Annotated in this window: 56 protein-coding genes and 1 pseudogene (2 of these 57 cut by a window edge); 11 read left to right on the forward strand and 46 right to left on the reverse strand. The window is 38.8% G+C overall.

Going from position 1 to position 57,671, the window contains the following annotated elements; all coding sequences use genetic code 11:
* The 3 genes from ACIQVU_RS01135 to ACIQVU_RS01145 all read right to left on the reverse strand — a co-directional run.
* Window positions 1–705: the beginning of a methyl-accepting chemotaxis protein gene (locus ACIQVU_RS01135; protein ID WP_340806162.1), read on the reverse strand. Its footprint begins 981 nt before the window's first position; the window shows 705 of its 1,686 coding nt (coding positions 1–705); its start codon is at window positions 703–705; its stop codon lies off the left edge, out of view.
* A gap of 196 nt (window positions 706–901) precedes the next feature.
* On the reverse strand, window positions 902–1,681 hold the full coding sequence (locus ACIQVU_RS01140; RefSeq protein WP_402893319.1) for a tetratricopeptide repeat protein: 780 nt from the start codon (window positions 1,679–1,681) through the stop codon (window positions 902–904).
* A 306-nt stretch (window positions 1,682–1,987) separates the two neighbouring features.
* Entirely contained in the window at window positions 1,988–3,739 is a 1,752-nt protein-coding gene (locus ACIQVU_RS01145; protein WP_340806164.1) for an ABC transporter ATP-binding protein, read from the reverse strand.
* A 415-nt stretch (window positions 3,740–4,154) separates the two neighbouring features.
* On the opposite strand from ACIQVU_RS01145, the gene ACIQVU_RS01150 reads away from it, so the two are divergent.
* Together ACIQVU_RS01150 and ACIQVU_RS01155 are read left to right on the forward strand one after the other, a co-directional pair.
* The gene (locus tag ACIQVU_RS01150) at window positions 4,155–4,916 is read left to right on the forward strand and encodes a TerC family protein (RefSeq protein ID WP_340806165.1); all 762 of its coding nucleotides are present in this window, start codon (window positions 4,155–4,157) and stop codon (window positions 4,914–4,916) included.
* Between the two features lie 196 nt (window positions 4,917–5,112).
* Window positions 5,113–5,622: a ferritin gene (locus ACIQVU_RS01155; RefSeq protein ID WP_340806166.1), complete on the forward strand. Its 510-nt coding sequence runs from the start codon at window positions 5,113–5,115 to the stop codon at window positions 5,620–5,622.
* Window positions 5,623–5,765: 143 nt separating this feature from the next.
* Here the strand turns inward: ACIQVU_RS01155 and ACIQVU_RS01160 are convergent.
* The 17 genes and pseudogenes from ACIQVU_RS01160 to ACIQVU_RS01240 all read right to left on the reverse strand — a co-directional run.
* A pseudogene (locus ACIQVU_RS01160) lies at window positions 5,766–6,515 on the reverse strand (RtcB family protein); the annotation flags it as partial.
* 137 nt (window positions 6,516–6,652) lie between these two features.
* Window positions 6,653–8,467, reverse strand: a complete 1,815-nt coding sequence (ltrA, locus tag ACIQVU_RS01165) for a group II intron reverse transcriptase/maturase (RefSeq protein WP_402893323.1) — start codon at window positions 8,465–8,467, stop codon at window positions 6,653–6,655.
* Between the two features lie 560 nt (window positions 8,468–9,027).
* Window positions 9,028–9,504, reverse strand: coding sequence for an RtcB family protein (locus ACIQVU_RS01170; protein WP_340806167.1), 477 nt, complete (start codon window positions 9,502–9,504; stop codon window positions 9,028–9,030).
* A 106-nt stretch (window positions 9,505–9,610) separates the two neighbouring features.
* Window positions 9,611–11,461 (reverse strand): dynamin family protein, encoded by a 1,851-nt coding sequence (locus ACIQVU_RS01175; RefSeq protein WP_340806168.1) that lies wholly within the window; start codon window positions 11,459–11,461, stop codon window positions 9,611–9,613.
* A 465-nt stretch (window positions 11,462–11,926) separates the two neighbouring features.
* Entirely contained in the window at window positions 11,927–12,763 is an 837-nt protein-coding gene (locus tag ACIQVU_RS01180; RefSeq protein ID WP_402893327.1) for a sensor histidine kinase, read from the reverse strand.
* Window positions 12,764–12,867: 104 nt separating this feature from the next.
* Window positions 12,868–13,617 carry an ABC transporter permease gene (locus ACIQVU_RS01185; RefSeq protein WP_402893329.1) on the reverse strand — a complete coding sequence of 250 codons (750 nt, stop codon included), beginning with the start codon at window positions 13,615–13,617 and terminating at the stop codon, window positions 12,868–12,870.
* Entirely contained in the window at window positions 13,610–14,533 is a 924-nt protein-coding gene (locus ACIQVU_RS01190) for an ATP-binding cassette domain-containing protein (RefSeq protein ID WP_402893332.1), read from the reverse strand. The genes ACIQVU_RS01185 and ACIQVU_RS01190 overlap by 8 nt, the downstream gene beginning before the upstream one ends.
* Window positions 14,534–14,610: 77 nt before the next feature.
* Window positions 14,611–15,303, reverse strand: a complete 693-nt coding sequence (locus ACIQVU_RS01195; protein WP_402893335.1) for a response regulator transcription factor — start codon at window positions 15,301–15,303, stop codon at window positions 14,611–14,613.
* A gap of 132 nt (window positions 15,304–15,435) precedes the next feature.
* The gene (gene leuD / locus ACIQVU_RS01200) at window positions 15,436–16,026 is read right to left on the reverse strand and encodes a 3-isopropylmalate dehydratase small subunit (RefSeq protein WP_340806176.1); all 591 of its coding nucleotides are present in this window, start codon (window positions 16,024–16,026) and stop codon (window positions 15,436–15,438) included.
* A 31-nt stretch (window positions 16,027–16,057) separates the two neighbouring features.
* Entirely contained in the window at window positions 16,058–17,467 is a 1,410-nt protein-coding gene (gene leuC / locus ACIQVU_RS01205) for a 3-isopropylmalate dehydratase large subunit (protein WP_340806178.1), read from the reverse strand.
* 27 nt (window positions 17,468–17,494) lie between these two features.
* On the reverse strand, window positions 17,495–18,595 hold the full coding sequence (gene leuB / locus ACIQVU_RS01210; RefSeq protein WP_340806180.1) for a 3-isopropylmalate dehydrogenase: 1,101 nt from the start codon (window positions 18,593–18,595) through the stop codon (window positions 17,495–17,497).
* A gap of 117 nt (window positions 18,596–18,712) precedes the next feature.
* Window positions 18,713–19,747 (reverse strand): ketol-acid reductoisomerase, encoded by a 1,035-nt coding sequence (gene ilvC / locus ACIQVU_RS01215; RefSeq protein ID WP_340806182.1) that lies wholly within the window; start codon window positions 19,745–19,747, stop codon window positions 18,713–18,715.
* Window positions 19,748–19,814: 67 nt separating this feature from the next.
* Window positions 19,815–20,330 (reverse strand): acetolactate synthase small subunit, encoded by a 516-nt coding sequence (ilvN, locus tag ACIQVU_RS01220; RefSeq protein WP_340806183.1) that lies wholly within the window; start codon window positions 20,328–20,330, stop codon window positions 19,815–19,817.
* Window positions 20,327–22,093: a biosynthetic-type acetolactate synthase large subunit gene (gene ilvB, locus ACIQVU_RS01225; protein WP_340806184.1), complete on the reverse strand. Its 1,767-nt coding sequence runs from the start codon at window positions 22,091–22,093 to the stop codon at window positions 20,327–20,329. The genes ilvN and ilvB overlap by 4 nt, the downstream gene beginning before the upstream one ends.
* Before the next feature lie 426 nt (window positions 22,094–22,519).
* Window positions 22,520–24,190, reverse strand: a complete 1,671-nt coding sequence (gene ilvD, locus ACIQVU_RS01230) for a dihydroxy-acid dehydratase (RefSeq protein ID WP_402893342.1) — start codon at window positions 24,188–24,190, stop codon at window positions 22,520–22,522.
* Window positions 24,191–24,490: 300 nt separating this feature from the next.
* A complete protein-coding gene (locus ACIQVU_RS01235) occupies window positions 24,491–25,813 on the reverse strand; it encodes a D-arabinono-1,4-lactone oxidase (protein ID WP_340806187.1) in 1,323 nt (440 codons plus the stop codon).
* Complete coding sequence (locus ACIQVU_RS01240) at window positions 25,801–26,976, reverse strand: amino acid deaminase/aldolase (protein ID WP_402893346.1); 1,176 nt, start codon at window positions 26,974–26,976, stop codon at window positions 25,801–25,803. Before ACIQVU_RS01240 ends, ACIQVU_RS01235 begins: the two co-directional genes overlap by 13 nt.
* A 572-nt stretch (window positions 26,977–27,548) precedes the next feature.
* On the opposite strand from ACIQVU_RS01240, the gene ACIQVU_RS01245 reads away from it, so the two are divergent.
* Window positions 27,549–27,806, forward strand: a complete 258-nt coding sequence (locus ACIQVU_RS01245) for a GlsB/YeaQ/YmgE family stress response membrane protein (protein WP_274793515.1) — start codon at window positions 27,549–27,551, stop codon at window positions 27,804–27,806.
* Between the two features lie 37 nt (window positions 27,807–27,843).
* Here the strand turns inward: ACIQVU_RS01245 and ACIQVU_RS01250 are convergent, their stop codons facing one another.
* The gene (locus ACIQVU_RS01250) at window positions 27,844–28,539 is read right to left on the reverse strand and encodes a lytic transglycosylase domain-containing protein (RefSeq protein ID WP_340806192.1); all 696 of its coding nucleotides are present in this window, start codon (window positions 28,537–28,539) and stop codon (window positions 27,844–27,846) included.
* Window positions 28,540–28,699: 160 nt separating this feature from the next.
* Here ACIQVU_RS01250 and mscL point away from each other — a divergent pair, with 160 nt between their 5' ends.
* The 4 genes from mscL (at window position 28,700) to ACIQVU_RS01270 (ending at window position 32,151) form a co-directional block, all read left to right on the forward strand.
* Window positions 28,700–29,089, forward strand: coding sequence for a large conductance mechanosensitive channel protein MscL (gene mscL / locus ACIQVU_RS01255; protein WP_340806193.1), 390 nt, complete (start codon window positions 28,700–28,702; stop codon window positions 29,087–29,089).
* A gap of 365 nt (window positions 29,090–29,454) precedes the next feature.
* Window positions 29,455–30,570, forward strand: coding sequence for a methionine biosynthesis PLP-dependent protein (locus tag ACIQVU_RS01260; RefSeq protein WP_340806195.1), 1,116 nt, complete (start codon window positions 29,455–29,457; stop codon window positions 30,568–30,570).
* Between the two features lie 3 nt (window positions 30,571–30,573).
* The gene (locus ACIQVU_RS01265; protein ID WP_340806196.1) at window positions 30,574–31,734 is read left to right on the forward strand and encodes an aminotransferase class I/II-fold pyridoxal phosphate-dependent enzyme; all 1,161 of its coding nucleotides are present in this window, start codon (window positions 30,574–30,576) and stop codon (window positions 31,732–31,734) included.
* Window positions 31,735–31,854: 120 nt separating this feature from the next.
* Window positions 31,855–32,151 (forward strand): hypothetical protein, encoded by a 297-nt coding sequence (locus ACIQVU_RS01270; RefSeq protein ID WP_402893354.1) that lies wholly within the window; start codon window positions 31,855–31,857, stop codon window positions 32,149–32,151.
* A 143-nt stretch (window positions 32,152–32,294) separates the two neighbouring features.
* Here the strand turns inward: ACIQVU_RS01270 and ACIQVU_RS01275 are convergent, their stop codons facing one another.
* From ACIQVU_RS01275 to ACIQVU_RS01350, 16 genes are all read right to left on the reverse strand, one after another.
* Window positions 32,295–32,471, reverse strand: coding sequence for a DUF1963 domain-containing protein (locus ACIQVU_RS01275; RefSeq protein ID WP_340806200.1), 177 nt, complete (start codon window positions 32,469–32,471; stop codon window positions 32,295–32,297).
* A 6-nt stretch (window positions 32,472–32,477) separates the two neighbouring features.
* A complete protein-coding gene (locus ACIQVU_RS01280; protein ID WP_402893357.1) occupies window positions 32,478–32,612 on the reverse strand; it encodes a hypothetical protein in 135 nt (44 codons plus the stop codon).
* 223 nt (window positions 32,613–32,835) lie between these two features.
* Window positions 32,836–33,597, reverse strand: a complete 762-nt coding sequence (locus ACIQVU_RS01285) for a MerR family transcriptional regulator (RefSeq protein ID WP_340806201.1) — start codon at window positions 33,595–33,597, stop codon at window positions 32,836–32,838.
* Window positions 33,598–33,821: 224 nt separating this feature from the next.
* On the reverse strand, window positions 33,822–33,974 hold the full coding sequence (locus ACIQVU_RS01290; protein WP_402893360.1) for a hypothetical protein: 153 nt from the start codon (window positions 33,972–33,974) through the stop codon (window positions 33,822–33,824).
* A gap of 171 nt (window positions 33,975–34,145) precedes the next feature.
* Complete coding sequence (locus ACIQVU_RS01295; protein WP_340806203.1) at window positions 34,146–34,355, reverse strand: DUF1963 domain-containing protein; 210 nt, start codon at window positions 34,353–34,355, stop codon at window positions 34,146–34,148.
* A gap of 120 nt (window positions 34,356–34,475) precedes the next feature.
* The gene (locus ACIQVU_RS01300; RefSeq protein WP_340806204.1) at window positions 34,476–35,480 is read right to left on the reverse strand and encodes a hypothetical protein; all 1,005 of its coding nucleotides are present in this window, start codon (window positions 35,478–35,480) and stop codon (window positions 34,476–34,478) included.
* Between the two features lie 106 nt (window positions 35,481–35,586).
* A complete protein-coding gene (locus ACIQVU_RS01305) occupies window positions 35,587–36,123 on the reverse strand; it encodes a hypothetical protein (RefSeq protein ID WP_340806206.1) in 537 nt (178 codons plus the stop codon).
* Window positions 36,124–36,140: 17 nt separating this feature from the next.
* Window positions 36,141–37,154, reverse strand: coding sequence for a S66 family peptidase (locus ACIQVU_RS01310; protein WP_340806207.1), 1,014 nt, complete (start codon window positions 37,152–37,154; stop codon window positions 36,141–36,143).
* Between the two features lie 144 nt (window positions 37,155–37,298).
* Complete coding sequence (locus ACIQVU_RS01315; RefSeq protein ID WP_340806208.1) at window positions 37,299–37,451, reverse strand: YpzG family protein; 153 nt, start codon at window positions 37,449–37,451, stop codon at window positions 37,299–37,301.
* Between the two features lie 75 nt (window positions 37,452–37,526).
* Window positions 37,527–38,702 (reverse strand): amidohydrolase, encoded by a 1,176-nt coding sequence (locus ACIQVU_RS01320; RefSeq protein WP_340808580.1) that lies wholly within the window; start codon window positions 38,700–38,702, stop codon window positions 37,527–37,529.
* Window positions 38,703–38,733: 31 nt separating this feature from the next.
* A complete protein-coding gene (locus ACIQVU_RS01325) occupies window positions 38,734–39,927 on the reverse strand; it encodes a hypothetical protein (protein ID WP_402893367.1) in 1,194 nt (397 codons plus the stop codon).
* A gap of 192 nt (window positions 39,928–40,119) precedes the next feature.
* The gene (locus ACIQVU_RS01330; RefSeq protein WP_340806209.1) at window positions 40,120–40,431 is read right to left on the reverse strand and encodes a DUF3784 domain-containing protein; all 312 of its coding nucleotides are present in this window, start codon (window positions 40,429–40,431) and stop codon (window positions 40,120–40,122) included.
* Window positions 40,432–40,442: 11 nt separating this feature from the next.
* Window positions 40,443–41,705, reverse strand: a complete 1,263-nt coding sequence (locus tag ACIQVU_RS01335) for an alpha/beta hydrolase (protein WP_402893370.1) — start codon at window positions 41,703–41,705, stop codon at window positions 40,443–40,445.
* A gap of 268 nt (window positions 41,706–41,973) precedes the next feature.
* Window positions 41,974–42,378: a carboxymuconolactone decarboxylase family protein gene (locus ACIQVU_RS01340; protein WP_340806211.1), complete on the reverse strand. Its 405-nt coding sequence runs from the start codon at window positions 42,376–42,378 to the stop codon at window positions 41,974–41,976.
* Between the two features lie 206 nt (window positions 42,379–42,584).
* Window positions 42,585–43,958 (reverse strand): argininosuccinate lyase, encoded by a 1,374-nt coding sequence (argH, locus tag ACIQVU_RS01345; protein WP_340806214.1) that lies wholly within the window; start codon window positions 43,956–43,958, stop codon window positions 42,585–42,587.
* Between the two features lie 80 nt (window positions 43,959–44,038).
* Window positions 44,039–45,232, reverse strand: coding sequence for an argininosuccinate synthase (locus tag ACIQVU_RS01350; protein ID WP_402893373.1), 1,194 nt, complete (start codon window positions 45,230–45,232; stop codon window positions 44,039–44,041).
* Window positions 45,233–45,581: 349 nt separating this feature from the next.
* Here ACIQVU_RS01350 and ACIQVU_RS01355 point away from each other — a divergent pair, with 349 nt between their 5' ends.
* Window positions 45,582–45,818, forward strand: coding sequence for a hypothetical protein (locus ACIQVU_RS01355; RefSeq protein WP_340806218.1), 237 nt, complete (start codon window positions 45,582–45,584; stop codon window positions 45,816–45,818).
* A 33-nt stretch (window positions 45,819–45,851) separates the two neighbouring features.
* Here ACIQVU_RS01355 and ACIQVU_RS01360 read toward each other — a convergent pair whose 3' ends face one another.
* Entirely contained in the window at window positions 45,852–46,601 is a 750-nt protein-coding gene (locus ACIQVU_RS01360; RefSeq protein ID WP_402893377.1) for an SDR family NAD(P)-dependent oxidoreductase, read from the reverse strand.
* Entirely contained in the window at window positions 46,598–47,599 is a 1,002-nt protein-coding gene (locus ACIQVU_RS01365) for an MBL fold metallo-hydrolase (protein WP_200908524.1), read from the reverse strand. The genes ACIQVU_RS01360 and ACIQVU_RS01365 overlap by 4 nt, the downstream gene beginning before the upstream one ends.
* A gap of 410 nt (window positions 47,600–48,009) precedes the next feature.
* On the opposite strand from ACIQVU_RS01365, the gene proC reads away from it, so the two are divergent.
* Both proC and namA read left to right on the forward strand, forming a co-directional pair.
* Window positions 48,010–48,813, forward strand: coding sequence for a pyrroline-5-carboxylate reductase (proC, locus tag ACIQVU_RS01370; RefSeq protein ID WP_340806222.1), 804 nt, complete (start codon window positions 48,010–48,012; stop codon window positions 48,811–48,813).
* A gap of 48 nt (window positions 48,814–48,861) precedes the next feature.
* Window positions 48,862–49,872 (forward strand): NADPH dehydrogenase NamA, encoded by a 1,011-nt coding sequence (namA, locus tag ACIQVU_RS01375; protein WP_340806223.1) that lies wholly within the window; start codon window positions 48,862–48,864, stop codon window positions 49,870–49,872.
* Window positions 49,873–49,921: 49 nt separating this feature from the next.
* Here the strand turns inward: namA and ACIQVU_RS01380 are convergent, their stop codons facing one another.
* The 7 genes from ACIQVU_RS01380 to ACIQVU_RS01410 all read right to left on the reverse strand — a co-directional run bounded on the left by ACIQVU_RS01380 (window position 49,922) and on the right by ACIQVU_RS01410 (window position 55,901).
* Complete coding sequence (locus tag ACIQVU_RS01380) at window positions 49,922–50,200, reverse strand: YuzB family protein (protein WP_340806224.1); 279 nt, start codon at window positions 50,198–50,200, stop codon at window positions 49,922–49,924.
* Between the two features lie 67 nt (window positions 50,201–50,267).
* Entirely contained in the window at window positions 50,268–51,323 is a 1,056-nt protein-coding gene (locus tag ACIQVU_RS01385; protein WP_340806226.1) for an LLM class flavin-dependent oxidoreductase, read from the reverse strand.
* A gap of 15 nt (window positions 51,324–51,338) precedes the next feature.
* Window positions 51,339–52,280 (reverse strand): ring-cleaving dioxygenase, encoded by a 942-nt coding sequence (locus tag ACIQVU_RS01390; RefSeq protein ID WP_340806228.1) that lies wholly within the window; start codon window positions 52,278–52,280, stop codon window positions 51,339–51,341.
* Window positions 52,281–52,337: 57 nt separating this feature from the next.
* Complete coding sequence (locus ACIQVU_RS01395) at window positions 52,338–52,781, reverse strand: MarR family winged helix-turn-helix transcriptional regulator (protein WP_340806230.1); 444 nt, start codon at window positions 52,779–52,781, stop codon at window positions 52,338–52,340.
* 98 nt (window positions 52,782–52,879) lie between these two features.
* Window positions 52,880–53,500 (reverse strand): sporulation-specific diadenylate cyclase CdaS, encoded by a 621-nt coding sequence (gene cdaS / locus ACIQVU_RS01400; protein ID WP_340806232.1) that lies wholly within the window; start codon window positions 53,498–53,500, stop codon window positions 52,880–52,882.
* A 114-nt stretch (window positions 53,501–53,614) separates the two neighbouring features.
* Window positions 53,615–53,845: an acyl-phosphate glycerol 3-phosphate acyltransferase gene (locus tag ACIQVU_RS01405; RefSeq protein WP_340806233.1), complete on the reverse strand. Its 231-nt coding sequence runs from the start codon at window positions 53,843–53,845 to the stop codon at window positions 53,615–53,617.
* Between the two features lie 61 nt (window positions 53,846–53,906).
* Window positions 53,907–55,901 carry a methyl-accepting chemotaxis protein gene (locus ACIQVU_RS01410; RefSeq protein ID WP_340806235.1) on the reverse strand — a complete coding sequence of 665 codons (1,995 nt, stop codon included), beginning with the start codon at window positions 55,899–55,901 and terminating at the stop codon, window positions 53,907–53,909.
* A gap of 355 nt (window positions 55,902–56,256) precedes the next feature.
* Here ACIQVU_RS01410 and ACIQVU_RS01415 point away from each other — a divergent pair, with 355 nt between their 5' ends.
* Window positions 56,257–57,671 carry the 5' portion of an IS1182 family transposase gene (locus ACIQVU_RS01415; RefSeq protein WP_402893385.1) on the forward strand. 364 nt of this gene lie beyond the right edge of the window, so only the first 1,415 of its 1,779 coding nucleotides appear in the window; its start codon is at window positions 56,257–56,259; its stop codon lies beyond the right edge, outside the window.

Here is a 57,671-nt window from a genome sequence, read left to right on the forward strand (position 1 = left end):
ATCCTTAGAGGCAATCGTAATATCCTCCTGCGATAAATCACCATCCCCAATCACAGCTGCACCCGCCATAAGGCTTTGTAGTGGCTTTGTAATAGCACGACGCACAAAAAAGATTAACCCTATACCAATTACTATACTAACAACTAAAATAATGATAGAGATAGTGCGTGCATTCATAATAGCCGAGAATGTAGACTCCTCAATCTCCTCCATTTGTGCCATTTGATATTCTTCCATCTTTGCGGCTATATCAAATGACTGTAGATTAATCGTTGAAATCGTTGTATTTAGGATGGATGTCGCTTGCTCAATATCATCATTATCAATAGCTGCTAATAGTTTTGGCATTTCCGTCTTAAATTGGTTATTGGATTCATTGACTTGTGCCCACCACTCCTTCATTTCCTTCGACTTCACATAATCCCCTAACGTAGCAATCGTCTTCTCCAGTCCCTTTTCCGCGTTTAATAGTTGTTCTTCATTGCTAGTGGATGGATTTAAAATCATTGCACGAATAAACACTTCTTGTGTGGCAATCCCAAAGCGTATTTCCTCTATTAGAAGAAGTTGCTTTAAACGAGAATTCATTGCTTCTTTTGTGCGTTTATCAATAGTATTCAAGTTAAAAATATTACTCCCTATAGAAACAGCAAGTAAAAAAATAAAAATTAAAAACGATATATTTAGTTTTTTGCCTACGCTCATAATAGCCACCCTTTTGTTGTATAGTATAGTTTGTCATCGTTATTGATATGTAACATAACACTATTAGTACTGATAGTATGTATTCTAATGCAGCTATGCTTGATTTTTGGTGGCACATCTGTCAAATGCCACTTGAATGGAACCTCGAATAAGTATCACTATTCGAAGTTCTATTCAACAGCTAGAACAGGGATATTTACAAACCTCTTACTAAATATTTTCCCCATTCTCTCATGGCTATTTTTTCTCCTGCTTCAGCTGCTCGTTTTAGCCAGTATTCACCCTCCTTCACATTTTGCTCCATATTTTCACCTTTAATCATATAAATACCTAATAATCTCATAGCAACAAGCTCATTTAATTCCTCAGCGGCTAGACGAATCCATTTGATGCCCTCTGCTACATTTCGCTCTAAACTATCACCATGTACTAAACGGTAGCCTAAAATTCTTGTTGCTACTCCATCTCGACGGTCAACTGCTAAACGCAGCCATCGTTCGCCTTCTAGTGGGTTTTTGCTTAATACTTCACCATCCAGTAAACGAACAGCTATATCAACCATTGCCCATAAGTTGCCAAGCTCCGCAGACCTACGTAGCCATCTTTCACCTTCCACTGTATTTTGCGGTAGACCGATACCTGTTAAAAAGCTATAGGCTAATTCATTCATAGCGCCTGTATCTCCTAAATCAGCGGCTGCCGTTAGCCACTTTAAGCCTTCCTGTGTCTTGTTCTTTTCCTTTTCTTCAATAAAATCAATGACATTTGATTGCTGCTCAGAAGATGTCAATTCCTCTACAGCATCTGTCCTTTGCTCGGAAGCTGCCACCTCTTCTGCTACATCTATGTTTTGCTCGGAAAATACCTGCTCCTCCTCTGACATATTTGTTTTCTTTTCCTCTTGCTCAAACCCTAGTGATTTTGAAATTTGATTGAATAATGAGAATTTTTTCTTTTTATCATGATCTTCACTCATCATTAAGCCCTCCAGTCTGCTTTCGCTTTATAATAGCTTGGTATACTAAAAATAGTAATAAAAATATAATATTTTTGCAAAAATTTAAGATTGATAAGCTAAGCATTCTATAGCTACATACCATACTTTCTTCCTAATACAAATGATTCATAACTACAATTACTAAGACAAAATTACCTATATTAAAATAGTTTTATCATATATCAAGATGCAAAGTTTTTATTATGCTTTTCATACCTTTTTATCACGCATTTTAAACCACTAGAAAAAAGCATTCCCTCAACACAATGTGAGAGAATGCTTTTTTTATGTTAGCTCTACAAAATCTTTGGATATAGATGATTCTTTGCGAAATTGAATATGATGAAGTTTGGCAAAGATACCATTTTGTGCAACAAGCTCATCGTATGTGCCATCTTCTTCAATCCCATTCGGTGTTACTACTAGCACACGATCTGCATTGCGAATTGTTGCCAATCGGTGTGCAATGACAAGCGTTGTACGGTTTTCCGCTAGCTCTGTTAAGGATTGCTGAATAATCATTTCTGTTTCAGTATCTAATGCAGAGGTTGCTTCATCTAAAATTAAAATAGGCGGATTTTTCAGGAACATACGGGCTATCGCTAGTCGTTGCTTCTGACCACCTGATAATTTTAAGCCACGTTCACCAATTTGCGTATCATAGCCATCTGGTAGCTCTGCAATAAATGCCTCTAAATGAGCCTTTTGCGCTGCCTCTCGAATTTCTTCTTCACTTGCACCAAGCTTACCATATGCAATATTTTCACGAATCGTTCCTGTAAATAAAAAGACATCCTGCTGCACAATACCAATTTGAGCGCGTAATGAAGCCTGTGTCATATTACGTATATCAATACCATCAATCGTAATGGCGCCTTTTGTCACCTCATAAAATCTCGGAATTAACGAACAGATTGTCGTTTTACCCGCTCCTGAAGGCCCGACAAAGGCAATCGTTTGCCCAGCTCGAATATCAAAGGAAATACCCTGTAAAACTTGCTTCGACGTATCATAATTAAAATCTACTTGGTTAAATGAAATATTACCATCTAGATGCTTAATAGCCTTTGCATCCTCACGATCTTGAATTTCTGGCGCCTGCTCAATTAATTCACGGAAGCGCTTAAAGCCAGCCATCCCCTTTGGATAAAGCTCTAATAGGGCACTAATTTTATCAATTGGCTTAATGAGCACATTTGTATATAATACAAAGCTAACAAGCTCCCCATAAGAAAGCTTACCATTAAAGCTGAGCCACGCACCAACAACGAGCACCACTAATGTTAACAAACGCGTCATCATATAGATGCTGGAATGTGTACCTGCCATAATTTTATAGGCATATAATTTAGCGGCACGGAAAAAGCCGTTTTGCTCCTTAAAGCGCTCAATTTCAAATGCCTCATTTGTAAAGGATTTCACAACACGCGCGCCTGATACACTATCCTCCACGCGTCCATTGACATCCGCAATTTTGCCATACATCGTTTTCCAAGCCTTATTCATTTTGATATTGCTAAATGTCACAAGCCATGTTAAAAACGGCACCATAATTGCGGCAATCAATGCAAGTGTTGGATTAACATTAAACATAATCGCAAAAGCCCCAACAAAGGTCATAATGGCGATAAATAAATCTTCAGGTCCATGATGGGCAAACTCGCCTATATCAAATAAATCATTGGTAATACGACTCATAATATGACCTGTCTTTGTATTATCAAAGAAACGGAATGATTGCCTTTGCACATGTGTAAATAATTCCTGCCGCATATCTGTTTCAATATTAATCCCTAGTTTATGCCCTAAATAGTTGACAATAAAGTTCAAGAATGTACTAATAGCATAAACAAGCAGCAATAATATACTGACTTTAACGATCATATTCCAATCACCTGTCGGCAGCAGGTCATCGATAAACCATTGAACAGCTAATGGAAATGCAAGCTCTAAAATTGCAACAATAATGGCACTTGAAAAATCAATAATAAATAATCGCTTATGTGGCTTGTAGTAGGAAAAAAACTTTCTATACATGCTTGTCCTCCTTCTTGTTGTAAAATTTTCGCCTGTTGTTAATAGTATCACTTCTACAAGTGTAACGGAAAAATATTTTTTCGCCATAACTGTATATTTTTATTTACATACGCTTTGTGACATGCTATTATCTAAGTAAGAATTGAATAGCTTTTGACTTTATTGTCAAGGGGGAGTAGCTAGCAGATGCGAGCGAAGCATCTGGTTTCACATTCGTCATTACATGGTATACTACCATCGGGTGTGATAGCATTTTTTTATTAGATTACAGCATTTTGATCTAATAAAACTTACATTGCTTAGCAAGACCTTTGCCTATTTTTTAGGCAGGGGTCTTTTTCTTTTGCTTAAAATAGGAAAAATAGGGTAAAAGCAAACCATTCATTTCTGTTCATTGATTAAAGGAGGAACAATTTTGGAAGCAATTTTATTAGAATACGCATGGGTACTTGTCGTATTAATCGTACTAGAAGGTTTGTTGGCAGCCGATAATGCTGTTGTAATGGCTGTTATGGTTAAGCATTTGCCAAAAGCCCAACAACAAAAAGCATTATTATATGGCTTAGCCGGGGCATTTATTTTCCGCTTTATTGCCTTATTCTTAATTACAACACTTGTAAACTTTTGGCAAATCCAAGCGATTGGTGCAATTTATCTATTATTTATATCCATTAAGCATATTTATGAATCATGGAAAGCATCATCCGATGATTCAGAGGAGCTAAAGGAGCCTAAAAAGCAATCTGGCTTTTGGATGACAGTTGTGAAGGTTGAGCTTGCTGATATCGCATTTGCGGTGGATTCCATTTTAGCAGCAGTAGCGATTGCTGTAACACTTCCACATATCGGTGATTTTGATATTGGCGGCATTAACGCAGGTCCATTTGCCGTTATGTTCTTGGGTGGTATTATCGGTGTTATTATGATGCGATTTGCCGCTCGTTGGTTTGTCACTGTTCTTGAAAGATTCCCTTCTCTTGAAACAGCTGCTTTCCTGATTGTTGGTTGGGTTGGTGTGAAATTAGCAGTATTAACATTAGGACATGAAAAATTAGAAATTATTCCACATGAGTTTCCACATTCTACATTGTGGAAATCTATCTTCTGGATTGTCTTAATCGCTATCGCACTTGGTGGCTACTTAATCGGTCTTAAAAATCAGAAAAAACAAGCATAATGTCGAAAAAAATCGCCTCAACAACAGTTGAAGCGATTTTTTCTTTTTGCCAGAAAATGCACAAATCTTCTAATTGAGAACGAATATCAATTATTTTTTGCATGTTTTCCCCTTAATTTTAAAATTTTTGTCCATTGTGATAGCTACACTGTATACTAGAAATGTAGGCATTTACTTCAAAGGGAGGAAAACTTTTATGTTATCTGAGAAACTACACACAGCACTAAACGAACAAATGAATTTTGAGTTTTACTCTGCACATGCTTATATGGCAATGGCAGCTTATTGCACAGATCAGGATTATGATGGCTTTGCGAATTTCTTTTTAGTGCAAGCAGAGGAGGAACGTTTCCATGCAATGAAATTTTATAATTTCTTAAGCGATATGGGCTACCGTGCAACAATTCATGGCTTTGATAGCCCAGGCAACCATTTTGAATCCATTTTAGATGCCTTCAAAACAGCTCTTTCACATGAAAAAGAAGTAACACGTCGCATTTACAATTTATCTGATATTGCTTTAGATGAGCGTGAACATGCCACAATGGCATTTTTAAAATGGTTTATTGATGAGCAGGTTGAGGAAGAATCAACATTCGATACATTAATTCATAAAATTGAGCGTATTGAAAATGACTCAAATGCGATCTTTATGCTAGATGCAGAATTAGCAAATCGTACTTTTTCACCAGAGGCAGAAGCGTAAACGCTATGAACCATACCAAAGCCGCTTTACATTGTACAGGCAAGGCATACAATATATGCTTATCTTGCACAAGTAAAGCGGCTTTTTATCTAAAAAAGAAACGCTGAAAAAATTAATGCTTCTTATCGTTTTATAATAACTATCTAGCCTTTTCGTTGATATGGTTTTGCAGCTTCACTTGCTTTAAAGTTATAGACAGGCTTAATCGCTTTGACAATATCAACGGTTTCATCAATCACAGCTACAATGTCTGCCATTGGCTTATAGGCCATGGGTGCTTCATCCAATGTTTCCTCATTGACGGATGTTGTCCAAATACCCTGCATTGTTTCTTTAAAATCGTCCATATTCAACGCTTTTTTGGCAGCGCGACGTGAAAACATACGCCCTGCTCCATGTGGCGCTGAATAATTCCATTCAGCATTGCCTTTTCCTATACAAATCAGCGACCCATCCCGCATATTCATCGGAATCACAAGCTTTTCTCCTTTATTAGCACGCACAGCACCCTTACGCAATGTCATTGTTTCCGTATCAATATAGTTATGAATCGTATCAAATGTATCGATAAATTGCCATGCCATATGCTCAGCAATTGTTTTCGCAATTGTCCAACGATTCATGCGTGCATACTGCTGGGCAATTTTCATATCGTGAATATAATCATGGAAAAGCTCACCCTCTAAATAAGCTAAATCCTTTGGAATCACAGGATTTTGTGCTTTATAGCTTTGAATCATGCTCTGAATTTCTTGGGCTCGCCCTTGCTGCTTCAGCTCCGCTATTTTTTCAGTTAAATCTTGGCGACGTAAGCTTTCATAGGCTCTTTTTTGATGCCAGTTTGCTACTTTTGCTCCTACATAGCGTGAGCCTGTATGAATCAATAAATAATATCGATTGTCTTCATCTTTGGCAAGTTCGTAAGGTCGGCTACCGACGCCTTGCTATGTTGCCATAGTAGGTTTTCAGTAACCTCCTCCCAAACCGTACGTACACATCTCTGCGTATACGGCTTTCCATTTACAAATATCTATCCTTGTTTACCGTGTGCGATTTTCCTATGACAATCATGACATAAAACTAATGTTTTACGTTGTCTTGCTATCATTTGTTTCTCCCACACTTCTTTTCCTTTTAAATCTTTTAATCTTTTTACATGATGGATTTCAAATGCTACATTTTGTTTTCCACACCATTCACATTCTTTTGCACTAATACGTTTTTCTAATTCAGTAGTACCTTTAAACATTTGTATGTTAGGCATCAAATCAGGATTTTCTTTTACTATTTTTTTATCTCTGACAAAACCCTTGTTGTAGAAATAGCAAATATTTTCTCCTTTTTTAGTTTGATACTTAACGCCCCAACCATTATTGATTCTGTATTTTTTAAACATTTTTCTTACAGTAGAATTGTGCTTTGAAGCTAAAGTTTTTATACAACTGTATTGCATAACGTAGTGTAATTGCCACATTTTTTGAGTGACATTTTCAGCTAATTTATAATAGTTATATAACCCTCTTATCTCTGCATTAAAAATGTTTATAATTTCTAAGTCACTAAGTCGCATGATTGAATTTCTGCTTATCGGCATCCACTTTTCTGCATTAATATCTTTAACTAATTTATTTTGTACAATGAATTTCTCGATAACTTCTTTTGGCATCATTAATCGGATATTTTTTCTTGCACTTCGAATTTTAACACCATTCTTATTTTTATAAGGTGTGTTATTATTACCTACTGAAATGTCATAACCTAAAAATCTGGCATTTTTTCTACTATTTGTGATTAATGTTTTTTCTTCTGATAGTTCAAGTTTTAATTCGTCATATAAGAATTTCTTGATTTTTTCTTTCAATTCCTTACAATCCTCTTTACTACCATTTACACCAATAAGAAAATCATCTGCATATCGTACATATTTAAGTCTTTTAAATCCTGTTGAGTCAATAATTTGTCGTGTATTAAATTTTTCTTTTTGAATCTTTTTATATTCTTTAAGAAGTTCTTCTTTTATGGATTCATCTTCACATAGATTAATTTTCTTTTTAAGTTGTCCAGCCTTGTATTCAAGATTTCTATATACAGGGTTACGTTGTTGATTTCTTTTTCTATCACCAATATCAAATTCTGTTTTTAAAGTATTGATAATATAATTATCTAATTCATTCAAGTATATATTAGCTAAAATCGGGCTAATAATTCCTCCTTGTGGTGTTCCTGTATAAGTTTTATTGAATTTAAAATCATCAATGTAACCTGCTTTTAAGAATTTCCACATAAGTCGAATGAATTTTTCATCTTTGATATTTTTACGTAATAGATTAATTAATACATGATGGTCGATGTTATCAAAGAAACCTTTAATATCACCTTCAATAAACCAGTTTACGCCTGTATATACTCTATCAATTTCCATTAAGGCTGTATGACAACTTTTGTTCGGACGAAAGCCATGAGAACTTTCACTAAATTTTGGTTCGTATATTGCTTCTAAAATCATACGACAAATTTCTTGAACAAGTCGGTCAGTGAATGTTGGTATTCCTAAAGGACGTTTAGAACCATCTTTTTTAGGAATGTAAACTCTTTTTGCAGGTTTTGGTTGATAACTTTCATCTTTTAGTGATTGGATAATTTTTTCAATCATTTTCTCGCTAAAATTACTTGCTGTTTGGTTATCAATTCCTGCTGTAGCACTTCCATCATTTTTATAGATATTACTAAAGGCTGTAATATACATTTGTGGATTGTATAATATTCTATACAATCTATCATGGATATAATTTTCTTTTAACGCTTGTTTGGATAGATTGATTAATACTGTCTCTGAATTTTGCATGAGCCTTTCGCTCCTTTCAAATAAGTGTTAATCTTTGTAAACTGTTCCCCTTCGCCATGTAATAGGTTTTCCCTATCTCGGACTACTACGAGAACTCCGTTACCATATGGAATATTCAAAGTCTAAACTCATAGCCGAAAATGGCGTTTCCACTTAGGTAATCCCCAGTTAGTACAGTAAACATAGGTAGATTGTTGTCGGATAGTTCTTTCACGTTTTACTTACATCTGTAAGTGCGCAAACTCTTAAATGAAGACCATCGTATATTAATCCACCGATTTAATTACGACACCTTTAATACCTACACTGATGATATTAAAGTAGAGTTTGTATTAGGTTTCAGTTGGTTTTCCTAATAACGAACCATAGCGTCACTCACGCTTGAACTTCAAACAATACAGTTTTTATCCTCATACAATCCTTTATGACTCGATATTCAGTCGCAATCTTACCAACTGATTGACTTATACCTTTACAACCATGCTATACTCCCTGTTCACTTTCGATTCCAGATAAGGTTGTTGTCATTATTCCAGTCTTCTTGGAATATCGTTACCTAATTACGCAATGTTTACTGCCCATCTTGGGCGCACGATAAAATGATTGCCGCCCCCAAGCGTTCCTAATGATAAGTTTGTATAGTCATCCTTTAAGCCTGTTGCTCGAAATTGCTTGCTATTAAACTCTAAATAATGACGAGCAGGTGATAGTTCTTTATGAATATCCTGCCCGCTTGGTATATACGTTCGAATAATTGTATCAAGCTTTGCATAGTCAACCGTGGATGCATCGATCTCCGCCACAAATACACCGCATCCTACATCAACACCTACAAGATTTGGTACAACACAATCCTGCAACTGAATCGTTGTACCAATGACACAGCCCTTTCCTGCATGATAATCAGGCATAATTCGTATTTTCGTGCCTGACATAAAGGGTTGATTAATCAATTCCTGAATTTGGTCGATAGCTGTTGGCAAGGCTGTTGGTGCATAAATTTTCGCACTCGTATAGCGTCCATTTATTTCAATCATCTAAACCCCTCCTTATTGATTATACGAAAAAGCACCTTTATTTGTTTCATGGATAAAAAACGTTCTAAAAGCATGTCATCTTTTAGAACGTTGTCATTCAATCCATTTATTCTTCATACTGTATCGTTAGCTTATTTGGTATTTCTGGTATATCATGCGATTTTATATCTGCTTCCTTTAAAGCCAGCTTATAAGGTAGATATTTATCTTGCACAGCAAAGGAAATATCTACATTTTCCATATTATTATTTATTTTACTTTTTGCTAGCAAGCCACTATAGGATAAGTCAATCGCTAGAATAGCATGAATAGTATCTTTCAGCATTTTAATATCTTTAGCTTTTAAAGGACTTTGTTCTCCCATTAAAAATGGCTGTAAATGCTCTTTTATATAGCCCTGCGCTTCAATGAAGCAGGAAAATTCACTTATTTTTTCAGCATAGAGCTTTAATTGTCGCTTCTCTTTTGCACGTTGTTGATTTAACTTTTGGACCTTTTGCTCAATATGTGTTAAACGTACCTTTACTAAATCCATTAGATGCTGCTGGATATCTTGTATCGCTTGCAGCACTATAGCTTCTGCTTGCTGTACTTTATCATATTGTGCAATGCAAATAACCTGCTGCTCATTTAATTTATCTACACGTTCCTTGAAAAATTCATTTTGGGTATGCTGACCAAAAATAGCCTTCATAAGCCCCTTGCCATGAATTTTTTTATGTTGTGCATCTAAACGCTCATATTCACGTGTATACTCACTATGCATATTGCGGTATTCTCGTAGCATTTGCTGATAATGCACAGCAATTTCCGTAAATTCCTCTACCTTTTTATCCTGTAAATAATCATGCTGTGAAATCGTTTGTAAAAGCTGATACAATGTTTGAATGTTTTTAAAGGTATTGGCTACCTGCTCATATTCTTGCTCATATTCTTGAACAATCGCTAAATCACGTTGATAGCGAGAAAATTCAAATTGCGTATCACCTGTATATTTTTCAATATGCTCAACAGCCGACTGAAATGGATCACGCTGTGGAATAACGGTTAATTCGAAACGGAATCGCTCCAGCCATTGCAGGAAACGAATTAAAATTGCATAGGTCTTTTTATCACTATTTTTTGCAACACGATGAATTTCGCTAATTAGATGCTCATATTGACTTTTCTGCCAAAGTTCCTGATTATTCATTTGCTTCGCTTCCAAGGCATTTGTTGCAGAAACAGCGATAAACTGGCTCATAATATGACCAATGCGTTGCTGTTCTGATTGTACAAAGGCTTCAGCATCATCCACAGCATCAATGCCGTTAATAATACATAAAGGCTCGACACCTTTCTTTTTTAATGATTCTATCAATAAAAGTTCCGCATCAATGGCTATAGACCCAGCGCGTAACACCCAAAAAATTTCATCGACACGGTTGATAAGCGTTTCCGAGAAATAGGCCATTTCTCCTCCACCTGCCTCCAATGAAACAGAGTCAATAATTGTCACTGATTTTAATAAATCATTTTTCACATAAACTTCAAGATAATCTAAATGCTCACGTAAAATTTGCGAGGCAAATGTATCACCTGTTGTTAGCATTTCTAATTTACTTATATCAAAAATTGCTACAACACCATCTAAAAAATAGGCCTTAATCTCCTCTTGCTCGCCATATCTTATAAATGTATTGACACCTGTTGGATGCTGATCATTTACAGATAACACTTCACGGCCAAGCAAGCCATTGACAAGTGTTGTTTTCCCTACGCGCTCTTTTCCAACAATAAGAATCATTGTTTGATTATTGGCATCTTGAATAATACGATCTAAATGTTTCGCAGTATCTTTTATATATGTATTTTGGACAATAATGCCATGCAGTTGTCGCAGCTGATCAACAAGCTGTGGCAAAATATTATTCGCTGAGGCTGTATTTTTAATTGGCATATTATCGTTGCTTGTCACCCTCAACACCTCTTTTCATATGTATCTAATTTTATTATAAATGAAACCATTGCTTTTCTAATACATCAATCGCTGAAAAAAGGACAATATACTTAGAGGTTTCGTTCATAAATAGGAATTCATTCTCATTCCAGCATCATGTCCATTTGCTATATGATTTGTTACTCAGACTAAAAGAAATAGCTACGTCCCCATTATCACCGTAAAATTGCGAAATTTATTAAGCTTACTGATTGAACACTTCTAAGCAGATGACCTTTCTCCTAGGAAATAGGGTGTTATCAATATCTATTTATGATGTCCTTGTCCCTGAATTTTGGTTATATCCTACATTTGTTCTTTTCAAAAATAGCAATAAGAACCCCTCTCATGCATGATAAACTGAACCCCGAATAGTGGACACTTTAAAGAGTGCACCTATTCGGGGCTCAGTTCATTAGCTAGGAGGAAAATTCCTTTTTAAACTTACAAATTACTAGTTTTTTGTGTAGAAACGTGCCATTGACATTTCATTAATAATTGTTGATCGTGTAATTCCGCTGAAAGATTACCATTCATTTTTTCCATTAAGCTTTTGGCGATGGATAAGCCTAGCCCTGTTCCTTTACCCTTTCTTGCTTGATCAGCTTTGTAAAAACGATCAAATAGATGAAAAAGGTCTTGCTTTTGTAATCGCGGTGCTGGATTGCTAATGATTAGCTCCGTATATGCTGGCGTATGATGGAGGGTAATAGTGACATGCCCAGTCGAATGCTTTAAAGCGTTTGTTACTAAATTTTCAATGACTCGCTTCAATGCTGATGGATCTGCCTTCACCCTTATCATTTCTTCTGGCATATGAATAGTTGGCTCGATCTGCTGTTGGTTAAATGCTTCATAAAAGCTAACTAACACCTCTAAGATCAAATCATTCAATTGAACCCATTCCATCTTTAATAAATAGTCGGTGGATTCAATAACGGATAGCTCAAAAAAATCCTCCAATAACACTTTTAGTCTTAATGCACTTGATTTAACAATAAGCATATACTCCTGACGTGTATGAGGAGGAATTGTTTCATCCTCTAAAAATTGCATATAGCCTAAAATAGAGGTCATCGGTGTACGAATATCATGCGACATATTCGAAATCGCCTGCTTCAGCTCGTTTTCTGTTCTTTTTTGATCAGCAATTGCCTTCTTTGTTGCATCGATTTCATAATTAATTTCCTCTGCTAGCCGTTCAAAATCTTTATCATAAAAGCGAAGATTGATTTTTTTCGTTGTTTGCTTTATATGTCGTTCTTGTAATTGCTTTGTCACACTACGTATTTCCTTTTTTAACCAAAGAAAGCGGACGAGAAGACATATTGTGATAAAGCTTAAAACGATGATCACATATAGCATTTTCTCCCCCACCTCCTTGTTTATTTGATTTCTTTTTTCTGAAATACGATACTGCCTAAAATACCAAAAATAATAAAGGTAATAATTGGTATAGCAATTAATTGAACTAGCTCGATACCATGTATGGTTTCTATACGTCCAATATCTAAAAATAGCTTAAAGATGGAGTAGCTAAAAATGACCTCAAATACTGGCAAGAAATTACTTAATGTATACAATAGACTATCGAACAGCAGGAAAAAGAACAGCATAAAGCCGATTGCCTTCCCACTCTCGGTAAAGATTGTCGCAAATAAAGCCATAATGGATGCAAAAGCACTTGTATAAAGCGCTGTTAAGCCAACCGTGCTTGCAAAATAGCTAAGCGTAGGCATTCCATTAAAATGCAGAAAAACAGCTACAGCTCCTGTAAATACAAGGGGAAAGACGAATGCAATCAAAATGGCTCCAATCGAGTAGACCATTAATTTGGCAAAATAAATGCGCACTCTACTATTTCCTGACGCAACAATGCTTTTCATCGTGCCTATTGCATATTCACTAGAAATAAAGAAGCCTGCCAGTACACAGGGCACAAGTCTTATAATATAGTTATTGCCCCCAAGAATCGTCTGACGGTAAAAATCCATCACCGTTATAGTATCCGCATTTTTATCGAAGATAATTAATAATGGATAAGAAAGGCTAATCAATATAAGGATAGTGAGCAATGTCCATAGTGAGCGATCTTTCCTTAGCTTATACCATTCTGCCTTTATGACATTATTCATAACGAATCCCTCCAATGCGCTCCATAAAATAGGACTCTAAATCCTGACCCATTGGCATAAATTGTTCAATAATAAGCCCTTCATTGACAAGCGTTGAAGAAACCTTTCCAGGCGTATCCATATAGCGATATAGCTTAATACAGCCGTCTGGCATTACTTCAAAGTCATTTGTCGCAAGAGTCGTTTCAAGAATCGCCGCAGCCTTCTCAGGATTGCTTACTTTAATATGCAAAAATTGCTGACATTGATGATTCAGCTCTTCTACCGTTAATTGCTCCAATAAATCACCTTTATGGATAATGCCATAATGCGTGGCAAGTAAATGAAGCTCACTTAGTAAATGGCTCGAAATTAAAATAGTCATGCCATATTCACGATTTAATTTTTTCAGCAGCTCTCGTACTTCAACAACCCCCATTGGGTCTAAACCATTAATCGGTTCATCTAAAATCAGAAACTCTGGATCTCCTAGCAAGGAAATCGCGATACCTAGTCGTTGTTTCATGCCCAATGAAAAATTTTTTGCCTTCTTTTTTCCTGTATCCTGAAGCCCTACAATGGCTAATGCTTTTTCTACGCAGTCTTTCCCCGGAATACCCTTTAACAGCCTATGAGCTTCTAAATTTTCAGCCGCTGTCATATATGGGTATAATGCAGGCCCCTCAATCATTGTGCCAATACGTTTGCGAGCTTCGACTAGCGCTGGCCCATGACTATAACCAAACAATTCAATTGATCCCGCAGTTGGCATAGCAAGCCCTGAAACAATGCGAATCAATGTAGATTTCCCAGCACCATTTTGTCCAATAAAGCCGTAAATGGAGCCTTTTTTGATTGAAAGATTGACTTTATGTAGAGCTGTTTGCTTGTTAAATTTCTTTGTTAAATGGCTTGTTTTCAATATATAATCTGTCATATAATCCCTCCTTCTATGATACATCAAGTATAAAAAGGAAGTATTAATAAAGGCTGAAGGCAATTCTTAAAAAAAGCTTAAGTCTTCAATCGATAGCCCATCCCCCAAACCGTTTCAATATATTCCTCCTCTGGATTGACCGCTGCTAATTTACTGCGGATATTGCTAATATGAACATTGATTGTGTTATCATCCCCATAATAGGTTTCCTGCCATACACTTTCAAACATATTTTTCTTTGTAAACACCTTCTTCGGTGATGCCATAAGAAGCTCAAATATCTCATATTCACGGGCAGTAAAATTCAAGGCTTCTCCTTTGATAAAGACAGCCTTTGCATCTTGGTCAATCTCCACATCCTTATGGACAAGTCGCTTTGTTGCTGGCTGCCTTGTAATACGTTGGTATCTTCTTAAATGGGAGTCGATTCTTGCCGATACTTCTTCAATATCAAAGGGCTTTGTAATATAATCATCCGCTCCTGTTCGTAGCATACCTACCTTTGTTTGTTGATCTAACTTAGCTGAAATAATAATAATCGGTATATGACTTTGCGTTGTAATGTTTGTTAGTAGCTCATCTCCCGACATCCCTGGTAGCATAAGGTCAAGGAGCACCATATCCCATTCAGCCCTTTCCAAATACAGCATTGCCTCTGTACCTGAAAAAGCAGGTTGAGGAAAATAGCCATTTTTCTTAATAATATTACAGAGCAATTGGTTGATTGCATCATCATCTTCCACTACTAAAATATTCACTTTTTCTGTCATCGCCTATTCCCTCCTACTTTTATGTTGTGCCAGCTCGCCTAACTAGATCATCCTATTATAGTATAGCGAGATTTTTCGATTGAACGCAAAAAAACTGAAGACAACACCAGGTTTGTCTTCAGTCTGCAACATTTAAAATGCTACTCGTTGTGCTTCATAAGCAGCAATATGGTCTTCGTATTTGAATGTTAAGGCAATTTCATCCCAGCCATTTAGCAATGTTTCCTTATAGTATGGATCAATTGTGAACTGATAGACTTTGCCATCCTCACCTGTCACCGTTTGCTCTGCAAGGTTGACTTCCATTGTATATGGTTTTGCTAAGCCTTTTGCTAAAATTTCATCGCATTCTGCTTCTGTTAGCTTAATCGGTAAAATCCCATTTTTAAAGCAGTTATTATGGAAAATATCTGCAAAGGATGGTGCAATCACAACGTTAAAGCCGTAATCTAAAATAGCCCACGGTGCATGCTCACGAGAGGAGCCACAGCCAAAATTGTCCTGTGCTACAAGAATTTTTGAGTCTTTAAATTCTGGTTTATTCAGCACAAAGTCTTGAATTTCATTGCCCTCTGCATCAAAGCGCCAATGGTAGAATAAAAACTGTCCAAAGCCTGTACGCTCAATACGTTTTAAAAACTCTTTTGAAATAATTTGGTCTGTATCTACATTTTTACGATCAAGTGGTGTGATCACACTATTTACGATATTAATTGGTTCCATTTTCAATCATCCCTTCCATGTAACACAAAGCTTACACAGTTTCCTTTACAAATTCACGTACATCTACAAAATGACCCGCAATCGCAGCGGCTGCTGCCATTGGTGGTGATACTAAATGCGTACGAGAACCTGCACCTTGACGTCCTTCAAAGTTACGGTTGGATGTAGAGGCACAGCGTTCACCAGCTGGAACTACATCATCATTCATCGCTAGACACATCGAGCAGCCTGATTCTCGCCACTCAAAACCTGCCTCGATAAAAATTTTATCCAACCCTTCTGCCTCTGCTTGCTTTTTCGTAGAATGAGAACCTGGTACAACAATTGCTGTGACATTATCATGTACCTTACGCCCTTTAATGACACTAGCTGCTGCACGTAAATCACTAATACGTGAGTTTGTACAAGAGCCGATAAAGACATGTTGGATATCAATAGATGTTAATGGTTGACCTTCCTCTAAGCCCATATAAGCAAGTGCTTTACGCAATGCTGCCTTATCAGACTCATCCTTGTAATCTGCTTGTGTTGGTACATTCCCTGATATACCTGAACCCATGGATGGATTTGTACCCCATGTCACGATTGGCTCAATTTCCTCAGCTTGGATAATACGTACTTCATCATACGTTGCATCTTCATCTGACGCTAAGCTTAACCAATACGCTGCCGCTTCTTCAAATTTTTCTCCTTGTGGTGCATATTTACGACCACGAATATAATCTACCGTTACCGCATCAGGAGAAATTAGTCCTGCCTTTGCACCTGCCTCAATCGACATGTTACAAATTGTCATACGTTCTTCCATAGAAAGCTTGTGGATTGCCTCTCCAGTAAACTCCACAATATGTCCTGTACCAACGCCAATACCGAACTTCGCAATAATAGCTAAAATAATATCTTTTGCTGCTACACCAATTGGTAGCTCGCCTTCTACACGAATTTCCATTGTTTTTGGCTTGTTTTGCCATAATGTTTGTGTCGATAAAACATGCTCTACCTCTGATGTACCAATACCAAAAGCAATTGCACCAAAAGCGCCGTGTGTAGATGTATGAGAGTCACCGCAAACGATTGTTTTACCAGGCTGTGTTAAGCCTAGCTCTGGTCCAATAACATGGACAATCCCTTGGTCTGGATGTCCCATTCCTGCAAGCTCCACACCAAATTCTGCTGCATTTTTCGCTAATGTTTCGATTTGGTTGCGTGCGATTGGGTCATTAATTGTTGGTAAGTTTTTCGTTGGTACATTATGATCCATTGTTGCAAAGCTTAAATCTGGGCGACGCACTTTACGTCCGTTTATACGTAGTCCCTCAAAAGCTTGCGGAGACGTTACTTCATGAATTAAATGAAGATCAATATATAACAGGTCCGGTTTGCCCTCTTCCTGATAAACAACATGTTTATCCCAAATCTTTTCAATTATATTTTTACCCATTGTCTTCACCTATTTCTTTAAATTTCGTTAGATATATGTTGTCATAATACTTTCTGACACAAAGCTTGTATCAATTTCATTAATTACTTTATCTGTCCATTCATTTGTGGATAACGTGCGACCACCATCACGAGCAAGGTCTGCTGTAAAGTAGCCATCATCAAATACTGCACTTACAGCACGCTCGATTTCTGCTGCCTCTTCCTTTAAGCCAAATGAATATTGCAGCATCATTGCTACTGAAAGAATTGTTGCGGCAGGGTTAGCAACACCTTGCCCTGCAATTTCAGGTGCTGAACCATGCACTGGCTCATATAAACCGAAATTATCGCCACGAATTGATGCAGATGGTAGGACACCAAGTGAGCCTGTAATAACAGATGCTTCATCGCTTAAAATATCACCAAACATATTTTCCGTCACGACTACATCGTAATGTGCTGGATTTGTAATAAGCTTCATTGCTACAGAGTCTACTAAGTTATGTTCTACTTGTACATCTGGATAATCTTTTTTCTTTGCTTCTACGACTTCACGCCATAAGCGACTTGTTTCAAGTACATTCGCTTTATCAACAGAGCATAGCTTGCCTCCACGTAAACGTGCTAGCTCAAAGGCATTTTCAACGATACGTTCCACTTCTGCTTTTGAGTAAACCGTTGTATCAATTGCGCCATTTTCAGTACGCATACGTGGTTCCCCGAAGTATACTCCGCCTGTTAGTTCACGTACAATCATTAAATCAACGTTTTCAGCTACTTCACGTTTTAATGGCGAAGCATCTAGTAAACTCGGGAACGCCTTTACTGGACGTAGATTTGCAAATAAATCAAAGTGTTTACGAATACGCAATAATCCTTTTTCTGGGCGTAATTCAGGTGGGTTTTGATCCCATTTTGGACCGCCAACAGCTCCTAATAAAATGGCATCACTATTTTCACACATCTCAATTGTTTCATCTGGTAGTGGATTATTGTGTTGGTCGATGGCAGCACCTCCAATTGTTGCATACCCTAAATGAAATGTATGATTAAATCGTTTACCAATCACCTGTAATACACGTACAGCAGAAGCAACAACCTCTGGTCCGATTCCGTCACCGGGAAGCACTGTAATTTTTTTCTCCATCGTCAAAACACCTTTCTTTGTATAGTGCATTCGTTATTTGAATAATTACGCTCACCTACCTTTGATTGAGGTGAGCGTAATGGTTGATTCGCTTTCTACATTGTAGAATCGAAATAATTAGTTTTTCGCGCTTGTAGCTGTTTCTCTGACAACTTTCTCTTTGCCTTCATTGATAAATGGCATCATCGCACGTAATTTTGCGCCAACTTCTTCGATTTGGTGGTTTGCGCCAGCCTCTTTGAATTTTGTATATTCTGGACGGCCATTTTCATTTTCTTGAATCCAGCGACGAGCAAATGTACCATCTTGGATATCTGTTAATACTTCTTTCATACGAGCTTTTACAGACTCATCGATTAAACGTGGACCTGCTACATAATCGCCCCACTCCGCTGTATCCGATACAGAGTAACGCATTGTTGCCATACCACCTTCAAACATTAAGTCAACGATTAATTTTAACTCGTGAAGTGTTTCGAAGTATGCTAATTCTGGCTGGTAGCCAGCTTCTACTAATGTTTCAAAGCCTGCTTGTACTAATGCAGTTGCACCACCACATAATACCGCTTGTTCACCGAATAAATCTGTTTCTGTTTCTTCTTTAAATGTCGTTTCAAGAAGACCACCACGTGCAGCACCGATTCCTTTACCATATGCAAGTGCTAAGTCTTTTGCTTGACCTGTTGCATCTTGATGGATGGCGAATAAGCCTGGTACACCTGCACCTTCTTGGAATTGACGACGCACTAAGTGACCCGGACCTTTTGGTGCTACTAAAAATACGTCAACATCTGCTGGTGGTGTAATTTGCCCGAAATGGATATTGAAACCGTGCGCAAACATTAATGCTTTTCCAGCTTGTAAATGTGGTGCGATTTCTGCTTCATAAACAGCTTTTTGACGCTCATCTGGTAGTAAAATTTGAATTACATCTGCTTCTTGTGCTGCCTCTGCAACTGTTTTTACATCAAGACCATCTGCTTTTGCTGCATCGAAAGAGCCACCTGGGCGAACGCCTACTACTACGTCAAAGCCTGATTCTTTTAAGTTTAGCGCGTGTGCATGACCTTGAGAGCCATAACCGATAATCGCGATTTTCTTTCCTTTTAGTACATCCTCGTTAATATTTTGTTCATAGTACATTGTAGCCATAGTTTAATTTCCTCCTAAAGTGTGTGTTTTACGCTTTTATTAAAAGCGTATCATTTTTATATGCAAACTATTTTAAAATAGAAAGCTGCGGATTTGAGATAATTTGCGTTTCACGTACAGATGCTGTTGCGCCTGTACGAGTAAGCTCCTTAATGCCATATGGACGAATGAGCTCGATAAAGGCATCAATTTTTTCAGGATGACCTACTACTTGATACGTCACAACATTTTTAGCCGTATCAATAATTTGTGCACGGAAAGGTTCGACAATCGAATTCATTTCCAGGCGTAAATTTGGCGGTGAAATAACCTTAACAAGTGCCAGCTCTCGTAGAACAATCGCTTTGTCAGTAATGTCATTAACTTTTAATACATCAATTTGTTTCGATAATTGCTTCACTAGCTGCTCAATTTTGCGCTCATCTTCTACATGAACTACAAAGGTCATTTTGGAGGAGTTTTGTTGCTCCGTATGACCAACTGTAATGGATTCAATATTGAATTGACGCTTCATCAATAAGCCTGTTAATCGGTTTAATACACCACTTTGGTTAATCACAGTTACAGTAATTACTCGTTTCAATTCTTTTTCACCCCAATCATTTCATGCAAGCCTTTGCCTGGCGCTACCATCGGGTAAACACATTCAAGCTGCTTCACGCGGCAATCAATTAATACTGGCTCATCAGAAAGTAGTGCCTCACGGAAAATCGCTTCCGCTTCATCGATTGTGTTAATACGATAGCCTTTAATATCGTAGGCATCTGCTAATTTAACAAAATCTGGCTGAATCGGCATTAATGATGATGAATAGCGCTCTTCATAGAATGTTTCTTGCCATTGACGCACCATACCAAGACAGCTATTATTCAAAATTACAATTTTTACTGGTAAGTTAAATTCCTGTAGCAATGAGAGTTCCTGTGCTGTCATTTGGAATCCTGCATCCCCTACAATCGAAACTACCTTTTTGTCTGGCTTCGCAAATTGGGCGCCAATTGCGGCAGGGAAACCGAAGCCCATCGTACCAAGTCCACCAGACGTTACCCATCCATGAGGATTATTCAGGTGATAGTATTGTGCTGCCCACATTTGATGCTGACCAACATCTGTTGTGACAATCGCTTCACCCTCTGTAATTTTGTGTATAAGCTGCAATGCCTCTTGCGGTAAAATTTCTTGATCGTTCTCATCCTTGACATACCATAATGGATACTCACGAGCATGCTGCTGTAAATAAGCTAACCATTCGTCTGTCTCAGGTCCTTCAAAATCCTTTTTCAGCAATGCTTTTAATGCTTCTTTCGCATCTGCCACAATTGGAATATCCGTTGGTACGTTTTTACCAATTTCGGCTGGATCAATATCGATATGAATAATCGTTGCATTCGGTGCAAAAGTTGCTAAATTACCTGTTAAACGGTCATCAAAGCGAGCACCGATATTTAATAGTAAATCGGCTTTTGTAATCGCCGTATTAGCAGTAACAGTTCCGTGCATACCAGCCATACCAAGGAATAGCTCATGCTCACCATGAATGGACCCTAATCCTAATAATGTATTGGTTACTGGAATGCGATATTTTTCTGCAAAGGCTGTTAGCTCTTCACGTGCATCAGCAAAAAGAACGCCCGCACCAGCTAAAATCACTGGATTTTTTGCTAAAGAAATTGCTTGAATAGCTTTCTGAATTTGCAAATAATTCGGCTTATACGTTGGTTGATAGCCCGGTAAATAAATTTCATCAGGTGCTTTTGGTGGGTTTTCTACATCAAATAGCATTTGTGAAACGTTTTTTGGAAAATCTACAACAACTGGTCCTTTTCTGCCTGTGTTAGCAATATGGAAAGCTTCCTTCACGATACGCGGAATATCATTGATATCCTGCACTTGGTAATTATGCTTTGTGATTGGTGTTGTAATGCCCATAATATCTGCTTCCTGGAAAGCATCTGTGCCAATAACGGCTGTAGAAACTTGACCTGTAAAGACAACCAATGGGATGGAATCAATCATGGCATCTGCAATACCTGTCACAAGATTTGTTGCACCTGGTCCACTTGTGGCGATAACAACACCTGGTTGACCAGATACACGCGCATATCCCTCCGCTGCATGGATAGCACCCTGTTCATGTCTTGTTAAAATATGACGGATTGGGTTTTTATACATCGCATCATAAATTTGTAGTACGGCTCCTCCTGGATAGCCGAAAATGATTTCAACACCTTGATCGTGCAATGCTTGTACTAATACATCTGCACCATCCTTCGCTTGATAAGTTGGTTTATCAGTGGTTGTTGCTGCGAATTGCTCTTTTTCATTGATTGAAACATTTGCACTCATCAAATTATGCCTCCTTTATATTTTTCCATCCTATTTTTATGGGAGGGTTGGCGTATTTCCATATTGAAAATAATAAAAAGCCTTTTTCTCCACACGCAAAGAATTACCTTACGTAGGGATGAAAAAGACTTTCCATGGTACCACCCTTTTTTATAGCAAATAATTGCTACCTCGTGAATAAATGACTGCATTTATGCACCAATGCGAAGCTCTCACATCCAATACGGTGTCATAAAACATTTATTCATTAATAACGAGCACTTTCGAATATGCCCGAAGCTATCTAATGGTGTAAACACGTTTAATAGCTCACTCCGAGGGGATGTCGGAACTAGTTGTATCGCCGGCTTCCAGCACAACCGGCTCTCTGGTAGATACAAGGCTCTAGAACCTTTAACCTCATCAACGCTTTAAAATATGAAATTGTTAAATCTTCATTACGCCACCTGTTGAAGCGTTTGTTACTAATTTAGAATATCTTGCAAGCCACCCACGTTTAATCTTTGGTTCAAAGACAGGTAATTTTGCACGACGTTCAGCTAAAACTTCCTCTGAAACTTCTAAATGAATTGTACGATTTGGTAAATCAATAGAGATAATATCGCCATTTTCAACTAAAGCGATTGGACCGCCTTCAGCAGCTTCTGGTGAAATATGTCCGATTGAAATACCGCGGGATGCACCTGAGAAGCGACCATCTGTAATTAACGCAACTTTTGTACCAAGGCCGCGACCTTGAATCGCAGATGTTGGTGCAAGCATTTCAGGCATCCCTGGGCCACCTTTAGGTCCTTCATAGCGAATGACGACAACATGACCCTCTTTCACTGTTCCATTATCAATATTTTCTTGAGCTTCCTCCTGTGAATCGAAGACGATTGCCTCTCCTGTAAACACCTTAATGGAAGGGTCAACTGCGCCCACTTTAATCACAGAGCCTTCAGGTGCAATATTACCGAATAATATCGATAGGCCACCTACAGCACTATATGGATTATCTTTTGTTCGAATCACTTGATTGTTTGTAATATGATGGTCTTTGACAAGTTCGCCCATCGTTACACCCGCCACTGTTGGACGGTCTGGATGAATCGCTCCTGGAATGGATACTAATTCATTAATAATGGCACTTACGCCACCAGCTTTATTAATATCATCCATTGAGATATCAGAAGCAGGCATGATTTTTGCTAAATATGGTACACGTTCTGCTACTTTATTAATATCTTCAATGTTGTAATCTATTTCAGCTTCATTTGCAATGGCTAATGTATGAAGAACGGTATTTGTGGAACCGCCCATTGCCATATCAAGTGCAAAGGCATCATCTATTGCCTCTTTTGTAATAATGTCACGAGGTTTCACATCCTCTTTGACCATGCGAATTAATTGCTTCGCTGCTTCCTTAATCAGCTTATGGCGCTCCTCAGAAGTGGCTACGATTGTACCATTTCCAGGCAAAGCGACACCAAGCATTTCCATTAAGCAGTTCATAGAATTTGCTGTAAACATACCTGAACACGAACCACATGTTGGACAGGCATTGTTTTCAATATCTAATAGCTCCTCAGCTGACATTTTGCCAGATTTATGAGCTCCTACGCCTTCAAAAACAGATGTTAATGAAAGCTGTTTGCCTGAAGCAGATGTACCAGCCTCCATTGGACCACCCGAAACAAAAATGGATGGTACGTTAGTACGAACTGCTGCCATTAGCATACCTGGCGTAATTTTGTCACAGTTTGGAATATAAAATACACCATCAAACCAGTGTGCATTGATAACTGTTTCTGCTGAATCAGCGATAATTTCACGGCTTGGTAATGAATAACGCATACCAATATGCCCCATTGCAATACCATCATCAACACCGATTGTATTAAATTCGAATGGAATACCACCCGCCTCAATAATGGCTTCTTTGACAACATCAGCGAACGTACGTAAATGAACGTGACCTGGTATTATGTCGATATAAGAGTTGCAAATACCAATAAATGGCTTGCCTAAATCTTTTGCTTTTACTTTGCCTGTTGCATATAAAAGACTTCGATGCGGCGCTCGATCTACGCCTACTTTAATCATGTCACTTCTCATTTTAAACGCCCCTCATTTATTGCTCTGTTTGTTGCTATATACAAAATGTTCTGTCTATTCAAATTTTGTTTATAGAATCATAGCTTTTTCGTTTCATTACTGTTGTAACGAACGTGTTAAATTGTTGTTATCATAGTACGAAAAAAGCTTCTCGTCAACAGTATTTTTTGAATTGTTTAAACAATTCAAAAAATCAGCTAAATTTGAAATCGTTTTCATGCTGATTAAATATCATTTTTATCTCGTTTTGATAAAAATTTTAATAGTTCATGTAATTTTTATTTTTTTATCATTTATACGCTACAATAAAAATAATTTTTTTAGATAACCTGTTAAAAATACTTGGTCAGGGTCATATTGTTGACGGATAGTTAAAAATCTTTCAATCTCTGGATATAGTGTATGGACTGCTTGAGCTGTTACATAATGTTGCTTGCCCCAATGAGGACGGCCATCATATTTTTGCATCAATGTATGCACCCATTTAAAGTACGGCTGTTCTGCCATGCCTTTATACATATGAAAAGCGATAAAGGCTGATTCTCGCCCTTGGGTTGGACTTAAAAAACCTGCTTCCCCTGCCGTTGTTCGACATTCTAATGGAAAATGCACATGGAAAATACCCTTTTGCAAGGTTGCATGAATTTCCTCCATACATGCTTCAAACTGTGTTAACGGAATGGCATATTCACTTTCCTGAAATTTAACACTACGAGGTGATGGATAAATTTCATAGCTAATGCCGACTTTCTCACCCTTCACAACACTGCTCGCTGCAACTTTGCTCATCATACCGCTTAAAGCAGGCCGCCATTTACAAAGCTCTGACATCGCAAAAAAAGCACCGTTTTCTACAACTTGCAGCTTAAGCATTTCTATTCGCTTGTTCCATTCACTCTGATAAACAGGCGCTACAGCATTCATACGCTTTATCTGAATGGTTTCACTCCCCGGAAAATAAAACCACTCCACATGACGGTGCTGGCGAATATCCTCCGCAAAAAGTGCCAGCCCATTTGTAAGTGTATCGCTCGTCCCTATATAGTGTAAGCCGTAGATTGGCATGACCTTTATCGTCACTTTGACCAGCACACCTAGCATACCAAGTGATACATGGAGCGCTTCTGATAAATCGTCCATGCCTCGACGATGCTCCTGATATACACCTGTGCCATCTACAAAGCCCCATGCCATAACTGTCGAGGACAGGGAACCGAGTGTAACCCCTGTACCATGTGTGCCTGTTGATACAGCACCAGCAATTGTTTGCTCCTGAATATCACCCATATTGATTAAAGCAAAGCCATATTTTGCTAACAGTGGACCAATTTCATATAAATACGTGCCAGCCCATAATGTTGCCTCCTGCTGCTCCTCATTCATCGCGATTAATCCCCGCATATTATGTAAAGAAATAGCGATATGCTCTGGCATAGCAACAGCACTAAAGGAGTGAGCTGCACCTGTTACACGAATATTTTTTCCCGCTTCACGCGCTTGCTTGACAATTGTTGAAACTTCCTCAATGGATCGTGGTGTATGCATTTCACCTGGATATGACACCACATTGCCAGCCCAGTTTGTCCATTTTGCACCATGCTGCCATGTTGCTATAGAAAACATTGTCCATCCCCCCTATATGTTGTATATGGTCCCATATATTCATCCCCACGAATACTATGCAATACTTGAAAGCGCTCACAAAGTTCACCAGCCTTGGCATGTCGAAAATAGATCGTATCGCCCATCTGTATGTTGCTGCCCTTTACTTTAATGGGTGTTTGCACCTCCCCTGCCCCTTCTAAGCTAAGATATGCAAATGTAGCAGATTCATAGAATACAGGTAAACGGTCGATACCCATTGCGCCAGAAGCAATATAACCACCACCATGACAAACAACTATATCTTTTTCAGGCTTTCTTGTGACACGTAATGCAAACCCAGCTGCTTTGGCTAGCTGCAAATGTGTAAATTGGTCAAACAATGCAGGTGCATAAAAGGCGGAGCCTACTGTTATTTCGGTCACCTCTTTTTGTTGGGCTGTATAGCGCATACTCCCCGACCCTCCTCCATTCACAAAGCGAAGATTCGGAAAATAAGCCTTAATATGGGCAACGGCTAAGCGACGAAATTGGGTCACTTGCTTTTTAGCCTGTTTTTGCATCGTTTCAATCAATCTACCTTTTAAAGCATTTGCAGGGCGGTTGCCGACACCTGCAATTTGAGCCTCATAGCCCATCGCGCCAGTAACCTCAATGATAGGATGCTGTTGAATAAATTGTAAAAACGGCGTTAATAGCTCAAGAGAATACAATGATGAACGTTTCGTCCCAAAATACAATAGTTTAAAATCATTGGAAACATTTATATCAATACAAACCTGCACACGTACGCCAAGTTCCTCCCCTAGCTTTGCTAATAGTTGGATATGCTCTGGTCGATCCACCATAAAGGTAACGCTTTTTCCATCCTTAACAAAATGCAATAATCGACGAATCGCAGACTCTTCCATCACAGGATAACCAAGCAATAAATGATCAAAATGCTGTTCTAATAGATAAATCGTTTCTGCTGCTGTAAATGTCATCAAGCCTACAGCATTCGCAAGATTCTTTTGGATATAGCGCAGTACCTCCATAGAGCGAATGGATTTTGTTGCGATTCGAATTTGTTTTTCACCACAAGCATTGTGTACCGTTTGAATATTTTTATCTAGCGCATCTAAATCCAGCCAAGCAAATGGCCGTTCCAAATGATAAAACGCTTGCTCCATCCTTGTTGTCATACAATCGCCTCCCTTGTATTTGACATTTTATAAAATAAAAACAACCGTGAGCATTGGCTAAACAAAGCTTTCACGGTTGTTTTAAAATTGGATAAACATTTTATTCACCTTTCTATAGTAGTTGGTTACGATGCGTATAAAAACTCAGCTGCAAGATTAAGCATTACTAGTAAATGTAAACCCGCAATCAAAAAACCTTGTCGATTTAAACGTTTCATTACAGCCATATCCATATGAATCACTCTCCTTTTTTATTATTATAGTGACTTGTCACAAAAATTTCAAACTTTTTTTGAAATTTATATATATTTTTTCAAAAGACTATGAACCTAAATAAAAATGGAGAATATTAGTGAGATGGATGGTACAAATTTTTCAGCTATACATATTATAGAGATAAGCGATGCTGTACAACATATAATTTATGCTTATTTACAGTGATATATGTAGAGCAAATAATGGGTTGAAAAGCATGTAATAATTACTAAAAAAGCAGAACACGTTTAATCTGCTTCATTCAGGGTATAACTAAGTAATCGCCATTATATCTTAATTTTAAGGAGATGAAAATAATGATTAGTTTCATTTGGTATTTAATCATCGGCGGTATTCTCGGATGGTTAGCTGGCGTAATTTTAGGTAAGGATGTACCTGGTGGCATTATCGGGAACATTATTGCAGGGATTGTCGGTTCTTGGATCGGTAGTATGGTTTTAGGTAATTGGGGCTGGAAAGTAAGTGATTTCTATGTGTTCCCAGCACTAATTGGCGCAATCGTGCTGATCTTTATCGTAAGCCTTATTTTAAAAGGTATGCGCAAGGCGACTTAAATATGTTAAAAAGAGCCATCATTGCGGTGGCTCTTTCCTATTTATGATGGATTAGCACGGCTGCTTTTAATTCATCATGATAATCATGGTACATATGAAAATAATGCAGTACCTTTTCTACATATTCATCACTGTGATTGTATTGAAAAACAGCTTGTTGAATTTCTCCATTAGCAGCACCGTATTTCGCTAAGTAATTCGCTGCACTAAAAATGGCATCTTCAATATCATAAGGGTCTGCAATACCATCTCCATTAGCATCTACACCATAGCCACCATATTTTGCAATAGCTGCTGGGTTCATCAGCTCTGCCTTTGGTATATCGCCTTTGCCTAACCCTGAGCAAGTAGGATGTTGCCAGCCTACAAATGTACAAGGCATAAATTGTAAATGCCCTTCTGCGCCAGCTGATGAAACCATTGTTTTCATTGTAGAAAAGCGTGTTTCGATCCGATGATGGGCAGCTAGCAATGTCCATGGCACACCATATTTTTCCTCTGCTGCTACATAAATAGGAATAAATTGCTCTGGGATAGCCATGTCAAAATGCTGTTGAATTTCTTCTACCACCTTTTGCTGGGCAAGCTTTTCGAAAATCGGTAAAGTTTGTAGTTCCTTCCATGCAAAAAATGTAAAAATATAAACAGTAATTGCGATTGGTATTAATAAGGCTATCATACCCATTTTTGCTGTAGATGATAACATCGGTTTCTTGTTTTTGTTCTTTGCCATAAGCCACACCTAATCTAGTATTCTTCTTTCATCTTACCAAACTTACGGATAAATGTAGTATATCTTTTCATCGCCGTTTCCACTATAAAACCAGTTGAAAAGGCTGAGAACTATATAGTAAAATACGCTTTGATGGATAAAAATTAAGGAGGAATTTATTTTGTGGAAAGACTTTAAGGAATTTGCGATGAAAGGCAATATTGTTGATCTCGCAGTAGCAGTTGTAATTGGCGGTGCTTTTGGTAAAATTGTAACCTCCTTAGTTGAAAATATTATTATGCCGTTAGTCGGTATATTAACAGGTGGTATTGATTTAACAAAGAGCTTTGTTTTTGGCTCAGGAGAAGCCCAAGTTAATTTAGGTATATTTCTACAATCAATCATCGATTTTTTAATTATTGCCTTTGCGATTTTTATGGCTTTACGCATTATGACTAAGCTAACACGTAAAAAGGAAGAGGCTGCTGTTGAAGAACCAACACCTGAGCTTGATGCAAAGGAAGAATTATTAAAAGAAATTCGCGATTTATTGAAAAAAGAACAAGCTTAATCCTAACAATCTGTTTCATTCTATTGAGGCAGATTTTTTTATGGCATTCAGCAGAAATTAGTGCTGTATTGTGAAGATGCATGCTTTGGCTTCGTTGGTATTCTCGCCCGAAACGCGGGTATTTGTCCTAGCTCCGTGGGTATTCGCTCTCGAATCGCAGGTATTTACTCTGGCTTCGCGGGTATTCTCGCCCAAATCGCAAGTATTTATTTTCTTTAGAGGTATTTATAATCTCGCTAATTTTCAGAAATCACCCTTGTTCTTCTTTTCCATACATGTTAAATTGATAACAATTATTGAAAATACAATGAATAAGAAGCGCCAATATACGCTTTATATTCAGCATTAAAGAAAAGAGTGACATTATGACATTAAACAGAAGCATTGAAACAAAACTTGTACAATTAGGAAATTTAAGCGACCCAGCAACAGGTGCTGTAAGCCCGCCAATTCATTTATCAACTGCTTATAAGCATGCTGGTATTGGTGAATCTACTGGCTTTGACTATACACGTACAAAAAATCCAACACGTGCACTTTTAGAGGCAGGTATTGCAGATTTAGAGGGCGGCGATATGGGCTTTGCCTGTAGCTCTGGTATGGCAGCCATTCAATTAGTGCTTTCCATCTTTAAACCGGGCGATGAGCTAGTAGTGCCTGATGATTTATATGGCGGTACATATCGACTATTTGCCTTCTTCGAAGAAACTTATAATATTAAGCCTGTTTATTCAAAATTTGAATCTGTTGAACATGTGGAAGCATTAATTAATGACAATACGCGTGCATTATTTATTGAAACGCCAACAAATCCATTGATGCAGGAATTTGATTTACAATTATATGCTGAGCTAGCACATAAGCATGGCTTATTATTAATTGTTGATAATACGTTTTATACACCATACTTCCAACGTCCTATCGAGTTAGGCGCAGATATTGTCCTGCATTCTGCGACAAAATATATTGGTGGACATAATGATGTGCTAGCAGGTCTTGTAGTAGTAAAAGGTACAGAATTAGCTGAGCGTATTGGCTTTATTCATAATGGCAGTGGTATGGTGCTAGGCGCAATGGATTCATGGCTGCTAATTCGCGGCTTAAAAACAATGCATTTACGCTTAAAGCAGCATGATGCAAATGCGAAAGCAATTGCGGCTTATTTAGAGGAAGAGGAGCTTGTAACAGATGTGCTTTATACAGGAAAAGGTGGCATGCTATCCTTCCGTCTGCAAAAGCCTGAGTGGGTTGATCCATTCCTGCGCAATTTAAAATTAATTACGTTTGCTGAAAGTCTTGGCGGTGTTGAGAGCTTTATTACATATCCTGCTACACAAACACATGCAGATATGCCATATGAAGAGCGTGTGGAGCGCGGTGTATGTGATCGTTTACTCCGCTTCTCTGTTGGAATTGAGGAAGCAGAAGATTTAATTGCAGACTTACGTCAAGTATTCGATATTCTTAGAAAAGAGGCATAATGAATGAAGCAACGTATTGAAACAAGTCTAATTCACGCTGGTGTACGTGATGGCTATACAAATAAAAAAGGAGCAGTCAATGTTCCAATGTACCTGTCCTCTACCTTCCATCAAGAAAGCATTGATGAGTTTGGCGAATATGACTACGCACGCTCTGGTAACCCAACAAGAGATGCGCTCGAAAAAGCGGTAGCTGAATTAGAGGGCGGTGTACGTGCACATGCCTTTTCATCAGGTATTGCTGCGGTATCAGCAGCTCTAATGTTATTATCACAGGGCGATCATATTGTGATGACAGAGGATGTGTATGGCGGTACATATCGTTTTGTCACAAAGGTATTACCACGCTTTGGCATTTCTCATACTTTTGTCGATTTCACGGATTTAGCGGCAGTGGAAGCGGCTATTACACCAGCTACAAAGCTACTTTATATAGAAACTCCATCGAATCCAACATTGGGTATTACAGATATTCGTGGTGTGGTGGCACTTGCCAAGCAGCACCAATGCCTAACATTTTTAGATAATACATTTATGACACCGTTACACCAACGCCCATTAGAGCTTGGCGTAGATGTCGTAATTCATAGTGCAACAAAGTTTTTATCAGGTCATTCTGATATTATTGCTGGCTTAACGGTAACAGCCGATGAACAGCTTGGGCAGGAGCTTTACGCTATTCAAAATTCATTCGGTAATATTTTAGGTGTGCAGGATTCCTTCACACTGCTACAAAATATTAAAACAACGGATGTACGCTTTAGCCGCTCCGCACAATCTGCCCAAAAGATTGCAGAGTTTTTAGCTGCGAATCCGGTTGTTGAGCAAGTGTATTATCCTGGGCTTGCCTCACATCCTGGCTATGACATTCATCAAAGCCAAAGCACAAGTGCAGGTGCTGTCTTATCTTTCCGTTTGCCAAGTTACGTTGCTGCAAAGGCATTAGTAGAGGCAATGACAATTCCTGTGTTTGCAGTTTCTCTTGGAGGCGTGGAATCAATCCTTTCTTATCCAGCAAAGATGAGCCATGCTGCGATGGAGCCTGAGGAACGTGCAAAACGTGGCATTACAGATGGACTTTTACGTTTTTCAGTAGGGCTTGAGCATGTCGATGATTTAATTGCCGATTTTGCACAAGCATTAGAATTTGCTGCAAAGGCTTAGCTTGAGATTTAGCATAAAATCGTGATTTTTATAACGCGGTTTTATGCTTTATTTTTTTACCTAAGCATATAATTGTTCTATATATTGGTATACTTATATTCGACATTGTAGGTGAAAATATTGTCCCTTATTATACGACAAATGCAAAAAGATGATATTGCTTTTGTACAAGAAATTGCCCGAAGCAGCTGGCATTATACATATGCGGATATTATTGCTCATGCTATTCAAGATCATTTTTTAGCAATAGAGCAGCTCATAAAACGGTTAGCGAATAGTCCATTTTTAGTTGCGGTGCTTCATGAATCACTTGTAGGCTTCGCTCATTTCTCAAATGTTATCAATGGGGAAGCGGAGCTATTCGCTATGTATTTACACCCTACTATGCAGAGCTATCCGCATTATTTGTTTGTGTAGAGAAGGAAAATACAGTGGGTATGAATTTTTATACAGCAAAGTGCTTTACAAAAGTAGAAGAATATGATGAATTATTCGATGGCTATCTTTTAAAAACGGTGAGATTCGTGAAAAAAGTGGGTATGTTAACCCCCCCTTTTTTACTAAAAGCATTGCAAAATAATCCATATTTTCTCAAATCGCTGTTGTCGACAGTCCTCCTCGCGAATTCCAAAATATAGTCTGTCACGATCTCCCCACATATAGCCAAGGTCCTTTGCTGAATCAAACTGCAGCAATAATTGCCAATCCGTCGCTCCTGCCTCTAGCTCCTTTCGCAAAGGGTCTTAATAGCCTGTTGAATCATCACAATATAAACCATTGGTCACAAGCTGACACTCCAAATACATATCACCCTGAATAACATCAGGGTCACCACCAATACGATGAGTCATTGTAAGTTTAAAATAAAGTTTGATCATAATAAGCATTTAAAATTCGATATTATCGAAAAGCAGAAAGCCTGCTTTTGAAAAAAGATTGATCAAAACAGGCTCTCAAAATATTTCTTTCTGGTAATTTTTTATAAAAAAGATTGATTATTTTCTACTGATGTTATTCCGTTAAAGGGTCTGATTGTTTAAAACGAAAAAGCCGAGGCGATATGAAATGCCTACAACCTTTTCATTAATTACAAAAATCAATTTAAATTTGTGACATAGCTTTTTTAATATACTTATAAAGCTCTCCATCTACCCCATATTGCAGTGGATTGTTTGGGTTTTCTGCATGGAAACGTTCAGCTGCCTTAACGATCTCAGGATCACCACCAGTAAACTTATTAGTTAATTCCTGCCAACGTTTAGCTAATTGTACAACAACAGGGCTTTCTGGCGATGTATTTTTTTCCAATTCAACTCGGACATTAGTAATTAATTCAGCCCAATCATTTTCTACTTGCCTTTTTTCTTCTAAGCTAAATTGCTCTGTTTGATTTTTCATTTTTTCTAATTGTTCTTTCGTAAAATATTTTTCACTCATATTGATCACCTCAATTAATTTAATAAATTGTTCAGACTGAACTTCCTGTTGGGTTGCAAGTAGCTGATACATGCCTTCAAGCCTACTGTACAACTGTTCTTGTACTTCAATTTGTTTCTTTACAGTTTCTAACTGTATTTTGATTACTTCAATTGGATTAAAATTAGGATTTTCAATCGTTGCTTTAATCTCTTCCAAGGAAAACCCCAATTGTTTTAGTGATAGGATTTGTTGCAACTTTACAATATCTGCTTCGGTATAGATTCTATGGCCCGATTCCGTAATGTCAGATGAAGAAAATAAGCCAATTTGGTCATAGTGGTGCAGGGTGCGCACCGTTAATCCGGTTTGCTTTGCTAATTCTCCAACTTTCCATTTTCTTTTTATGATCATCCCCTCATTTCGTACGATTGTTTTTGCCGGCAACTTTACTATACAACCTGACGTTACGTTAGGTTCAAGTCCTTTTATTAAGATTTCTAAATTAAATGGTCCATTTAATGGAATGGCTTTATTATCACTTCACAAGTTCTTAATCTACAAAAAAAACCGAAATTCCTTCTTTATAGAGATAGGAAATTTCGGTTCATCTTTTTTATAAACGGTTAAACTTTTTTCAAAACGGTACGACTTTTCTAAACAGTTCAACTTTATTTCAAAGCCACAGTCATTTCTTCAGCTTCCAGCCATTCATATTGTAAATCACTATAGCTATCAATAGCCTCACCTAAAATCCCCTCTAATTTACCGAAATATGGATATTCCCGTGATGGAAGTGTCCATTGATGTTTAAATTGCAGCACTGCGCCATCAATCTGACCATACTTCTTTAGTGCAGCAGGTATAGTGACTCTTGTAAGGTTGTCGATCGGCTGTGCAAAATAAAAAATGCGAAAGCGATCATAATCTTACGGATCATAGCCCCATGGCTGCTCCATAGCATTATAGAAAAAGGAGAGTAGCCCATTGACAGGTCATGCGTGATGTTTATCATACGGCTTGATTTCAGTAAGATTAACTTGGCACAGAAAATATAGGGAGCTATCGTCATTCGTATATAGCCAAGTAAAATGAGCTGGTACATCAGAACAGCCCCCCATTTTGGAGCGTCCAATCGAAAATGGCTGGGCAAGCATTCGAATAGAGCTTTTGGCAAGGGCTAATAATTCCTCTGTCTTATGCACTTAATTATCTTCCTATAATAAATTTTTCGATACTGCTCATCTTTTGTCCTCTAATGCTCAGATTGAATCGCAAGTACCATTAAGTCTGGTTCATCTGCCACTCCTTTACCAATGACCGTCCTATCTTGTTAAATATCGTTGAAACTGCTTTAAATCCTTCGCTAAAAATTCATTGGATAACCAAGTATTCGCTGCTTCAATCGCATTGATAAAGTTTGGCAGGGATGTTTTATCTAATGACTGAAACTGCGTTGGCATCACTGTATTAGTAATCGCTTTTTGCCAATTGTTATAGTCTTTTATTTTCTTTTGTACAAGATGTGGCTGGCTTGTATGAATTGATTTAGCCAATTGGCTGTACTCCTTGAACGCCTCAGCAAGTGCCTCATGATCCTGCTTTTCAGTAGCTTTCGAAATACTCTCCTGAATACGCTGCCATTTTTCAGGGAATGCCTCTTTCACTACATCATCCATATGAACATAATCATTCGGTGCATTCACTAATGGTCCCCTTTCAATGGCATAGGAAACCGTACCATTGTCATTTTTCACACCATTGACTGCAAATTTTGCAATGGTTGTCATCACCTCCATATAATCTTTTGCTTGCTGTCCCTGTAAGTAATGATCGGCAATAAATTGCGCCTTTTCGATGCCAAGCGAAATCATAGCCTGACGCTGCTCCTCTGTCATCTCGCCAATATTACGTACTAAAAAGTTTTGAGAGATGGTTGAGTAGGTAGCGTCCAGCACTTGCTGACTTGCTCCCTTTAAGCTATTAACGAGCTTATCATTTGTTTGGATATGTGGGATGATGATTGCTCGCACATTATGTTCAATTGCATCCTCAAATTGTACCTGCTGTTCCGCACGAATCGCTAGCTGCTCCTCACTTTCAACAAATTTGAATTTTCCACCATCTTTAAACATAGAAGCTATTGTTTGAGCAATTTCCTCCGGCGCCTCCTGTAATTGAACTTGAGCACCAAATAATCGACGTGCTTCCTCTCCAATTGTTACAGCATCCTGCTTGTCTTTGCTGACCTGCATATGCTTTTCTTCCTTAGCTTGAGTATTTACAGCGTGAAGAACAGTTGCTGGATTTGCGTAAGATTCTATCTTCATGTTATGTACCCTCCTTTTGTTAGTCGTTAGCGTTTATATCGGCTTTATACCAAATAATTGAAGGTAAATCAAAAACCTAGAATCATTTCTAGGTTTGGTCAAATGGTTATGCTAATTCTTCATCTGCGAAGGCGAGTAATGTGCCATCCTCTTTTTTTAGATAAAAAGCAAGTGCATCATAGCCATTGTTTTTGACAGTTTGCCAGTCTGCAGTTTTACCGTTAATTAGCTGCACATTCCCTTGTTCATCAAGCTCATAGTCCTCTGCCTCCTCGTCATAGTCAACATTATAATAAAAGGCTATAACGACCTCCATTGCAGGCATCTCATATTTTTGCAGTGGACGGTTTTGCCGCTCCTCCTCTGTATAGTCATCACAAAACATTGCATCATAGCCATGCTCTGTCCGATCAAACAGTAAAATTTCCTCGCCCGTTACGGTATCCTTTGCCATAATTTTAGCTGTTGAGCCTGTAATAAAAGGTAACTCCTCACCATCAAGCTTCAGTAAATCACCGTAATACCAAATCGTAAACTGATGATTCCCAGTGCTAGAGTGCAGCTGGAATTGTGATATTATATCGTCTAGCTGTTGCACATTTTCGGCAAATGGCTGTAAATAGCATGGAATAGGTATACTCATTTTATCTTTTCTCCTTATTATTTAAATGTCTGTAACACAGTGCCTTGCCCATTCTCAGCTTCAACTTCAGCGTATGCGCCATTTATCAAAGTGAGCTGTGGTGGCACATGACCGCAATCAATATCATATAAAATAGGAATCTGCAATTCTTCTGCAAGTTCGTGATAAGCATCCACTACTGTATAATTTGCAACAGGTGTATTGGCAGGGCTTCTTCCAAACAGAATACCACTACAATCGTTAAACCAGCCCGCTAATTTCATTTGTACAAGTGTTCTCCGCAAATCCGTCGTCGATAACTCACAATTTTCAAGATACCAAATAATCGTATCCCCTTGATTATAGCTCTCTGTAAAACTTTGCACATCGCCATATGGTGTACCAATTAAATGTCTGATTGTATCAATGCAGCCACCGAGTAATCGCCCCTGTATCTTCACCTTTTCATTGATGGTGGATTTCCAGTAAGTAGGCTCTGTTAGATGAAAAATATACGGTGTTGGGTTATGATGCTGCCATTCTTTTTGATAGTTTTTGGAGGAACGCTGAAGAATGGACTCACCCTTTTTTATGGATAAAACAGACTGCCACATGGCTGTGGTTTCATCCGAATAGTCGCCCCTTAAATCGATTAGGTTCGTGCCGTGAGCTGTCGCAATACCTGTTTTTAATGTAATGGCTAATAATAGCAGACTAATATCAGAATAGCCTAACACCCACTTACTTTGCATATGGTCAAAATCTATGTACTCAAGTGTTTCAATAAGTAGCTCTCCGCCCCAAGGAGGCATAATTAGCTGAATATCTTCACGGAGCATCATCTGATTAAATTCCTCTGCACGCTTTTGAGCTGAGGCAGACCTTGCCTTATCTTGCGTCCATGCTGTTTCCGCACAAATAATAGTAAAGCCTTTGCTTTCCACACTGTTAAAAGCAGACTGTAACAAATGATGTAATTCACTTGGGACACCAGACGATGGTGCAGTCACGCCTATCGTTGCCCCTTTTTCTAAAGTTGGATATTTTATCATATGTAGTCACTCCTTCATGCTTTTTGCTATCATAACATGTTCCATACTTTGTTTCATGAATAGCTACTCTAGCCACTCAAAAAGGAGCGTTTCAAAAGTTAGTTGAAACGCTCCCCTGTGATAACACTTATAGCTTTAGCATGATTAAAACTGTCGGGCCTTTGCTTCACTTCGCAAAAGACGGTTATGGAGTGTAATCTCCGTTTCACCATTTACTTGCGCTTTGGCATGCTTCATCCGTGACCAGTTGCGGTGGATTTTTTGAGATTTTGGGTCTAATTGTTCGAACCTACTCATGTTTCATCCTCCTCATCATTGTGCTTTGATAAGTGAAATCTTTGTTAGTATAGGCAATATCGTATGAACAATACGTTATTTATTTTCTTTCAGCCACGTGAGCGCATATTGTACATATAGCTCTGCGCCGACACGTAAACCTTCTTCGTCAATATCAAAATGACCGTTATGATGTGCCCAGCGTGTATCCTTTTCTGTATTGCCTGAACCTACAAGTGCAAAACAGCCCGGTACTTCATCTAAATAAAAGCTAAAATCCTCTCCACCCATTGTTGGATCATCTAGGTGATAGGCTTGTGCGCCAAAATGTTCAACAGCAAGTCGTTCCACCAAATTAGCACTCTCCACATCATTATTGACTGCCTGTGTGCCATATTCATAAACAACTTGTGCTGTACCACCATAAAGTGCAGCCACCTGCTGGGCATAATGATAAATTTGTGCTTCAATATGTGAACGAACATCCTTATCAAAGCAGCGAACCGTTCCCTCTAAAACAGCATTCTCTGCAATCACATTAAAGCGTGTGCCTACATCCATTTTACCAATTGTTAAAACAGCAGGACGCAATGGATCAACTGTACGTGATACAACAGTTTGAACATTTAAGGCAAATGTAGAGGCAATCATAACAGCATCAATCGCATCGTGTGGCACGGCAGCATGACCACCGCGCCCTGTAAATGTTACTTTAAAAATATCAGCGGAGGCAAATGCTGGCCCTTTATTACATTGAATTTTTCCTGTATCAATTTGTGACCAAATATGAATCCCAAAGGCATTATCAACACCGTCCATTGCCCCTTGCTCAACCATGGCCTTCGCTCCTGCGGCAACTTCCTCAGCCGGTTGGAAAATAAAGCGAACTGTTCCTTCAATCTCTTCCTGCACAGCGTGTAATGTTTTAGCAGCAATTAGTAGCATTGCTGTATGAGCATCATGACCACAAGCATGCATCTTACCATCTGTTTTAGAGCGATACGGAATATCCTCTCGAATTTCGTAAACAGACAAAGCATCCATATCTGCACGTAAAGCAACTGTTTTGCCCTCCTTACCACCCTTTAATTCAGCAATAATGCCTGTTGGCTCTGTGCGTCGATAAGGAATACCTAATTGATCTAAATAAGCAGCCACATAATTCGTTGTTTCATACTCTTCCCAAGAAAGCTCTGGCTCGCTATGTAAGTGACGACGAATCGCCACCAGCTCATTATTTAATTCAGCAATGATCTCCTTGATATTACACATAATTTCTCTCTCCTTACGTTCGTTCATGTTATTATAGCCAGCTTACGAATATCCCCGCTAAAATAACGGATGTAATCGTCACACTAATAAAGCCTCCGACAAGCATTGGTGGTAGCATATTGCTTAATAACATTTCACGCTCCTTTTCATCTGTTGTTGATGATTTAACAACTTCATTCGTTAAAATATAGTCTGCTGGGAATCCATATAATGCTGTTAATGATACAGCAAACGCTAAGTTTGGACTGACCTTTAAGAGCTTTCCTGCAATAAAGGAGAAGATATACATCCCAATCACAGCTAATATTATCGAAACAACTAATGGCACAACAATGCGTAACAGCATATCTGGAGATGCCTGTTTTAAACCATCAAATATAAAGAGCATTAAGCCCATAATGGCAAAGCCAAAGCCATTTGCCTTTTGTAATGGTTGTCTTTCTAAAAAGCCAACTGTTGAGGCAAGTACACCAAACACTAAACAAAGCACTAAAGCATTTACAGTTACAATGGGTGCTAGGGCAACAGATGTACCATAAGCTAGTAAGCCAACAAGTGCTAAACGGAAAAATTTAAAGTATTCCGTATTATATTTTGCAGGGATTCTGCTAAATAGTTTTGGCTGTTGCTCAGACGCTGGTACAGGTTCTTCCTCTTGTGCTTGGGTAATTGTCTGAACGTTGCCTCTTTGGTGTTCCTTTAGCAAACGTTTCGCTTCACGTTTTAGTACAATAGATGTAATTGGGTAGCCTGCAAATCCTTGAATTACATAGATAACAATCGCAAAAACGGCTAAATCATCTAAGCCTGCCGCCGCTGCCCCCTCCGACATCACCAATGCCGCAACAACCCCACCTACTAATGGAGGAATCGCTACAATCATTGTTTTTAAATCAAAAATCATTGTACCAATGGTAAATAAAATCGCAATAATTCCTAAAATACCTGACAGTGAAATGACAATAGCTTTCCATTGATTTTTTAATTCTTTAAGGGACAGCAATGTGCCCATATTTGTAATTAATAAATACATTAACATTGTGGCAACGACTGGACCAATCCCTGCAATACTAACAATATCTTGTGGGAAGAAAGTCCAATAGCCAACTAAAAATAATACCGCACAGACGAACACAGATGGAATCCAAGCTTTTGTTCTTGTTGCAACGATATCTCCGATGTATAAAATACTCAGTACAATCGTCAGTGCTAACATTTGGGACATATCAAATAATTCTCCTAACCTATTAAATTTTTAATGTTATATATAATAATACTTATTATTCTAAAAATTTTAGTTTTACAGAAAAGAGGAAAAATATATCATTTTCGAGAATATTTCTAATATGAAACTTTGATTTTAATCCCCTATATTTTACATAAAAAAAGAACTTGTTATTAGTAGTAAACAAGTCCTTTATTGTTGAAAGCGCTTGCCTGTATTTGTATAAATAAGCACAAAAATAGTGAGTGCTACAAATAGGCTAAGCCCCATTACTAATAGCCATTGTATTGCCCATAATTCACTGAAAGCACATAATAATAGGCAAAAGCAGTAACTATACATAATCTTCCCCATAAATTTTGCTAGTGCTTTTTCATCATATTGTTGCTCCTTCTGTGACATTGTATGAAACCCTGTTAGCAAAAAAGCTCCCTTCCCCTGTGATAAAACAATCGCAAAAATAAGAAATGGTAGCATCAGCACAAAATATACAAAGCCGCTCACATGCAATCACCCTACTTTCCATTGAGAATAAATTGTTGAATAGCTGGCAGCAACTCTTCATGAAGTGGGCGTGTGGGGTCTGCATAGGTTGCTAAATTGCCAGCCCGATCTGCTGGTGCTTTTTTCAGCACATGGTTCATGCCCTCCATATAAAGTAGCTGTGCCTCTTGTTTGCCCTGCTTTAATGCTTCAGCATCGGCTTCCTTGACCTGTAAATCCGTTGTTCCTTGTACGATTAATACGCGACCTGTTACTTTGGCAAGCTCCGCTGCAGGATGATGCTTTATCATGGATATTAAGAAAGGCTGCACAGATGGACGAAAAACAGCTTGTAATTGTGGTGATACTGTTGCTACTTGTTCACCCCGTTTAAGTGCTGCCAAAATATTTGTTGATTCATTGATAAGATTTGGTGCGAGCTGACCCTTTAATTGCTCTAACAGCACTTCATCCAATGGTCTTCCTGCACCTGCAATGGAAACAAAGGACTCTACACCTGTTTTTTGCGCTGCTAGTAAGCCAATAAGAGAGCCTTCACTATGCCCAATAACGTGTACGCCTGTATAAGCTGGATCAGCTAATAATGTTTGCAGAATGTGGACAGCATCATCCACGTATTGGTCAAATGTACTGTCCTCTTCTTTTGTTACAAGTGCTTGGTTATCACCAAGTCCTCGTTTATCATAGCGTATCGTTGTAATGCCCTTTTTTGCTAAGCCCTCTGCAAGCATTTTTAAGCTATTATTTTTACCTGCTAAAGCGGAATTGCCATCCTTATCTGTTGGCCCAGAGCCTGCGATAATTAATGCCACTGGTGATGGGGATGTACTCGCCTTTTGTACGGCTACTGTTAAATCACCCTGCTGAACAGGTATCTTCAAGAATTCATACGTAATAGACTGCTTTTGATAGGCGGTTAAAATTAATGGAAATGTACCACCATTTTGTTGAAATGTAGCCTCTATTTGGTTGTCTTTTAATGTACCGTTAATCGTAATGGCTGAGCCATTGATATGCATAGCTATCGTTACTTGATTATCTGTATAGCTAATCGTTTGTAATGGTAAATTTGTCAAGCCCTGTGCTGGAACCGATAATGTGCCGCTATCATTCTGTAAATCCACCACAATAGGAAGCGGACCATTTGGTGTTTCAATAACGCCTTCCCATTTGCCAATAAATTGCTTATTTATATCATCATCCCTCCTTGCGTCCTTGTGCGTGCATGCTCCCACAAGCACTAATACACAGCATAACCATAATAATTTTTTCATAGCCTCTCCCCCAATCTGTTATAGTTAGAGTATTACAGATTTTTTCGTATGTCAAAACGTTTAGATTTTTGATGAACCATTTTTCAGCCAAAGAAAAAAGGACCCAGAAAAAATTCTGAGTCCTTGGACACTTATTGCTTCTTGTTGATTTTCACTGTTAAGGTCTTTAACAGTTGTGGCGGACTTTCCTGAGATTCTTGGTCTTTGGCTATTTGACTACTCATTCTACATCCTCCCCATCATCACAGATTAATAAGTGGTTCCGCTATTATGATGAGCCATTTCCCATGTTTTTATTCATTTTTTCTGCAAAAACTTGCTGTGCGATTGTTAATGCATTTTGTACACGTGGGAAACCAACATAAGGCACTAGTTGTAAAAGTGCCTCTACAATTTCTGTTTCTGTTAGACCTGCATGTAAGCCGCGCTGTATATGTGTTTTAGTTTGAGGTGCTACTCCCTGTGTCACAACCGTTGTAATCACAACAAGTGCTCGACTTTTTGCGTCAAGCCCAGGTCTTGCATAAACATCCCCATAGGCAAATTCAATAATCATTTTTCGTAAATCTGGGGCTATATCTGCCAATGCATCGGATTCAACCATCCTTGCTGCTTCTTCCTCTGTTACATACTGTTTAATCGTTTCAAGCCCCTTTGTAAAACGTTCGCTCATTAATAAATCCTCCCATCTTTTTCTACACAAAAACCTCAATTCCGCGTCTCCAGAATTGAGGATTGTCCTTCACATATGTAAGGTTCTCTTTTTCACATCACCCTCTGGCTTTGCTGAAAAAGGATATGGTTTTCATAGCGCCTCACAGGACAGCTTTCATGAATTATCTATGCAAAAGTCACAAGGACATGCACGCAAAAGTCATATTAGGCAAGACAGGCTTGTGCTTGCTCAATTTGGATTTTAACCTGCTCGAAACCAGTGCCTCCCAAGGAATGACGACGGCGAACAGCCGCTTCTGGCGCTAAGACATCATAAATATCTTCTTCAATCAGCGCACTTTCCTTTTGCATCTCATCAAGCGGTAAATCTAACAAGTAAATGCCCTTTTGAATACAGGTAAAGACAAGTTTTCCTGTTACCTCATGTGCCTCACGGAATGGCATACCCTTTGTAGCCAGATAATCTGCAAGCTCTGTGGCATTTGAGAAGTCAGCATGGACAGCTTGTTGTAAACGTTCTGTATTGACTGTCATTGTACGCACCATACCTTCAAAGATTTTAAGTGAGCCAAGGATTGTATGGACGGTATCGAACATGCCTTCCTTGTCCTCCTGCATATCTTTATTGTATGTTAATGGTGTACCTTTTAACACCGTTAATAAGCCCATGAGGTTGCCATAGACACGACCTGTTTTACCGCGAATTAGCTCTGCCATATCAGGATTTTTCTTTTGTGGCATAATGGATGAGCCTGTTGAAAAAGCATCATCCAGCTCGATAAACTTAAATTCATCCGTTGACCATATAATAATTTCCTCTGCAAAGCGTGACAGATGTGCCATGAGCAATGATGAATTACTTAAAAATTCAACAATAAAGTCACGGTCACTTACAGCATCCATCGAGTTTGCATAAACCTTGCTAAAGCCAAGCAGCTCCGCTGATTGTAAGCGGTCGATTGGGAATGTAGTACCTGCCATTGCCCCTGCACCTAATGGCAAAATATCAATGCGTTTGATGGATTCTGTGAAGCGCTGTTTATCACGCTCTAGCATCCAAAAATAGGCCATTAAATGATGGGCAAAGGAGATAGGCTGCGCACGCTGTAAATGTGTATAGCCTGGTGCAATCGTTTCGATATGCTCCTGTGCTTTCTCTATTAATGTGTGTTGGAATGCTGCAATTAAATCAATTGCTTCCTGTACACGTTTTTTCAAGAAAAGATGCATATCTGTTGCTACTTGGTCATTACGGCTACGACCTGTATGCAGTTTGCCGCCAACAGGACCGATTAAATCAATTAACATTTTTTCTAAATTTAAGTGGATATCTTCATTAGCAACGGTAAATTCAAGCTCACCAGCTAATGCCTTGTCTTTTAATTGGGCAAGACCATCTAAGATAGCTTCAACGTCAGCTGCTGGTAAAATGCCTGTTGCACCAAGCATTGTAACATGTGCAACACTACCTTCAAGGTCCTCTAGCACAAGCTCCTGGTCAAAGCCAATAGATGCGCCAAACTCATCTACCCATGCTTCTGCCGACTTTTGAAAACGCCCACCCCAAAGTTTTGTCATCACAGCTCACCTTTTCCTTCATTACTTCTCAAAAGGTGTAGTGCAAACAGCAATGCTTCCCTACACCTTATTTGTCAAGCTTACTTTTTATTAACAGATGCATTCACTACAGTTGGTAGACCCCATAGCTCAATAAAGCCTACAGCGGAAGCATGGTTGAATTGATCTTCCTTCGAGTATGTTGCCAGTTTTTCATTGTATAAGGAATTTGGTGATTTACGCCCTTCCACAATGGCATGACCTTTGAATAGTTTCACACGCACTGTACCATTTACATATTGCTGTGATTGTGCAAGGAACGCCTCAAGTGCATCACGTAATGGTGAGAACCATAAGCCGTCGTAAATTAATTCAGAAAGCTTTTGCTCAATCACTGGCTTAAAATGTGCTAATTCCTTTACAAGCGTTAAATCTTCCAGCTCTTTATGTGCTGTTAGTAGCACCTTTGCCCCCGGGATTTCATATACTTCACGTGATTTAATACCAACAAGACGATTTTCCACATGGTCAATACGTCCAACACCATGCTCACCTGCAATGGCATTTAATTGTTGGATTAAATCTGCTAGCTTCATTCCTTCGCCATTTAAAGCAACAGGCTTCCCAGCAACAAATTCAATTTCAACGAATTCTGGTGTATCTGGCGTGTTTTCAATTGCCTTTGTTAAGCCATATGCCTCCTCTGGTGGTGCAACCCAAGGGTCTTCCATAATGCCCGCTTCATTCGCACGCCCCCATAAGTTTTGGTCAATAGAAAATGGAGAATCCAATGTTGCAGGAACTGGTACATTATGCTTAATCGCATATTCGATTTCCTCATCGCGGCTCCAGCCCCACTCACGTACAGGTGCTAAAACCTCTAAGTCAGGATTTAATGCTTTAATGGAAACTTCAAAACGAACTTGGTCATTCCCTTTCCCTGTGCAACCATGAGCAACAGCGTCCGCGCCTACTTGGTTTGCAATTTCCACTAATTTTTTTGAAATAAGTGGACGAGAAAGTGCTGATACTAATGGATATTTTTGCTCATACCATGTATGTGCCTGCAATGAAATTAATGCATATTCCTCAGCGAACTCATCCTTTGCATCTACCATATAAGACTCAATTGCGCCAACTTGTAATGCTTTATTTTTAATAAATTCAAGGTCTTTTCCTTCACCAACATCAAGACATACGGCAATAACGTCCCAGCCTTGCTCCTTTAACCATGGAATTGCGACTGAAGTATCCAGTCCACCTGAATATGCTAATACAACTTTTTTATTTGTCATGAAAAATGCGCCTCCAATTGCTGCTATCAATATGTATGTTTATACATTTGTTTAAAAGTTTATACATGAATACTATCATGTTATAAAAATAAAAACAAGTGTATTTTTATAAATTTATAACATTTCATTTTTGGCTTATAAAAGAAGGTATAACAATACTTAAAGCCCTATTACAAGCAATGCATATTTTTACACGAAAAAACGTTTTTTAGCTCGTTATAGTACGTTGATGGTCATAACCACCTTTATCAGTTGCATTCAAATTTTTCGTGCTCATATGGCGTATATTTAAATATCTATAAAAATATATATTTTTCAGAATTATAAGATAATCGAACCAGTAGGGATTGTGGAACGACAGGCAGAGAAAAAGAAGCTCATTACAAATCATTATAAAGAGCTTCAAGAACGTAGTGCCTATATTTTATTTTTAAAGCAAAACACATTTGGTCAATATGCGGTTATCAATAATAACTTGGGTAAATTTAATATCGATCAAACTGATTCCTTCGATATAGGCGAGGAAAAATCAGCAGAAGCGAAGCAATTTAAAGAAGATGTACTGAAAAAATATATGCTTCCATAAAAACAGCCACCAATGTCGTTTGGCGGCTGTTGTTTATTTTTTATGGAAAAATGATTTGCCTAAAAATTCAATGGTGGCTGGAGCTAGTGCATAAAGCTTGCTCGTTAGTCCCATAATTTTGGGTAAGTTGACCTCACGTACAGGACGTTCAATCGTTTTCACGGTCGCCTGTGCCACCTCCTCAGCGGACAATAACAATTTGCCTAAAGATGCTCGGTAGCCATGGTCATCGCTTGCCTTATCTAAAAAAGGCGTATCAATAGGACCTGGATGAATCGCAGTGACATGGATATGATAAGGTGCTAATTCCATACGCAGCCCATTCGTAAAGCCAACTAATGCATGCTTTGTTGCTGCATAGACACTCGCCTTTGGTGTGGCAACCTTTCCTGCCTGTGAGCCGAGAAAAATGAAATGCCCTTGCTGACGCTGCATCATTGTGGCTGCTAAACGTTTGGTAAGATAGATGGGCACAGCAATATTTAGCTCAAGCATTTGTGCAATTGCCTGATCTGATAAAGCTGGGGCAATCTCAAATTTCCCTACACCTGCTGATAAAATTGCGACATCCAGTAAAGGTAGCTGTGCACAAACCTTATCAATAGCAGCTAAATTGCTTAAATCAGCTTGGATAACATTGGCTCCTAAGCGCTCCAATGCTTTTAATGCCACTGCATTGCGACCCGTTGCATAAACGGTATGCCCCTGTGCTACTAGTAATTCTGTAATTTTCAAGCCAACACCGCTTGTTGCACCTGTAACGAAAATCGTTTTGTTCCTCATCGATCAGCCTGCTTTCTTGTAAATAAATAAATGCCCTCTGCTGTTTTTGTCGATGTCACTAATTGATGTGCCTCTAAATAATCTAAATGACCAAGTGTTTTTGATAATGTTAAGCCAAGCTGACGCTGGAAAATGGCAGGATATAAACGCTCTGTTACTTGCACAACCGTTAATTCATCATCCCCCATTAATTCATAAACCTTCATCGACTGCTGATGCTGACGTTCAAGTCGCTGATCAATCAATGCTGGAATACCCTCCAGCTCTGCCCCATGTCCTGTATGCATCATTTTTACAGGCAATTGACGCAAAATTTCAAGCGAGGCATTATATTGCAGCAATGATTTTGTACGTCCTACGGTACGATCCAATGGTGGCTCGATTAATGGATTAGGCGTAATTTTTTCAAGCAATAAATCCCCACCAATAACATGATGTGTTTTTTCATCCCAGAAAATAAAATGGCTTTGTGCATGTCCCAATGTTTCAATTGCCTTTAATCCTGGGTGACCAGGCACTTCATCTCCGTCCATTAAAATTTGTGTTAATGGGCGTTCCCCAACAAGCTCTAATTCGCGGCGAACATGGACACTTGTTGGAATATACTGTTGTGGAACACCGTGCTCTAATAAACGCTCACTGTAAAATTGCTCATGATAGCGTAAAAAATCTTCATCATGCCGCAGCCATTTATCATTGTAGGCATGTCCTAAAATTTCTGCATATGGAAAGGCATCTACCCATCCAGCATGATCTGGATGATGGTGGGTTAAGACAACTTGTTCGATATCGCGCATCTCAAAGCCAGCTGCTCGAATCCCCCATTTCAACGCATCATAGGCTTCCATTGTTTTTGGTCCAACATCAAAAATGCTTAGTGCATCCCCCTTGACAATAAATGCATTAACATCTCCTACTGCATAGGGCGTTGGTATTTCTATTTTGTAAATAGACAAAGTTGTTTCCCCCTTTTCACGCACTAGTGAATACGAATTCATTCTATTTTACAAGTTTTTTCTCTTTTCGTCATCCTCCTGTTGACACGTTGCCTATTCATCACTATAATTTTGAATAATCAAATTACTTATATGCGTTGATGAAGCCAAGTAAGTGATTGGTGAAGGTGTTAGAGAGTGTTACATTTTGCTGAAAGTAACATCACCCGCTCCCATTGCTGAACCTACTTCTGAGCAGTTATGCAAACATAACCGTTTCCCTTGCGATAAAAGGGCGAAAAGTTGTGCCAAATTGGCAAACAAAGGTGGTACCGCGGAAACGACAGCGTTTTCGTCCTTGTAAGAAGGACGAGAGCGCTTTTTATTTTGGTTCGACAGGGACATTTAAGTACCTGCTGCACCAAAATAAAGCACTAGCGGCTATCACAGATTTTGAACTGGAGGTGTTGGTCATGAAAAAAATAGTATTTATTGGTGCAGGTTCAATGGCTGAGGCGTTGATGCAAGGCTGGATTAAGCAAAATGTGCTAACCGCACAGGAAATTTACATTACGAATCGTTCTGATAAGGAGCGTTTACAGTTTTTACATGAAACATATGGGGTGAATAAGGTGGATGACCCTGCTATTTATCAGCAGGCAGACGTCATTATTTTGGCGATGAAACCAAAGGATGCGATTGTGGCAATGCGTGAATTAAAATCGAAAATTACAGCTCAATCTGCTGTGGTATCGGTGCTAGCAGGTGTTTCCATCGATACGATTACACAATTTTTAGGTGAACGCCCTATCGCACGTGTGATGCCAAATACCTCTGCGACAATCGGTATGTCCGCAAGTGGCATCGCCTTTAATGACAAAGTATCTGCCACACAGCGGACAATGTTCCTTGAATTGCTAGAGGCGATTGGCTCTGTTATCGAAGTCAATGAAGATCAATTACATGCAGTAACAGCTCTTTCAGGTAGTGGTCCTGCTTATATTTATTATTTAATGGAGGCTTTTGAACGAGTAGGCACAAAGGTGGGACTATCTAAAGATACAGTACGACTACTTATGACACAAACACTTGCTGGTAGTGCTGAAATGCTCAAGCAATCCACAGATGAACCTGATGTTTTACGCAAAAAGGTCACAAGCCCAGGAGGCACAACAGAGGCTGGTATTCAAGCATTAGAGCAACATCAATTCCATGAAGCTATTGAGGCATGCATTAAAGAAGCAGAAGCCCGATCTCGTTCACTTGCAAATGGCTAGCAACAGGTGCAAAATAAAGCATATCACTAGGAATTAGGAGGCTTTATTTTGAGCAAATTATTCGAACCTTATCAACTACAATCCATTACTTTAAAAAATCGTGTTGTGATGGCGCCGATGTGTATGTATTCTGCACAGGAGGATGGGCTTGTTACACCCTTCCATCTCGTACACTATGCAACACGCGCAGCAGGTCAAGTAGGGCTTATAATTGTTGAAGCAACAGGTGTTGTCCCTGAAGGTCGTATTTCCAATAAGGATTTAGGTATTTGGGATGATGCACATATCGAAGGTTTACGTCAATTAGTGGATGGGATGAAAGCATATGGCGCAAAAGCAGGCATTCAGCTTGCACATGCGGGGCGTAAAGCGACGGTAGATGGCGAAATCTTTGCTCCATCCGCTATTGCCTTTAGTGAAGATTACAAAACACCAACGGCAATGACAGAGGATGATATTCATCATGTTATCGAAGCCTTTAAGCAAGCAGCTATCCGCGCAGCCAAGGCAGGCTTCGATGTGCTCGAAATACACGGAGCACATGGCTATTTAATCAGTGAATTTTTATCGCCTGCAACGAATAAACGTCAGGATCAATATGGTGGCTCACAGGAAAATCGTTATCGTATATTGCGCCAAGTGATTGATGCCGTACGTAGTGTATGGGAAGGACCTTTACTTGTCCGTGTTTCTGCGGAGGACTATGCAGAGGATGGTACAACAATGGAGGACTTTATTATCTTTAGTCGCTGGATGAAATCACAAGGCGTTGATTTGATTGATGTATCAACAGGCGGGGTTGTGCAAGCAGCTATCCATGCATTCCCAGGCTACCAAGTACCACATGCAGAGGCCATTAAGCATGGGGCAAATATTCCAACTGGTGCAGTTGGTCTGATTACAACAGCTATTCAAGCAGAGGAAATTTTACAAAACAACCGTGCCGATTTAATTTTCCTTGCGCGTGCTTTACTACGAGAGCCTTATTGGCCGCTCCATGCTGCAAAAGCGTTGGGCGAGGATATTCAACCACCTGTACAATATGTGCGAGGCTGGTAATAGCACATAAAAAAAACAGCTTGTCCCAATACAAGCTGTTTTTTTTTGCTTATAAAAGAGGGTTTTGCTTTAGTTCTTCTTCAATTGCCTGTACCAATGCCTCAGCATGATCTGCGGTAATGATTTCTCCGTTGACAATAGCAAACAAACCCTGCTCACAAACTTCACAGTGCGAGGTACAGCCCGATTCCTCCACCTCGATATCATCACGCTCCATCAATACATCATAGGCATCTGCTGCACCTAGTGATAGGTTTGTAATGCAAAACTCCACTCTATTTTTCATAAGCTGTGGCTCTTTTTTCCTTTTAAATAGCGAAAATACCATGATTAACGCCCCCCTCTATCTAATTATGCTGTGAAGGTGACAGAGCTTGCAAGAAAGATGACCTTATTTATTGCGCTGTATATTTTTTGATAGCAGGGATAATATCATTGCCGATGATTTCAATATTTTTCATCATTTTATCGAATGGTACACCACCAAAATCAATTTGTGCCATAAAGCGCTGCATACCGAATAGCTCGTATTGATACAATAATTTTTCAATAATTTGCTCTTTACTGCCAACCATTAAGGCATCATGCACATTTGGTGCTTGCATAAATTGCTGCTGTGGATAGCCACTGCCACGAATCGCCTGGAAGCCGCCGTTTAAATGTGGGTACATCCCGTCTAATGCTTCTTGTGTTGTATCGGCTACATAAAACAGGCTCGTTGTTGCAATTGGTAGCTCATTTGGCTCAAAGCCACTGCGCCCTGCCGCCTCTCGGTATGCATCAACGGATGGCTTAAAATGGCTCGCAGGCCCACCTAATGTTGTGAGCATCATCGGAATCCCCATATAGCCTGCTTTAATGGCACTGGCAGGTGGTCCACCAACCGCTCGCCAAATCGGTAAGGAGCCATTTTTAGGCTGTGGTAAAATTTGAGCATGGTGGAGTGGTGCACGAAATTGCCCCTCCCATGTCACAAGCTCCTCCTCATTAATTTTCACGAGTAGCGCTAATTTCTCCTCAAAAATCTCTTCATAGTTTTGTAGATCAACGCCAAGTAAATGATAGGCTCCTACACGGGAACCACGTCCTGCTACAATTTCTGCACGCCCGTCAGATAATAAATCAAGTGTAGCAAAATCCTCATAGACGCGCACAGGGTCTGACACACTTAGCACCGTAGCAGAGCTTGCTAACTTAATGCTTGATGTTGCTTGTGCAATCGCCCCTAACACAACCGTATGTGCCTGTGTTGTAAAATACGTTTGATGACTTTCACCAATAGCGAACACATCAATTCCTGCCTGCTCTGCCAATTGGCTTGCCTCTACTAGCTCCTGTAAACGCTGCTGCGCAGAAATACGTTCGCCTGTTAATGGGTTAGGAATATGATCTCCTAAAGAATATAGCCCAAATTCAAGACCTTGTGATTGGTTGATACGATATTTTTCCATATTTATACGCTCTCCTTAATCGAGTGGTTCTAAAAAAGCTTCAATATCAGCACGTTTTTCTTCTAAAAATGGTGGAAGCTCTAAATTTTTGCCAAGGTCTTCCACAGTACAATCTACTGTAAATCCTGGACCGTCTGTTGCTAGTTCAAATAAAATACCATTACGATCTCTAAAGTAAAGGCTCTGGAAATAATAACGATCTACAACACCTGAGCTATCAAAGCCTCGCTCCTTAATTTTGGCAGCCCATGCTTGTAGCTCTTCCACGCTCTCTATACGCAATGCTAAATGGTGAATACTCCCTTTGCCTGGCTTTTCGCTTGGCCCTTCTAGCTCTTTCACAATAATTTCACCAAATACTTCCCCTTCAATTGCTTGAAGAACTGCTTCCTCCTCACGTTCTGCAACAACTGTATATTGGAATAGGTCTTGTAGTAGATGCACTGTGCGCTGCAAATAGCGAACCGTTATTTCCACTGTCCCCATACCTAAAATACGATGTGCTGCTGGAATATCATTGCCATCCCATGGCTGCCAATGTGCAGGCGTAGCTTGGCCATGATGATTAATTAGCACCATACGTAGGCCTTCATGGTCTTCAAAAAATAGGGCATCTTTTCCTGCATAGGTTGTAATGGCGCTATGTTCAACCCCCTGCTGTTGAAAGCGCTCCTGCCAATAGCGCAGGCTATCATAGCTTGGGACAAGTAAGCCAATACGTGTAATGGCATTTGTTCCTCTTACAGTTCGTCCAGCGACAGGCATTTCAAAAAAGGTTAGCTCTGTACCAGCCGCACCTGTTAGATCGCCATAAAATAAATGATACATGGATGGTGAATCTTGATTGACGGTTTTTTTCACACGTCGTAGCCCTAAAATTTTTGTATAAAAATCATTATTGTTTTTGCCATTTTTCGTTAGCATGGAAATATGGTGATGTCCATTTAATTTTTTCATGATTATTAGTCCTCCTTGTTATTATCACTTGATTGAGCAAGTGATAGTGTAAAAAAATTACATTGGTGGCAATTGCTTTTCTCGACTATGCTTTTCAAGCTTTGTCAGCATATTATATAAAGATTTTATTTCTTCTTCTGTTAATATATCTTCAAAAAATGAAGACTGGAAGTGAAGCTGGCTTGGTGTTGCAGCATCTAGCATCTGTTCCCCTTTTATTGTTAGCGAAATCGTTTTAGTCTTCCAATTTTGCTTACGCATAATAAGCCCCTCTTTTTCAAGTCGGGCAAGCATACGGGACATTCCACCCTGCGTAACGGTTACTTTCTCCGCTAATTGGGATTGCGTAATAGGCGCATAGGTTTTTATTTGCATGAGCACATCAAATTGTGCAGTGGTTAAATCAAAGCGTTTTAAAAATTCATTGGACAGGTGATTACTTTGCGTTGTAAAGCGCATCATCCGAATCCATGTTAATGTGCCTAATGTATGATTTTTCATAGCCTGCTCCTCTCTTTTATTATCACTTTACCACGCAAGTGAATGCAAAGCAAGAAAAATATCTCGAATTCGAGGTATTTTTCATATAGGGATGCCCCCTATATAATACCATGTGGTGTAATTGGATATAAGTTGCCATGAAAGGCAAAAGAAATTCTACCTGTTTCTTCTGATACAATCATAATCAGTGCATCACTCATTTCACTTAAGCCTAATGCAGCACGATGCCTTGTGCCTAATTTCTTTTCACCTGTATAACGCTCTGATAATGGTAGTACATTTGCGGCTGACTCAATCACATTATGATGAATTAGCACTGCTCCATCATGTAGTGGATTCCCCGGAAAGAAAATAGATTCCAGCAATGAATGTGTCACCTCCGCACCAATATGTACACCGGGCTGAATCAAATGCTGTAACGAATCTTCACGTTCAATCACAATTAAACCACCATGCTTTCTCGTGGACATATTTTGCACGCTATACGATAGTTCTGGATATTTTTCGGTAAATGGGGAAAGATAGCAATTCAAATAAAATGTAGCGGCTTTCATTTCAATGGTCATAAATTTCTCTTTAATTTTTTCAAAATTACCAAGAAGGCAGTTTGTGTCTGTGTCCATTTCCTCTATGCTTTGCTGCAATGATAAAATTACTTGAAGCAGCTCCTCCTTTAACGTTTCCTTCATTGGCGAAAAGTCGCAATTGATCGTATCCATGCAAACACCTCTCATTGTTTCAGCTTTGTATAGAGTAGTGTTTCTCCATCGCTATTTTTTATGCTTATGAAAAACGACTCCCTACTATTGAAATAGGAAGTCGCTCTAGTTGGCTTACATATGTCCTGCGCGAATTTTTTTCACAATACTAAAGGTCGTATACATAGCAGCAGGTCCTAGCACAGCGATAAAAATAAGCCAGACGGTTAAATTATCATTTGCCTTCAATGCTTCATAGTTTGTGATGACAAAGACGATTAGACCAAATAATAAAAAATAACTCAGCACATTTGGAAAAATGACGATTAAGCGCAAGAGTGCTGGTGGCATCTTTTGTTGATTCATGTAAACTACACCCCTTTTTCAATTATACGGGAATAATACCATTGCCTGCACTATATTTCTGTTATACTTTATATTTGCCTGCGGATTGCTGAAGGCTTTCGGCTGTTGCATTTAATTGATCGATAAATGCTGTCATGCCCTCCATGCTTTGTGCTTGATGTTTTGCCTTTTGTGCAACGGCATCAACACTGTTAGATGTTTGCTTTGCGAGCAATGATACATCCTCCATCGTTGCTGTTACTTCCTCTGTGCTTGCAGCAATCTCCTCTGTTGAGCTAGATACTAAATCCACCTGTGTTGCCAGCACTTGTACATCATTATGAATGCCCTCGAAGGATTGTTGTGCTTCCTCCACAACGGAACGCCCCGCATGTAAAACATCTGCTGTCGATTGAATAGTTATCACCATATTAGCGGTTTCTTTTTGAACATCTACTACTACTTGTGTAATGCGATCTGCTGCGACTTTAGAATCTTCTGCCAATTTACGCACTTCCTCGGCTACGACTGCAAAGCCTTTTCCTGCTTCTCCAGCACGAGCCGCTTCAATAGAAGCATTTAATGCTAGTAAATTCGTTTGATCGGAAATACCTGTGATGACATTGGTAAATTCTCCAATCATTGCGGATAATTTTTCTAATTCCTGTGTACCGATAACCGCAAAATCTGTTTTTTCATGAATCGTTACTAATTGCTGCTGAAGTGTACGCATAATTTGTAAGCCATTATCAGCATTTTCCTCTGTGTTACGAGAAATAGTAGAAATTTCAGCAATGGATTCTGAAATATGTTGAATACCTCGTGCTAATTCTTCCATTGAATGCGTGCTATCTTCCGTATTTTGTTGCTGTGCAAAGGATGCCTGTGCAACTTGGCTTGATTCTTGTTGAATTGTAGCAGCGGAATCAAGTGTGTCATGGGCATTTTCTTGAATGGTATATGTCGCTGCTTTAATGTCGTTCGCACCTTGCTTTAATTCCCGCATAATTATTTGGAAATTGTCCATCATGCCATTAAATGAAGCAACTAATCGCCCAATTTCATCTTGCGCATTAATAGGGATTCGCTTCGTTAAATCGGCTTCACCTTTACTGATCTCCTCCAAAGAGTCACGTACATTATTAATACGATTGACCTGTCGAGCAATAGATACACCTGTAATAAAGAAAATAACACAAACCACAATTAATGATGCCACAATGGTGCCAATTAAAATATGTGAAAGAATTTTATTCGAAACAATAATAGCTAAAGATGTACCATTGGATAGTGGCTTTACATATTGCGTCACACGTGTTCCATCATAACGCCCTGAAAAATCTGTTGCTTGATGTGTAGAAAAGTGAGCAGACTTAAAACCGATAGCTGCTAAATCTTTATCGGCTGTTGCTGCAATCACCTGACCTGCTTCATCTACAATTGCCGCATATAGCACCGTTGAAGATAAATATTGGTTCAGCTCATTAATATAAGATTCACCGCCAATGCTCGCTTCTAAATCTAATAGCTGCTGACCATTACGTGCTACTTGTATAATTTGTGGTGTTGCAGGATTCCAACTACCTACACCGACAAATTTAAAAAATTCATTGTCAATATCACGGAACTGTGCCTTTTGGACAATTTCCTGTGCACTGCCCTCCAATAATTGCATATATTCCGCCGCTTGCCCATTTGGGTCTGCACCAAAATTAAAGTCAATAGCTGGTGCAATCGATGTTACGGTTGTATTACCTTTATCATCTGTACTCCAAATTTCATCTATACCTCCACGCTCAGCAATCGCTTTTAAATCTTCATGTGTTGCACCTTGGTCAAGAATATACGATGCCATTACGGATTCAGCAATCATTTCTTTCTCCATGATTTCTTCAGCCTTTTCTCGGGATTGAATCGCTGCTTCTAATCCCATCACAATAGAGTTAGCAAGTGCCTCTCCATTGCTCTTTTCACTTTTATATGTAGCTCGGTAAATATAAATAGAAAATGCACCAATAATCAATACAACGATGATCATAATCTCCAGCAGCATCTTCCATTTCATTGAATTTCTCATGCTAACGCTCCCCCTAAAAAGTACAGCTTTTCCATTTCATCATACAATAGTCCTTCCATATATTTCATTCATTTTTTTCAAACTGCTAACAATAAATCAGGAAATTGTCATTAAATTGTAATAATTTAATTAGGATAAATAGCATAAGTTATAGAGGTCAATTTAGGGTATTATCAATTGGATTAAGTAGCGCATTTCATTAGGTGTTTAGAACTACAAAAGGGGCTGTCCCAAAAGTCATTGAAATGACTTTTGGTGGCAGCCCTGTTTTAATTTCAAAAATAAGCACAAAAAAATCGACCGTTATTGTAAAATGAAGTTACCACAACACCATTTACAGAAAGGACGATTTTTTATGAGTAATCCTCAAACTACTCACCAAAATTATAGCACGGAACAAACATCACTACCACTACAGCTTTCAGAAGAAACTGCCGTTCCTAAAACAGGTCATTCTATTCCTACCTTTATTCCTTATCAGAATAAACAAGGCATTTCCCTTTTTGATATTCAAGACACGATTCCAACAAACCATGTATCACGTGTAATTGATGAAATGATTGAACTTATAGATGACCAAGTCTTTTTTTCTTATTATAAAGGTGGAGGTCGTAGCTCTTTCCATCCCAAAATGATGACGAAAGTGCTCCTTTACGGGTATTCACAAAAAGTGTACTCTTCGCGTGGTATTGAAAAATTACTTCATGAAAATTTACCTGCCATGTGGTTAGCGGCAGGACAGAAGCCGGATCATCGTACAATTAATCGTTTTCGTTCACATCAATTAAAAGATATGATGGATTCGCTATTTGAACAAATGATTCTACTTCTTATTGAACAAAACTATATTATAATGGAGAATTACTTTTTAGATGGCACAAAAATGGAAGCAGACGCCAATAAGTATTCTTTTGTATGGAAAAAAGCAGTGCAGAATTTTGAAGGAAAGCTAAAAATAAAAATGCAAGAAACGATTCAACATATTCAAGAAATAACAGAAGCTGAATGCATACAATTCAATGCCGAAGAACTGAAAGAAGACGCGACCTCAGCCCAATTAGAAACGATTGCGCAGGAATTAGAAACACAAGTAAATGCCTTAACAGACGCAATGGGAGCCGAAGAAAATGTCACAGTACGTAAAGAGATCCGTTCGCAGCGTAGTGTACTAAAAAAACCACTCAAATTCATTCGCGAAGATTTTTTACCTCGCTTGAACAAATACAAAAAGCAACATGAAATCTTTGGCGACCGTAATAGCTTTTCGAAAACAGACCATGACGCGACTTTTATGCGGATGAAAGATGATCACATGAAAAATGGGCAACTAAAAGCAGCTTATAATGTTCAAATGGCTACAGAAAATCAATTCATTTTATTTTATTCAATGCATCAACATCCAACCGATACACGTTGTTTTATTCCACACGTAGAGAAATTAGTAGCGTCTAGTTTACCGATGCCAAAAACAATTATAGCGGATGCCGGTTATGGAAGTGAAGAAAATTATCTCTATGCGATTGGTGATGAAAAACAACCCCGATTCGACTTTTTAATCCCATACGGCATGTATTTAAAAGAAAAGTCGCGTAGTTACAAGAAGAATATGAAGCATGCGAAAAATTGGGATTACAACGAACATGACGATCATTTTATTTGTCCAAACGGGCAAAAAGTGACGTTTAAAAAATATATGAATAAAAAGAATGCCTCGGGTTTTGAACAAAGTCTAAAAATGTATGAATGTGAAGACTGTTCAGAATGTCCATT

It is taken from the genome of Lysinibacillus sp. NPDC098008 (assembly GCF_044760715.1).
GTDB lineage: Bacteria > Bacillota > Bacilli > Bacillales_A > Planococcaceae > Lysinibacillus.

Bases quoted from the DNA above. Each gene is read 5' to 3' on its own strand.
- ACIQVU_RS01140 (WP_402893319.1), bottom strand. From the start codon at position 1,681: ATGAGTGAAGATCATGATAAAAAGAAAAAATTCTCATTATTCAATCAA.
- ACIQVU_RS01145 (WP_340806164.1), bottom strand. From the start codon at position 3,739: ATGTATAGAAAGTTTTTTTCCTACTACAAGCCACATAAGCGATTATTT.
- ACIQVU_RS01155 (WP_340806166.1), top strand. From the start codon at position 5,113: ATGTTATCTGAGAAACTACACACAGCACTAAACGAACAAATGAATTTT.
- ltrA (WP_402893323.1), bottom strand. From the start codon at position 8,467: ATGCAAAATTCAGAGACAGTATTAATCAATCTATCCAAACAAGCGTTA.
- ACIQVU_RS01170 (WP_340806167.1), bottom strand. From the start codon at position 9,504: ATGATTGAAATAAATGGACGCTATACGAGTGCGAAAATTTATGCACCA.
- ACIQVU_RS01185 (WP_402893329.1), bottom strand. From the start codon at position 13,617: ATGAATAATGTCATAAAGGCAGAATGGTATAAGCTAAGGAAAGATCGC.
- ACIQVU_RS01190 (WP_402893332.1), bottom strand. From the start codon at position 14,533: ATGACAGATTATATATTGAAAACAAGCCATTTAACAAAGAAATTTAAC.
- ACIQVU_RS01195 (WP_402893335.1), bottom strand. From the start codon at position 15,303: ATGACAGAAAAAGTGAATATTTTAGTAGTGGAAGATGATGATGCAATC.
- leuD (WP_340806176.1), bottom strand. From the start codon at position 16,026: ATGGAACCAATTAATATCGTAAATAGTGTGATCACACCACTTGATCGT.
- leuC (WP_340806178.1), bottom strand. From the start codon at position 17,467: ATGGGTAAAAATATAATTGAAAAGATTTGGGATAAACATGTTGTTTAT.
- leuB (WP_340806180.1), bottom strand. From the start codon at position 18,595: ATGGAGAAAAAAATTACAGTGCTTCCCGGTGACGGAATCGGACCAGAG.
- ilvC (WP_340806182.1), bottom strand. From the start codon at position 19,747: ATGGCTACAATGTACTATGAACAAAATATTAACGAGGATGTACTAAAA.
- ilvB (WP_340806184.1), bottom strand. From the start codon at position 22,093: ATGAGTGCAAATGTTTCAATCAATGAAAAAGAGCAATTCGCAGCAACA.
- ilvD (WP_402893342.1), bottom strand. From the start codon at position 24,190: ATGAGAAGTGACATGATTAAAGTAGGCGTAGATCGAGCGCCGCATCGA.
- ACIQVU_RS01235 (WP_340806187.1), bottom strand. From the start codon at position 25,813: ATGTTTTCTATAGCAACATGGCAGCATGGTGCAAAATGGACAAACTGG.
- ACIQVU_RS01240 (WP_402893346.1), bottom strand. From the start codon at position 26,976: ATGACAACAAGGATGGAGCAAGCGTTTTATCATTTGGAACGGCCATTT.
- ACIQVU_RS01245 (WP_274793515.1), top strand. From the start codon at position 27,549: ATGATTAGTTTCATTTGGTATTTAATCATCGGCGGTATTCTCGGATGG.
- ACIQVU_RS01250 (WP_340806192.1), bottom strand. From the start codon at position 28,539: ATGGCAAAGAACAAAAACAAGAAACCGATGTTATCATCTACAGCAAAA.
- ACIQVU_RS01260 (WP_340806195.1), top strand. From the start codon at position 29,455: ATGACATTAAACAGAAGCATTGAAACAAAACTTGTACAATTAGGAAAT.
- ACIQVU_RS01265 (WP_340806196.1), top strand. From the start codon at position 30,574: ATGAAGCAACGTATTGAAACAAGTCTAATTCACGCTGGTGTACGTGAT.
- ACIQVU_RS01280 (WP_402893357.1), bottom strand. From the start codon at position 32,612: ATGATCAAACTTTATTTTAAACTTACAATGACTCATCGTATTGGTGGT.
- ACIQVU_RS01300 (WP_340806204.1), bottom strand. From the start codon at position 35,480: ATGAAGATAGAATCTTACGCAAATCCAGCAACTGTTCTTCACGCTGTA.
- ACIQVU_RS01305 (WP_340806206.1), bottom strand. From the start codon at position 36,123: ATGAGTATACCTATTCCATGCTATTTACAGCCATTTGCCGAAAATGTG.
- ACIQVU_RS01310 (WP_340806207.1), bottom strand. From the start codon at position 37,154: ATGATAAAATATCCAACTTTAGAAAAAGGGGCAACGATAGGCGTGACT.
- ACIQVU_RS01315 (WP_340806208.1), bottom strand. From the start codon at position 37,451: ATGAGTAGGTTCGAACAATTAGACCCAAAATCTCAAAAAATCCACCGC.
- ACIQVU_RS01320 (WP_340808580.1), bottom strand. From the start codon at position 38,702: ATGTGTAATATCAAGGAGATCATTGCTGAATTAAATAATGAGCTGGTG.
- ACIQVU_RS01325 (WP_402893367.1), bottom strand. From the start codon at position 39,927: ATGTCCCAAATGTTAGCACTGACGATTGTACTGAGTATTTTATACATC.
- ACIQVU_RS01335 (WP_402893370.1), bottom strand. From the start codon at position 41,705: ATGAAAAAATTATTATGGTTATGCTGTGTATTAGTGCTTGTGGGAGCA.
- ACIQVU_RS01340 (WP_340806211.1), bottom strand. From the start codon at position 42,378: ATGAGCGAACGTTTTACAAAGGGGCTTGAAACGATTAAACAGTATGTA.
- argH (WP_340806214.1), bottom strand. From the start codon at position 43,958: ATGACAAAACTTTGGGGTGGGCGTTTTCAAAAGTCGGCAGAAGCATGG.
- ACIQVU_RS01350 (WP_402893373.1), bottom strand. From the start codon at position 45,232: ATGACAAATAAAAAAGTTGTATTAGCATATTCAGGTGGACTGGATACT.
- ACIQVU_RS01360 (WP_402893377.1), bottom strand. From the start codon at position 46,601: ATGAGGAACAAAACGATTTTCGTTACAGGTGCAACAAGCGGTGTTGGC.
- ACIQVU_RS01365 (WP_200908524.1), bottom strand. From the start codon at position 47,599: ATGAATTCGTATTCACTAGTGCGTGAAAAGGGGGAAACAACTTTGTCT.
- proC (WP_340806222.1), top strand. From the start codon at position 48,010: ATGAAAAAAATAGTATTTATTGGTGCAGGTTCAATGGCTGAGGCGTTG.
- ACIQVU_RS01380 (WP_340806224.1), bottom strand. From the start codon at position 50,200: ATGGTATTTTCGCTATTTAAAAGGAAAAAAGAGCCACAGCTTATGAAA.
- ACIQVU_RS01385 (WP_340806226.1), bottom strand. From the start codon at position 51,323: ATGGAAAAATATCGTATCAACCAATCACAAGGTCTTGAATTTGGGCTA.
- ACIQVU_RS01390 (WP_340806228.1), bottom strand. From the start codon at position 52,280: ATGAAAAAATTAAATGGACATCACCATATTTCCATGCTAACGAAAAAT.
- ACIQVU_RS01395 (WP_340806230.1), bottom strand. From the start codon at position 52,781: ATGAAAAATCATACATTAGGCACATTAACATGGATTCGGATGATGCGC.
- cdaS (WP_340806232.1), bottom strand. From the start codon at position 53,500: ATGGATACGATCAATTGCGACTTTTCGCCAATGAAGGAAACGTTAAAG.
- ACIQVU_RS01405 (WP_340806233.1), bottom strand. From the start codon at position 53,845: ATGAATCAACAAAAGATGCCACCAGCACTCTTGCGCTTAATCGTCATT.
- ACIQVU_RS01410 (WP_340806235.1), bottom strand. From the start codon at position 55,901: ATGAGAAATTCAATGAAATGGAAGATGCTGCTGGAGATTATGATCATC.